Here is a 57,671-nt window from a genome sequence, read left to right on the forward strand (position 1 = left end):
GTGATAAACACAGTATCTACGTTTACGTAGTCCTTATCAATGGGATATGTGTATAGACTTTTTGTTAATTTTGACATAGACTCGGGAATCAAAGAAATTCCAACTCCTGCACGAACACAATTTAAAATAGCTTGTGCGGCGTCTACCTCTATGACATTTTGAATCGTTATATGATAGTCGTTCATGATTCTGGTAAACACTTCTCGATAGTAACACCCTTCTTTAAATACAACTAAAGTGCATTCCTTGTTTTTAAGAGGATTGTCAGGAGTATTGGTGATAAGTACCAGTCTTTCTTTAAAAATAACGTTTTCGATAAGATCCGGATGATTAACAGGTCCAGCAACAAATGCACCCTCTATATCATGATGTAAGACCTTATCTATTAATTCTTTTGTGGTACCGGTTTGCAATTTAATTTTTACATTAGGATAATTAGCTGAATATTGTTTTAATATGTGGGGAAGACGTACATAGGAGGTTGTTTCCATGGAGCCTATGTTTAATTCTCCATCGGGGATTGCCAGTTTATTCATTGCTTTTTCAGCTTCGCGACACAAATTTAAAATCAAATTAGCATAGTTAAGAAGGACTTTGCCGTTCGGTGTGAGAATAACCTCTTTTTTGGTTCTTATAAATAATGGAAAACCTAAACAGCTTTCTAATTTATTTAGTCTAGCCGTAACATTGGGCTGTACATATCCAAGCTCTTTTGCAGCCTTCGTAATCCCCTTATTTTTTGCTATTGTTGCAATGATTCTTAAATCTTGTAGCTCAAACATTATTTCTCCCCCATCACTCAAATTGATTCATAACAACAATTATCATTTTTTTCTATTTTACACCATCAAAATGGGGTCATAAACTATTTATAGAAGACAATTTGCGAAATATTAAAAAAATAAATTTTCATCTTTATACAAGTCAATTTCAGATGAATGTAGAAGCAGCTTGAATGAACAACATGATTTCAGTCCAATAATGTGAATTTTAGGATGGAAGGATGGGAACAAGAGAAATAAAAAAGCCGGACAACTGATGTTTCACTAAGTTTTGGGTGATCGTTTTTTCTGCTGCTGACCAAATCGTATGAATGGCATTATTAATTGAATGCCAACAGCTATGATTATTGTATTGTTAACCTATAGATTTGACGTATATAAGGCAAGGAGGAACATGGCATGTGGAATCATACAAAAATAACAGACAAACTATCAATTAAAATTCCGATTATACAAGCGGGAATGGCGGGAGGGATCACGACTCCCGAGCTTGTTGCTGCTGTATCCAATGCAGGTGGTCTAGGGATGATAGGGGCGGGTTATATGACGCCGGAAAAATTGGAGTCGGATATTCAAAAAATAAAGGAATTGACTTCAAAACCATTTGGTGTCAATCTGTTTGTTCCTGAACATCCGGCAGTCATTCAAGAAGAAATTGAAAGAGCGAATCAACTGCTGGAACCTATCCGCCAAATGTTAGGGATCGAAAAAAAGAATGATGTTCCGCAAATCAACACTTCTGTTTTTGATGAACAAATTCAAATCGTTTTAAAATATGAAGTACCCGTTTGCAGCTTCACATTTGGCATTCCTCAGAGAGAAATTATTCATCAATTAAAGAATAATGGTATTGTCACAATTGGAACAGCCACAACAGTAAAAGAAGCCATATTGAATGAAGAGGCTGGGATGGATATGATTGTCGTTCAAGGCAGTGACGCTGGGGGGCATAGGGGCAGTTTTGCAGGATCCTTTGATGATTCAATGATCGGAACAATGGCCCTTATTCCGCAAGTAGCGGATCATGTTTCAATTCCTATTATTGCAGCTGGCGGTATCATGGACGGCAGAGGAGTTTTAGCTTCTCTTGTATTGGGAGCGCAAGCGGTTCAAATGGGAACAGCCTTTCTTACCTGTATAGAAAGCGGAGCAAATGAACTCCATAAAGAAGCAATATTAAACGGTACCGAAGAACAGGCAGTAATCACTTCAGCATTCAGCGGCAAGCCAGCAAGGGGATTAAAAAATGAATTTATCATCAAAATGAAAGAGCATGAAGATGCTTTGCCAGCTTATCCGATTCAAAATATGCTCACCCAAGATATCCGGTCAGAAGCTGCAAAACAGAAAAATAAAGAGTGGATGTCGCTTTGGTGCGGGCAAAATCCTCGACTAAGCAAAAATTTGCATGCCGCCGAACTGATCGAAACAATCATCAATCAAATAGAAGAAATTATAAGTAACTTCCCATTAATAAAAGGATGACTATGAAACCGCGGCTTACTTTATGCGGCGGTATTATTGCATTGATTATTGTAATGGGGATCAGAAGATTTGCTTATACCCCTATCCTCCCCTACTTGAATATAACTAAATCGATGGCTGGAAATTTGGCTGGAACTTTATTTGTTAGCTTTTTTAATTTGAGAAGATATGAATCAATTTATTTAAAGATATTTTTAGCTTTGAACATTTTTACGACTCTGCTCATGGGAATGGTCAGTAAATAATATATTTTGGTACCTGTTCAGGTTTTTTTCAGGCCTTAGCAGCGGTGTAGTCTTTGTCTTAGTTTCTAGTATAGTGCTTCAAGTATTGAAAAAGCATAATATGCAAATATTTAACGGTTTGTTTTATAGTGGTGTAGGGATTGGGATTTTCTTGTGTAGTATTCTAGTTCCTTTCTTCATTAGTATAAACGGGTGGAAACCATAAACAGCTGTTAAATATCCAATTAATTTGCTGCTGTTGTTCGTTGACATATATTGTACTTTTGAAACAGCTAACGTTTGAACTTCCAGGCATGCGTGTTTAAGTGTTGTTTTAAGCGCTATTCTACCCAAGAACTGGATTTCTTTTCCGAGGGCTATCATTTTGGACTATTCTGAATAATAAGATTTTCCGCTGCCGCTTGTACCATATTTCTTCCAGATACAAAATAATTTTTGTTCAAAAGAGGCTGTTTGGAAAGGACCATAAAAAATTCTTTTTCAATTCAGTCTCTTTTTTTCGTTGATAGGATATTGGCAGGGAGAAAAAAGATAGGGGGCTATACATCAGATCATCTTGACGTACGGTAAGTTTAATAGAATTTCATTTTTCTTATTTTTTTGTAAATTCAAAAAATTCGTTGAAAAATCTTCATAAGAGTGTTTTAATAATTGTAAACATATAACATATCAAATATGTGTAATAAGAGAAGTGTTGCAGTCGATTGAAAGAAAATGATTTAAAACGCTTGCTCTTTTGCGCATTTATAGAAACGGTGTTTCTTATTACAAAACATAGGAGGTGCTTGATTTGCTCCAAGGAGAGTTGTACACAGAATTAAAAGATGTTTTCCCCGAAAGTCAAATGGAAGTAAAGGAAAATGAAGGTCATCCACTTGGAAATGGCGGAAAAGTCGCAGTCTATCCAAAAACTGAAAACGAAATTTCACACATCTTGCAATATGCAAACAAAAATGGGAAAACCGTTTCCATTGTGGGCGGAGGAACAAAGCGGGGGTTTGGCGGTCTAATTGATTCGGCTGATATTTTGCTTTCCTTAGCAAATCTAAAAGGAATCGTCGAGCATACAGTGGGAGATATGACATTAACAGTGAAAGCAGGTACACCATTTCAAGAATTGCAACAGTACTTAGAAGAACATAACCAAAAAATATCTCTAGATCCTGCTTGGCCGGATTATGCGACCATCGGAGGTATTATCGCTGCGAATGAAAGCGGTCCCAAACGTTTGGCATATGGATCCGCCAGAGATGCAGTCATCGGGCTTCGAGTTGTTTATCCAAATGGCAAGGTCATCCGAACAGGCGGAAAGGTCGTGAAAAATGTCGCCGGATATGATATGAACAAACTTTTTGTCGGTTCCATGGGCACTTTGGGGGTTTTGACGGAAATCACTTTAAAACTCCGTCCTTTGCCAAAATATGAAAGCAATGTTCTTTTATCATTTACAGAAGGAGATTTTGCTGAAATGCGATCATTTGCCGCGGCGTTTTTAGATTCGCAGATGGAACCTGTCTCACTGGAACTGATAAGTCCGTCTTTGGCTGAAAAGCTAACGGGTGAAAAATTTTATACATTGGCCATTAGTTTTGAAGATAATGAAAGTTCGGTTCATTACCAAGAATCTTTTCTAAAAAGCATTCAGCCTCCTAAAACGAAAATGACCATTCTTGCTCAAGAGAAAGCGCGCAAGTTTTGGCAATCTTTTTATACAATCAGCCCGAATGGCAGGGTGTCTAATCAGACAGGGGAGACTGAAGCAGTATTGAAAATCGGAGTTGTCAATTTAGATGTCCTAAAAGTTATTAGGGAAAGCCATTTATTACAGGATACGCACAATTTGCTTATCGAAGCCCACGGTGGATTAGGCCACGGATTGTGTCAAATCATTTTAAGAGGCGGCAGCGAAAACGTCATTTCAGCAATTCAGCATTTAAGGAATTTTGTCAAAGAGCTCAATGGGTATGCAGTCATTAAACATTTGCCGTTTATTTTACGCCAGAAAATAGAGGTTTGGGGGGAAAATCCGCCATATTTCTTTCTTTTCAAAGGAATCAAAACAAAGATTGATCCGAACAACATTCTCAATCCGAAGCGATTTGTGGGAGGGATTTAAATATGGGATTAAATGAAAGTGATCTTATCAAAGAACCAGCCTGTCAAACCAACAGCTTCAGCAATTACCTTTGGAGTGATCCGCCTGATGAAAACAAATGGGCGGATTGTGTCCATTGCGGTATGTGTTTAGAATCGTGCCCAACTTATGAGATCACGGGTCAGGAACAGCATTCTCCCCGCGGACGCGTCCATTTGATTAAATCAGTTGCAGAAGGAAAGCTTGAAGTGAACGAACATTTTATGGATCCTGTCTTTGCTTGTCTTGATTGCCGCGCTTGTACTACCGCTTGTCCTGCGGACGTCGATGTAGGGGGATTGATAGAAGAAGCGCGCGGTCAAATTCGCCAAGCCATGCCGTTAAAAGGCTGGAAAAAGGCGGTCAGCCATCTGTTTTTGCATAGTTTGTTTCCGCACCACAATCGCTTGTACACGTTAGGAAATGTGTTGAAATTGTATCAAAAAAGCGGCATGCAAACGTTTGTCCGTAAAACAGGGCTGATCAATATCATACCGCAGCACTTAGCCGAAATGGAAGCGATCATGCCGGAAGTGAAAAAGCCTGTGCGGAAAAAGTACAAACATGAAAAAGTCATTAAAGCAAAAGGAGAAACGAAGAGTACGGTTGCGTTTTTAACTGGCTGCGTAATGGATGTCATGTTCAGCGAAATTAATGAAGCAACAATTAACGTGTTAACTCGAAATGGAAATGACGTTATGATTCCGCAAAATCAAACTTGCTGCGGGGCTCTTCATGTTCATGCAGGCGACCGGGAAATGGGGAGAAAATTAGCGAAACAAAATATTGAAGCATTCCAACAAGCTGAAAAAGTAATTGTAAATTCTGCCGGTTGCGGATGTATGTTAAAAGAATATCCGGAGCTGTTCCGTGAAGACCCCGTTTGGCGCCAAAAAGCTGAAATATTTTCAAAAAAGGTGGAAGACATTTCAAAATACCTTTATGACACTGGTTATAAAAGGCCCATCGCCGAAATCAAGGCTCGTGTTGTCTATCATGATGCATGCCATTTAGCTCATGGACAGGGCATTCGTGACGAACCTCGCAGCCTTCTTCTTGATATACCTGGGGTCGAAATGGTTGAAATGGCGAATGCCGACCGATGCTGCGGCAGTGCTGGCATTTACAATATAACAAATCCGGAGATGGCTAAAGAAGTGCTTGATAGCAAAATGAAGAATGTTCCTAAAGAAGCAGAAATGATTGTAATGGGAAACCCCGGCTGTATGCTGCAGATGGCGATGGGTGTTCAAAGAAACGGAAGAAATCAAAAAATTGTTCATACCGTACAGCTGCTGGATTGGGCGTACCAAAAAGAAGATCGGCTAAAGGAGGGGGAGGAATGTCTCTAAAAGGGATAAGAACAAATGACAAACATATAAAAAACCTTGCAAACATTGTTGAAGGAAACCGTTCCATCTTGTATAAAAAAGAAGATTTATTAGCTTATGATTGCGATGGCTTTACCATTCATCGTCGTTTGCCGAGGGCAGTCGTTTTCCCGAATAATACAGAAGAAGTCGCAAAAATTGTGAAATATTGCCACGAACATGATTTGCCGTTCCTCGCCCGCGGCGCTGGAACTGGTCTCAGCGGCGGGGCGATCCCGTTGAATGGGGAAGTAATCATTAGTCTTGTAAAAATGAAACGCCTTATAAGTGTTGATTTTGAAAACAGGCGTGCAGTAGTGGAACCTGGATTTGTCAACTTAAAACTGACGAACTCCATTTCGGACAAAGGATATTATTATGCGCCTGATCCATCAAGCCAATATTGCTGCACCATCGGCGGAAATGTCGGTGAAAATGCGGGCGGTGCACACTGTCTAAAATATGGTGTGACGACAAATCACATTTTAGGGCTTGAAGTGGTATTGCCAAATGGCGAAGTCATTGAAATAGGCAAGGATGGAATACCTGATGCACCGGGCTATGATTTATTAGGACTTTTAACAGGATCAGAAGGAACTTTAGGAATTGTGACGAAAATAACGGTTCGTATTTTAAAAAACCCGGAAGCAAAGCAAACGGTGCTCGCTTATTTTGACAGCGTTGCGGATGGCAGTCAAGCCGTATCGGACATTATTTCTGCCGGAATTGTACCAGCAGCCCTTGAAATGATGGATCAAATAGCAATAGAAGCGGTTGAAGCGGCAGCGTTTCCTGTCGGCCATCCAAAAGACATTGAAGCGCTTTTGCTCATTGAAGTGGATGGAATATCCGCAGGTATAGACGAGCAAATCCATCAAATTTTAGAAGTTTGCAAGAGAAATCATGTTCGAGAAGTAAAAGTGGCACAAAGTGAAGAGGAAAGAGCTAGATGGTGGGCAAACCGCAAAACTGGATTTGGCGCAATGGGGGCGATCTCTCCTGATTATTTAGTTCAGGATGGTGTGATTCCCCGCAGCAAATTACCCGAAGTGTTAAACAGAATTCACGAAATCAGTCGAGAGTATGGTCTGCGCATCGCAAATATCTTTCATGCTGGCGATGGCAATCTGCACCCGCTTGTACTTTTTGATGCCAGAAAACCGGGCGAAACAGAAAAGGCTTTAAAAGCTGGCAGCGCCTGTTTGCAAGCATGTGCAGATGCCGGCGGATCGATTACAGGTGAACATGGAGTAGGGATCGAGAAAAGAGAAGAGATGCGCTTCATTTTTAGCGACGAAGAAATAGCGGCGCAAACGGATATTCGGGAAGTATTTAATCCGAAAAATTTATTAAATGCCGGGAAGCTCTTCCCAACTCCGGGACGTTGTTTGGAAGTGAAAAAAGAGGGGAAATCTGTTACAGCATCATAAAAAAGAATTTTAAGAAAATTATTGAAATGATTCCATCATCATGTTATCCTTTTTTAAACAATTACGAAACAGTGTTTCGTAATAACAAACAACAATTATAACATTTAAAGGAGGAATTGTGCCCATGAAAACAAACTATGTAAAAGTCGGCAATTTGCAAGTAGCTGAAAATTTGTATGATTTTATCAACAATGAAGCATTGCCGGGAAGCGGTGTGGAAAAAGATGAATTCTGGCTTCAGTTTGAGAACCTTGTTTATGAACTGACACCTATTAATAAAAATTTGCTTAAGCGTCGTGATGAAATCCAGCAAAAAATCAACGAATGGCACAAAAAACATCGCAACAAATTCAACTTTGAAGCCTATAAATCATTTTTGCAGGAAATCGGCTATTTAGAACAAGAAGTGGAAGACTTTAAGATTACAACAGAAAATGTCGATGACGAAATTGCTCTACAAGCCGGGCCGCAGTTAGTAGTGCCGATTAATAACGCACGGTACGCTCTCAACGCCGCCAATGCCCGATGGGGAAGTCTTTATGACGCTCTTTATGGAACAGATGTCATCAGCGAAGAAGATGGGGCTGAACGAAAAGGAGAGTATAATCCGATTCGCGGGGAAAAAGTCATTGCCTTTTCGAAAAACTTCCTTGATGAAGTAGTGCCGTTGCAAGAACATTTCCACCGAGACGCTGTTCAATACGCAGTTGAAGACGGGAATTTGCTTGTCACTTTAATGAATGGCAAGACAACCGCTCTTAAAGAAAGAGAAAAGTTCGTAGGCTACAGAGGAGAGTCGGATAAACCATCTGCCATTTTATTGAAGAACAACGGTCTTCATATTGAAATCCAGATCGATCGAAGCCATCCAATTGGAAAAAATGACGATGCGGGAATTAAAGATATTCTATTGGAAGCGGCTGTTACAACGATTATGGATTGCGAAGATTCTGTGGCGGCAGTGGATGCGGAAGACAAAGTGCTTGTTTATCGCAATTGGCTTGGCCTCATAAAAGGAGATTTGACAGCTACTTTTACAAAAAACGATAAAACGATTACACGTACGCTTAATGCTGACAGAACATACACATCCAAAACAGGAGAAAAGTTCACTCTCCCAGGTCGTTCACTTATGCTCATTCGTAACGTTGGGCATTTGATGACAAATAGTGCAGTGCTCATTGGAGAGGGAGAAGAGATCCCAGAAGGAATATTGGATACGGTTGTAACAAGTTTGATTGCTAAACATTCCCTTTTAGGAAATGGCAAATTTGAAAACTCCAGGAAAGGTTCGATCTACATTGTAAAACCTAAAATGCACGGGTCTGAGGAAGTGGCGTTTGCCAACTTGCTATTTAACCGCGTCGAAGATTTGCTGGGATTAAAACGGAATACGCTGAAAATTGGTGTGATGGATGAGGAACGGCGCACAACTTTGAATTTGAAAGCTTGTATTCGGGAAGTAAAAGATCGTGTTGTATTTATTAACACAGGGTTTTTGGACCGAACTGGCGATGAAATCCATACATCAATGGAAGCAGGTCCGATGATTCGGAAAAATGATATGAAAACATCTCAATGGCTGCAAGCCTATGAACGCTCAAACGTCTATATCGGTTTACAAAGCGGCTTCCAAGGCCGTGCGCAAATTGGAAAAGGCATGTGGGCAATGCCGGACATGATGGCGGAAATGCTCAAGCAAAAGATTGGCCATTTAAAAGCAGGAGGCAATACTGCGTGGGTGCCATCACCAACAGCGGCTACATTGCATGCTCTCCATTATCACCAAGTAAATGTAACAGATGTCCAAAACAAATTGGCTGAAACGATTGAAGATCTCCGTGATGAAATTTTACAAATTCCGGTTGCAGAAAACCCGAATTGGACCCCTGAAGAAATACAAGAAGAGTTAGATAATAATGCACAAGGAATTTTAGGATATGTTGTTCGTTGGGTGGAGTTAGGAATCGGCTGTTCAAAAGTTCCGGATATTAATAATATTGCTTTGATGGAAGACCGGGCAACGTTGCGGATTTCAAGCCAGCATATCGCAAACTGGCTGCATCACGGCATTGTTACGAAAGAACAAGTTCTTGAAACACTTAAGCGGATGGCGAAAATAGTCGACAAGCAAAATGAAAATGAACCTGGCTACCGCCCGATGTCAAAAGATTATGACCGCTCCGTTGCATTTCAAGCTGCGTGTGACCTCGTATTTAAAGGTTATGATCAACCTAACGGCTACACAGAACCGATTTTGCATCGCCGCCGTCTTGAAGCAAAAGCAAAATATGCTGTAAAACAATAACTTCTCATCATGAAGGCATCCTACCAAAGGGTGCCTTCTATTTAAAAGCTACATCTTCCATGCACAAAAACCGATCAAAATCTTTAGTTGCGCGGCTTTGGTTATGAATGAAAAGTTTTATTATGAAGGAGTTGAATGTATGAAAAACCTTCGGGAAAAGGCGCTGGAAGTTCATAAAAATCCGTTATTGGTCCTGAAGAACAGATTGTTATTCCAGAGGGAATAGATAGGGTAAAGTTTGAATCTGAGCTGGCAATGTAATCGGTAAACAAACGAAAATGGTGCCGGAATCAGAAGCATTGAATTATGTATTTGGGTACACGGTGGGCAACGACGTAACGGCGCCGCAGTTTTTCCATGAAGATGGCCATTGGACAATCGGTAAATCGTTTGACACATTTACCCCCCTTGGCCCTGTCATTGAAACAGAACTTGATACATTTCGCATTCATGTTGAAGCAAAGTTGAACGGTGTTAAAAAACAAGATAGTTCAACGGAATTGATGATTATTTCCATTCGGAAAATGATTTCCTATTTATCATCTGTCATGACACTTAAACCCGGTGATGTCCTTTTAACAGGAAGTCCGGTTGGAGCCGATTTTGTTCAAGCAGGAGATGTAATTGAATGCGAAATTAAAGGAATCGGCACATTAAAAAATACCGTTGTTGCTGCAAAAAAACGTGTTAACACGTTATGAAGGAAACAATCTTAGTATTCAAATGATAAAGTGAATAATGGAACAGAAAGAACTTGGCAGTTTTTGTTCTTCCTGTCATAATATAAGGGAATCAAGAAAATTTATATGGCGGAATTTGCACTCTAGCAAATTCCGCCAAGATTTTAGAAGGTGAACGGCTGTGGAAAGAGACAATATGGTCAAGTCTGTAAGCAGGGCGTTGGACATTATTCAACTTGTCAGCTTAAAAAAAGAAGGTTTAGGCGTCACAGAGATTGCCAATCAGATAGATATCAACAAAAGCTCCGTGTATCGAATCTTATCTACACTTGCCCGGTACGGCTATATTGAACAAGATTCCGAAACAGGACGATATAAACTGGGGTATAAATTTTTGGAAATCAGTTCGAAGCTATTAGAATCGATTGATCTTCGCAAAGAAGCAAAACCTTTCCTGCAAAAATTAGAAAATGAGACGAACGAAGTCATCCATCTGGTTGTTTATGACCAAGGGGAAGTCGTTTATATTGAAAAATTGGAAGGAAATGAAACGCTGCGCATGCATTCAAAAGTCGGAAAGCGTGCCCCAATGCATTGCACCTCTGTAGGAAAGGCCATTCTCGCCAATTTGCCGTCAAGTGTAGTTTTAGACATCCTTGACAGAAAAGGGTTGCCGATGCATACGAAAAATACGATTACGAATAAGGATGCATTTTTGAAAGAGCTCATTCGAGTAAAACAACAAGGATATGCACTAGATTTAGAAGAAAACGAATATGGGATTCGTTGTATTGCTGCCCCAATTTTTGATCATTTGGGGAAGGTCATTGCTGCCGTGAGCGTATCAGGACCAACCATTCGAATGACAGATGAGAGGCTCAAACAACTTCAGCCGCGGATGATTGAAATAGGAAAGCAAATTTCTGCTCGGCTTGGTTTTGTTGAATATGCTTGAGTAATACCTTCGCCTTATTTGAATTGGATTTCGCTCCAACTTTTCAAATAGGGCAAGGGTTTGATTATTACATAACAAAGGAATTAGTTAATGATAAAAAATTCAGAAAATATTGATAATTAAAAAAATAAAAGGTATAATGAGTGTACAATGATTTTCCATTCATGTGGGTGAATTACATTTTGAATAAGAGAGGGGAAAATCTCTTGTGAGTACTGGATTGTTGGCTTTTTTATCGCTTCTTCCAATTTTAATCGTCGGAATTTTCTTGGTTGGGTTTCGATGGTCAGCTAGCAAAGCGATGCCGATTTCATATGTTGTGGCCGTCATACTTGCGCTCTTTGTTTGGAAAGTATCAGCAGCCAATGTAATAGCTGCCTCCATAAATGGTTTGGTTGTAGCTGCTACACTATTGTACATCATTTTTGGCGCCATTTTGCTTTTAAATACTTTGCAAGAAAGTGGGGGAATTAAAACAATCCGGCAAGGGTTCACCGATATTTCTCCAGACCGGCGCATTCAAGTAATTATTGTCGCATGGTTATTTGGTTCGTTTATTGAAGGATCCGCAGGCTTTGGTACACCAGCTGCAGTTGCTGTTCCATTATTAGTAGGATTAGGATTCCCAGCGATGGCAGCCGTTGTGGCGGGCATGGTCATACAAAGCACACCCGTTTCATTCGGTGCTGTCGGCACACCGATTCTTGTCGGCGTACAATCAGGATTATCCGCTGATGCAACGATTACTGATAACTTGTTGTCGTTGGTCACTTTGATTGGAGCGAAAGTTGCTATTCTTCATATGATAACGGGCACTCTTGTTCCATTATTTGTTGTAGCCCTAATGACCAAATTTTTTGGAAAAAACAAGTCGTTTTCTGAAGGAATTAAAGTTTGGAAATTTGCCTTGTTTGCGGCTTTTACAATGACGATACCATATCTCATCGTTGCCAATGTCCTTGGCCCTGAATTTCCTTCCATGGTTGGCGGCTTGGTCGGATTAGCAATCGTTATTGCCACTGCGAAAAAAGGTTTTTTAATGCCATCTCAAGAAGAAGTATGGGATTTTGAAGAAAAGTCTAAATGGGATCCGGATTGGATAGGAAAAATTGAGATTAAAGATATCGCACACAAGAACGGCAAGATGAGCATGATTAGCGCTTGGACTCCGTATATTTTAGTTGGCCTGTTTTTAGTGGCGACCAGGTTGAAATCGCTTCCGATCGGCGGATGGCTGCAAGCGTGGACGATTGAGATTCGGAATATGTTTGGAACAAATATTACGGCTAGCTTTCAACCGCTTTATTCACCAGGAACAATTTTTATTGTTGTGTCACTGATTACCTTTTTTATTCACGGTATGAATGGAAGCGCATACAAACGTGCTTGGATGCATTCAGGGAAAACGATGATCTCAGCTTCAACCGCGCTAATTTTTACCGTTCCAATGGTTCAAGTGTTTTTAAATTCAGGCGGCGGTGCTGCAGGTTATGATCAAATGCCAATTGAATTGGCGAACGGAGTAGCAGCGCTGGCGGGCAATTATTGGCCCTTTTTCTCCACATTTATTGGTGGACTAGGCGCTTTTATAGCTGGCAGCAACACGGTCAGTAATATGATGTTTTCTTTATTTCAATATAATGTAGGTTCCCAAATTGGTGTTGATCCCACTTGGATTGTTGCCCTTCAGGCGGTAGGTGGTGCGGCTGGGAATATGATTTGTGTACACAATGTCGTCGCTGCTTCGGCAGTAGTCGGGTTGGTAGGAAAAGAAGGAGCAGTTATTAGAAAAACATTGCTCCCATTTACGTATTATGCTTTAATGGCCGGTTCGATTGGATACTCGATTGCATGGTACTCCGAAAAGGGAATATTTAATCTCGGTTCCTTGATTGCAGTCTTGATCGCAGTTGCCGCCGTTTACATCATTGCAACAAATAAAAAACGGGCAACATGGCCCGCTCATAATAAGTCATCATTTGGCGCAAAACAATAATCCTAACAAAAAGAATGGATATAATAATTTTTTAAGAAAAAGTAAAGGCTGTCTTAAAATATTTGCTCCCCTTCACTAGGGGAGTTTTTCTATGTCAAAAACATACTAACATTAGTAGTACAGACCTAGGCCAAGGTTTGTGCTACTATTTTTTTATAGTAGAAGTGAAGGAAGGTCGAACATCCCCTGGGACCAAATAGAGTCCGTATTAAAAACAGACCAACTTCACATCCTTATTTGAATCAGTTTAGTATGTTGGGTCCGAAGAGACCGTGTATAAGAAAATGGAATCAATAAGGCAATGTGAAGAACTTCTATGTTTGGCTAAAAAGGAGAGGCAGAAAATATGAAACACGTAGTGGCATTTGATGTCAGTATGGGGAAAAGTACAATGGTCATTTATGACCGTTATCGTCAATGCGAATATGAGGGTGAAATAACCCATAACCGCTACTCTTTCGAGAAATTAAACGAAACCCTTATATCTTTAACACAAAAAGATGCACAGGCACCTGATATTGTCTTTGAAGCAACAGGCGTATATTCAAAACCACTAGAACGATTCTTAGGTGATCAAGGATATGTATTATCGAGTTAACCCACTCGAAGCGAATATTCAAATGGCTTCAATGAGGAGACAAAAAACAGATAAAAGCGACGCTCATGAACTTGCGAAAACTCACTTTAGAGTTGAACGTGAACAAACTTATCAAGAAGGGGAATATTATAAACAAATGCGTGCAATGACGAGATATTATGATGAATTAAGTAGTGAAATGACGCATTTATATAGTCGTTTACATGCGATTCTACAATTGAGTTTTCCCGAGTTAGAAAAGCTATTCAGTAAACGTTCTGCTTTATTTTTGAATGTCGTTCAATTATACCCTCATCCGGATCATGTGTTAGTTTGTTCAAAAACAGTGATTCGTAATCGTTTAAAAGCCAACACAAGAAAAAACTTATCATTGGCACGTGCTGAAGAAAAAGGGATCGCTTTAATCGAAGCAGCAAAAGAAGCGTATCCAGCAATTTCAAAAGATGATATTCGCTGTGAACAAGTGCGGGATTATGTCAAACGGATTGCAGACTTGAAGGAGAAAAGAGATCAACTTGTCCAAAAGATGGTTAAATTATCGAAAGATAAACAAGAGTATCAGATTTTAATTTCATTTCCAGGAATCGGAGAAACGACTGCAGTTCGTTTAATTGGAGAATTAGGAGATATTCGACGATTCAAAAACCATAAACAACTGAATGCTTACGTCGGTATTGATATTATGAGATATCAATCTGGGAATACCTTTTATAAAGACAAGATTAATAAAAGAGGAAATAACAAACTTAGAAAGATTCTATTTTACATGATCCAGACCATGATCCAACTACGGAAAAACACACAAAATCATATTGTAGATTATTATGATAAATTAAAAACGCAACCCCAGAGGAAACCTCATAAAGTTGCGTCCATAGCATGCGTGAATAAGTTCTTGAAATCGGCTTATCACCTTATCACACATAATCTGAAATACGATTACGAAAAGGCAACAATGCATCAGTAATCGTAAGTAAGATTATATCACAAAGACCTGACGAAAAAAATGGAAATCGTGAGGTCTATTTGTCATGCGAAAATTTATTTTGGAAGGAAGGGGTCCCCCTTCCTTCCAAAATAAAATCTATATTAACCAAATTATTTAATAAAAAATACTTGACTAGAGGTAAGAAGGGGGTGTCTAATAAGTCGTTTTTACGGCTTATGGACGCCCCCATGAATGTTTTAGAAACGTTGATATATCGGTGTTTATGATTTTTTGTTTTCAATGGGGATTTGACTTTCTGGACAGCCCCGTGAAGAGTGATAATAGGACTTGTATACTTTACAAAGTTGCTCTCACAATATCGCCCTATATTAAAATCCAGCTTTTTTTATGCAGATATAAGATGTGCTTGGTTGCACGTAAATATCAACGAAGTTTACATCAATAAGAAACTCCTTGGAGCCTAAAGGGGTTTTTGTGACTATTATGTTAACTATGATTGAACAACATATTTATATTTTGAAAAGGTGAAAAAATTTTAAAATGACATATCCCCCCTAGGGGGATATTATTATAATAAGGAGGAATGAAATATGTGTCAAAACCACCATCATCAAAATCATGAACATAAATATCGCAAGCAGGTCATTAATCGATTAGCGCGAATTGAGGGACATGTTCGTTCCATTAAAGAAATGGCGATAGAAGGAAGAGACTGTCCTGAAATTCTTCTGCAAATTGCGGCTGTAAGGAAAGCGTTAGATAATGCAGCAAAAGTAATTTTTGTTGATCATATGGAGAATTGTCTAGTAAATGCTGTTCAACAAGGAAATGAGGAACAAGTATTAAACGATTTAAAAAAAGCATTAGAGAATTTCATTCGATAAGGGGATTAACTTTTTTGATGATTCCAGAGGGTATCAGTCAGGAGCGATCAACAAAACAAAAAATAAAGATCATCCTAGCATTAGCTGTTCCTGCCATGATCGAAAATATTTTGCAGACAGTGGTAGGATTTGTAGACACACTTTTTGTATCAAAATTAGGATTAAACGAAGTCACAGCAGTAGGCGTGGCAAATGCTGTTCTAGCCGTATATATCGCCATTTTCATGGCAGTTGGAGTAGGGGCTACTTCTTTGATCGCACGTCATGTCGGTGCTGGTAATATTGATCAAGCAAAAGCCGTTGCTAAGCAGTCAACCATTCTTTCTTTTTTTATAGGTTTATTTTTTGGTCTTATCACCTTATTTTTCACAGAACCTTTACTTCGTATTATGGGAGCAGAACCAAACGTTTTAGTAGACGCCTCTGTTTATTTTCGGATTGTAGCTGTCCCGTCTGTTTTTATTTCTTTAATGTTTATCTTTGGAAGTATTTTACGAGCTGCTGGCGATACAAAAACACCGATGAAAGTAAGCTGGTGGATTAATATCATCCATATCGGTTTGGACTACTTTTTCATTTTTGGTTTATTGGGATTTCACGGGTTGGGCTTAGCAGGAGCAGCCTGGGCGACAGTCATTGTAAGAGTGCTGGGAGCCATCGCTCTTTATTATTACATTCAAAAATCGTCTATATCATTTTCTTTATTTCAGAAATCTTCTTTGGATATAAAGAAATTCACATTGCCTATTTTGAGGCTGTCTGCTCCTGCAGCAATTGAACGCTTAATTATGCGTTTAGGGCAAGTGCTTTACTTTGGATTAATTGTTCGAATTGGAACGGAAACGTATGCAGCTCATACAATTGCCGGGAATATCGAAACATTTTCCTATATGCTAGGATATGGCTTAGCTGCGGCAGCATCAACACTTGTTGGGCAGCATATTGGGGCAAAGCTTGAAAAAGAGGCTTATACATATGGAATGCTGACGACTTATATCGCCATGTTATTTATGTCTATTATAGGTGTTCTGTTGTTTTTTCTTTCTCCTTGGCTTGCTACTTGGTTTACAACAGATAAACAGGCTATTGAGATGGTTACTACGGCATTAAGAATTGATGCTTTTGCCCAACCAGCATTAGCTATGGGATTGGTGTTGACTGGAGCTTTACAAGGAGCAGGAGATACAAAAAGCCCCGTGTACAGTACAGCGGTCGGCATGTGGGTCATTCGTATTGTAGGTGTATATGTATTGGGCATCCAATTAAATTTAGGAATAGCAGGAGTATGGCTATCCATTGTAATCGATCAAGTCATTCGAGCCCTGTTTTTATGGTGGAGATTTAAAAAGCAAATCAAACATTGAACAATACAATTCTATGTATAGAAAACTATGATTCTCAAATACTTTAGTATGCTAATGAACTAAAAATATCCATTGACATTCATTTTTATGTTGTGTTATTTTTATTTTATGTTAATTTATTACTCTAATATATTATCGAATTAAAGTATCCTCATAGATGCGTTTTTATAGCAATTATCGTTATGCTTTTTTAAGCTTATTTGATGCAAATGTTGTCCGAACTATTGCAGATGCATTTACGGATGGTTTAATTGTGATTAGTAGTGGGGGACATTTAAATTTTTTGGACATGCAATAGGTTAAAAACAAAATGAAAATAAATTAAAGGTGGTTATCTACAGTATGAAACGATTAGCAATGTTTATTCTAACTATGGCAGCGTTATTCTCGCTCCTGATAGGATGCTCCAAATCGGAGGAAAAAGACAAAACGCTAGTAATTGGAATAGATGATAAATTTGCACCTATGGGGTTCCGGGATGAGAATAATGAAATTGTAGGGTTTGACATTGACTACGCCAAGGCAGCTGCCGAAAAAATGGGAACAAAGGTAAAATTTCAGCCGATCGATTGGAAAACAAAAGAATCTGAATTAAGCAGCGGACGGATCGATCTCATTTGGAACGGGTATACCATTACGGAGGAGCGCAAAAAGAAGGTTCTTTTTACAAAGCCTTATATGAAAAATGCACAAGTTGTGGTCACACTTGCTGATTCAAACATTTCTAAACTTGATGATCTAGAAGGCAAAGTGGTTGGTCTTCAATCTCTATCTTCTGCAGCCGATGCGTTGGATAAAAATCCGATTAAATCGAAAATCAAGACGGTTACGGAGTATGCCGACAATGTTCTGGCATTGAAGGATCTAAAGCTAAAACGTGTTGATGCAGTAGTGATTGATGAAGTTGTCATTAAATATTACATGTCGAAAGAAAAAGATACTTATAAACTGCTCGATGAATCCCTTGCACAAGAAGAATATGGAATTGGTGTTAAAAAGGGTAATGAGGAACTGCTGAATAAACTGCAAAAAGCTCTCGATGAGCTGAATGAGGACGGCACTGCCGCCGAAATCTCGCAAAAGTGGTTTGGCGAAAATAAGGTATTAAAGTAAAATAGACCAAACTTGGATTTCCTTGAGAAACCCTGTTTTGCTGTTGGAGGAATTCTTTCATGTCCGTAGATTATTTCAACTCAATCATTAAGCCGATGCTGCTAGGCGCACAGATGACGGTTCTCTTGTTTTTGATCGTCATTGTGTTGTCAATTCCGCTCGGCTTCATACTAACACTTGCTGTAAGAAGCAGGTTCAAGCCTTTATCGTGGCTTACACAGATTTATATATATGTGATGCGGGGCACTCCATTGCTGCTTCAGCTGCTTTTTATATGTTTTGGACTGCCGATGATCCCTGTGATCGGAGATTATTTGGTATTAGACCGCTTTGTCGCAGCTTGTTTGGGTTTTATATTGAACTATGCTGCATATTTTGCCGAGATTTTCCGCGGCGGTTTGCTGGCTATTGATAAAGGTCAGTATGAGGCATCACAAGTCCTAGGCTTGAATAAATGGCAGACGATGACGAGAATCATACTTCCACAAATGTTCCGCATCGCACTTCCTGCCGTCGCTAACGAATCGGTTACACTAGTTAAGGATACCGCACTGCTCTATGCTGTTGCCGTACCAGAATTATTACACTATGCACAGACTGCTGTGAACCGTGATTTTACAATCGTGCCTTTCTTCATCGCAGGCATTATTTATCTGATCATGACGCTCTTATTAACTGTTCTCTTTAAGTGGCTCGAACGACGGTTCAAATTTGATTAAAAAGGAGTAGTGAGTGTGGTTCTCATTGAAGTATCCAACCTCAAAAAATCATATGGCAAGTTGGATGTATTAAAACAGATAACATTTGATGTTAACAAGAACGACGTAATTGCTGTGATCGGACCATCTGGCTCTGGTAAAAGTACAATGCTCCGTAGCCTAGTCCATCTTGAGGAAATTGACGGAGGCAGCATTTGTATATCCGGGGATTATTTGGTGAAGGACGGGATTTACTCAAAACCGCAGGAGATTAAGCGGATCACCTCTAAGATGGGAATGGTTTTCCAACATTTCAATCTCTTTCCTCACCTCACGGTTAAAGAAAATTTGGAACTTGCTCCTAGGCTAGTAAAGAAGGAGTTAAATGCGGAAATTGAACGACGCAGCACAGAACTTCTGAAGAAAATCGGGCTCTCCGATCGGGCATCAGCTTATCCTGCAAAACTTTCGGGCGGTCAAAAACAAAGAGTCGCCATTGCTCGTGCGCTTATGATGAACCCTGAAATCCTGCTGTTTGATGAACCTACTTCCGCCTTGGACCCGGAGTTAACCGGCGAAGTACTGCAAGTAATGAAGCAGCTGGCTGAAGAGCACATGACGATGATTGTGGTGACACATGAGATGGGGTTCGCCAAGGAGGTTGCAAACCGAGTCATTTTCATGGACAACGGGGAAATCATCGAATCCGGACTTCCGACTGAGATTTTTACAAACCCGAAGTTTGAACGAACGAAAGCTTTCTTGAACCGCAGTTTGAAATAATCCGGGACGCTGTCTATTAGTAGATTACTTGACACTTGCTACTTAAAATAAATAGTAACTGATCAACAAATAAAACGTACTTTTAGCACACCCCAAATCTGTTTTAAATAAAACATATTAAGATTAGCAGCACAGACTACGGCAAGGTCTGTGCTGCTATTTTTGTACACCCGGCAGAGTGTAATAATCTCTAGGGTGAAAGCCCCGAGCCGTGAAGGCAGAAGTAACGGTACGTACGGTGGTGTGAGAGGTCGGGGGTTAGTCACCCCCTCCTACTCGATTAGTAGAAGCGGTGAAAAGGTCATGAGCCCCGGAACCATAAGTTTGTTGTACAAATTCATTCGATGGGGTATGGAGCAGGATCATTTAGAAAGAGCCTTGCCTTTTTAGCATTCGTTCCTAAGTGCTTTTTCTCAGTTTATTGATGAATTGCTCAGACAAAATGTTGAAGGAAAGAATATGGTCCATATACACTTCACCGATTAGTTGTATCTCTTCATTTTCATGCTGTAAAGAATATGGGAGAGTTTTTTCTATTAATGGTATATGTTTTTCTGGTTCTTGAACAATGGTGTTCCATGCACGTATGATCAGCTCTAAGTCTTCACTGAACAGTGCGCTTTCCAATTCTTCCGTCGGTAACGGCTCTGATAATAGGGGCATTTCATCCACGAACTGTTTTGAATAAAGTCCTTCTAAAAATTTTTCAAAGTTTTCAGCTAGCTCCTCTGTATTTGCACCAAGATAAAATATTTTCTGAGTTTCAAGGTGAAGGACAATATTTCCATTGGTACAAACTGCAATCGGGATGACGCTGCCTTCTAATTTCAATTCCTCAAGAGATAAAAAGCGGTCGATTTCTATAGCTTCCTTTTCCGTTAAAAAATACATTTTCTCCGCTTCTCCTTCGTGTAAAGCAGTCACGAAAGACGCATACTGATCCGGCAGTTTGTAAGGAAGACTATGTCTCTCTTTTTTTGCTTTATGGCGGCTATGATTTTCCTTCTCAAATTCCTGATCGTGGTGAAAAATTTGTGTTTTATAAAAATGGGTAATGGAAAATTGTTTTGCGGCTACCTTCCATTCCGTCATCGGATTGTCAAATAAAACACTTAAGATGAAGCTTTTGTTATTAAGATCCCCTTCTTCATAAAGCCAAAACATACCTGGTGTTAAAGGTATTTCGGATTGTTCCTCCTTGATTCCAGTAATCTCAATAACGATGGCATCCCCCTTGCTGAAACTGCCTTCCCCATTTAACGTTAATCTGAGTGCATCGTAATCGCGATGGATATATTGTAATTCTGCGTCATGTAATCCATCTTCCAAAATGCTGATCAGCTCTTCCGGCAGATTTTCGCGAATATGTTCAAAATGATTATTCGCTTCATCTAACACTTTTTCGCATTCCTCAATTTTAGCCTTCAACCAAAGACTCGGGAATTGTAAGCAGGTGCGCCTTCTGCATTTCGTCATACCATTCTTTTGTAAAAAATTTCATTATATCTCTCCTTATATGCTATCCGCCATTTTTTCTCATACAATGAATTCACTTCTTATAAGCGTTTCACCTGCTAAAAAGGAGAAATTTAACAAAATAGGTGATGGGGGTGTCTAATAATTCGTTTTTACGGCTTATTGACGCCCCCATGAATGTTTTAGAAACGTTGATATATCGGTGTTTATGATTTTTTGTTTTCAATGGGGATCTGACTTTCTGGACAGCCCCTTTAATTTTTTAACTTAATATGCGATGAAATAAAAACATCCATGAGTAATTTTACTCCCCACCCATGCATGAAAATCCATCATTCCTTCCCATAATGGATATGAACGCAAACAGTTTTGAAAGACGTTCTCTTTAATGGTGGTTCGACCCTGTAATAAAAACTGTTTGAGTCCATTTGGTGTTCCACCCATTGTCAGCCCTTTTCGTGTGAAAAGGTGACTACGAACAGAAAAATGCCTAACGTGCAAATGGACTCCCTGTTTGCGAATTTATCGATGGAAGGAGTAAGAATCATGGATGTTCTTTATCATCGTTGTGCAGGATTAGATATCCATGCCGAAACAATTGTCGTTTGTGCTCTTCTTGGAGAGGAAGAACACGTTCAAAAGGAAGTTGAAACATTTCCTACTTTCACGAAAGACTTGTTTCGTCTTCTGAAATGGTTAGAAGATCGTGGTGTCACTCATATTGCGATGGAGAGTACGGGCGTTTACTGGAAACCTGTGTTCAATATTTTGGAAGATTACTTTGACATTACACTTGCCAACGCTCAGCGAATCAAAAATGTACCGGGGAGAAAAACCGATGTTTCCGATGCAGAATGGATCGCCAAATTGTTGCGTTACGGATTGATCGAGAAGAGTTTCGTACCTCCTGAGAACATTCGAGAATTACGGGATTTAACTCGCTTGCGCAAAAAATGGATCGGGCAGTTAACCGCGGAGAAAAACCGCATTCAAAAAGTGTTGGAATGTTCCAATATCAAGTTAAGTTCCGTGATTTCGGATGTATTTGGTGTATCTGGGCGAAAGCTACTGGAACGTTTAATGAAACAGGGATACATCGAAGAAACCGAAGTCGATGCTTGCATTCACAGGAGTATGAAGAGGAAAAAACAACAAATTCAGGATTCTCTCTTTGGTACATTGACCAACCATCAACTGTTCATGATTCGCCAATCGTGGAAGCACATCGAATCGTTGGAAAGTTTACTTCGAGACATCGAAGAACGAATCGACCAACTCTTACAAGTATACAAACAAGAGATGGAGCTTCTTGTGACCATACCGGGGGTCAAGAAGGAAACCGCTGCCGTGATTATCGCTGAAATCGGAGTCGATATGGGACAATTTCCAACGTCTCAACACCTCGCTTCATGGGCGGGAGTCGCGCCGGGAAATCATGAAAGTGCTGGAAAACGAAAAAGTACCCGAACGACGAAGGGGAATCCGCATATCAAGTCGGCGTTATGTGAGGCGGCTTGGGCTTTGTCTCGATGTAGGAATCAACGTTTGGCAGCGAAATATTGGTCATTGGCGGCACGCAGGGGAAAGAAAAAAGCACTCGTTGCGATCGCGCACCGAATGCTTACCATCATTTACTGCATCATTTCTCGAAAAGAACCGTTTCGAGAGCAGTAAATAAATTAGTATAACCAAAAAGGTTCAGAAATATACGAGATACCTAAAAATAAGGTAGCTCTGCTTTCCTATTGCCTTTTTTTGGTCGTTAATAGGGTATCCAATTTGATTGTGGGGTATACCGCTTCAGCCATGGTTAATTGATTTTCACAGAAAAAGTGAAGGCTAAAATATCAATATTTTTATTGGCAGGAAACGTAAAGAGATTTTTCTTGCTTTGTGGAAAGGGAAAATTTTTTTAATGGTTACTGCCAATGAATTTTTTGAAGAATGGAAGAAAAGTTGTTTGCAAATGTTTACTCAGATTTTGACCTGCTGCATGAGCAGCAAGAAAATGTCTAGTTATGGAATGCTATCCTAATTTTTAAGCTAAACATTTAGCAGCTTCATAGATTGTGTGAATTTTAGGAGGGATAAAATGACACATATCGCAGTTGACATCGGTGCATCAAGCGGACGGCTTGTCATAGGGGATATAAAAAATGGGAAATTGACAATTGAAGAAATACACCGATTTGCCAATGGTTTTACGGAACGAAATGGAACGTATTATTGGGATATTGATCATTTGCTGACGGAAATTGTAAAGGGATTGGCATATGCCAAAACATTGGGAGTGAAAAGGTGTACACTTGGAATCGATACTTGGGCTACAGATTATGTGCTGGTCGATCAAGAAGGAAAAAGGGTGCAAGAGGTCATAGCATACAGAGATAAAAGAACAGAACGGACGATTGAGAAGATTACGAAGCATATTTCCAAAAAAGATATATATGAAAAAACAGGCATTCAGTTTTTATCCTTCAACACCTTATACCAGTTATATGAAGAAAAAAAAGAAAATCTTGAAAAAACGAAAATGATTATGACAGTTCCTGATTACTTAGGATACAAACTGACTGGATGTGCAGTGACGGAAGTGACAAGCGCATCTTGTACTCAGCTTTTAAACGTGAAAGAAAAAGATTTTGATCAAGATTTGCTTCAGCTGCTGTCAATTGAGCGTGAGCAGTTTCCGCCGTTTTCTTACCCCGGGGACATGCTCGGATATGTCAGAAACGAATATTTTCCTGATTACGATCTGCCCGAAACAAAAGTGATTATAGTCGGTTCTCATGATACAGCTTCCGCAGTTGCAGGAGTACCTGCTGCTGAAAAAAATTGGGCGTATTTAAGCAGCGGAACTTGGTCTTTGATTGGGATTGAATCGGATGCGCCAATCATTACAGAAAAATCATTATTTTACAATTATACAAATGAGTGGGGAGTGTTTGGGACATACCGTTTTTTAAAAAATATTATGGGCATGTGGATTATTCAAGAAGTGAGAAGACATTTAACGAAAGATTACAATTTTGCCCAAATGGTTGATGAGGCAAGAAAGGCGCCTCCGTGCAAACAATTTATCAATTTTAACGATCAGCGATTTTTTAATCCGGACAATATGGTAGAAGAAATTCAGAAATATTGCAGGGAAACGCTTCAGCCTGTGCCGCAATCAACAGGAGAAATTGCGAGATGTGTATTTACAAATCTGGCTATACTATATTCCTTGTCAATTGATGAAATTGAAAGTATATCGGGCAGAACAATCGATTCATTATATATTGTCGGAGGCGGCTCGCAAAATGATTTCATAAACGAAATGACCGCTGCTGTAAGCGGAAAAACGGTTTTTGCCGGTCCCTCTGAAGCAACGGCTGTAGGAAATATTTTAATTCAGCTAATAGCGGAGAAAAAGCTTGCAAATTTACAGGAAGGACGGAATCTAGTTTTGAACTCTTTTTCTATAAAGCGTTTTGATCCAAGAGAAAGCGGAAACGATGTATTAAAAGAACAATTTAAACAAGCTGTTTTCTCCTGGATATGTACAGAGTACCGGCTCCATAAGAAAAATTGATCATAACACAATAACTCATAGTGCCTATGTTACATCAGGAATGAGCGGCGCTCCAATTTATGTTCACCAGCAATTGGAATGTATTATCATTAAAAAGTACATCGAGTTGGGGAATAGCATTTCCAACAGCCTCAAAAAATTTCATTTAAACTTGGGGGCGCAAAATGAAACAGAATATGGAAAGGTTCCTTTTGATGTTCTTAATAGATTAGCTGCCGTTTTATCGGATCATGTACAATAAAAGAGTTTTTAGAATAAAGAAAGAATTGGTGTCACTATTCCAAAAGGCAAATAAATGAACTTCAAAAGGAACCACAAAAATTTTTCTCTCAATTTATTGCTCCAAGAAAAATGTTAACGGAATGTTGAACATAAATTTTAATAGAGAAATATTTGAAAAAGGTAAACCGATTCTTTTTACAGTGAAAAAGTCAAGAAAAAAGCGGTAAGACTTTACTTTAGCTGTTTAATTTTTTTCATCATTTTGTGAAAACCTTCCTCTCCCATTGTTAATAATTCTTTCTTCATTTGTTGATTGACTAGGCAAAAAGCAGGGATTCCTTGAATACCAAAAGATTGTGCGATTGCATAGTTTTGATCTAAAACTACAGGAATTGTAATCTTTTTTTCCTCTACTCGTGTTTTCACAAGCTCCAACGCTTTCTCTTCAGCTGTATAAGGTACATGAACGGCAATGACATGAAAGGTTTCAAGATTAACTGTTTCTTCTAATAACTGATCCGTTAATTCACTGCAATACGGGCAGCTAATTGACCAAAAATAAAACAAAAGCCGATTGGATGATGGGAAATCATGGCCGTTTTTTGGAACGTTCAGCCACGGCAAGTCTTTTGTCATTGTTTGTATTAAATCCATGTGCTGTTCCTCCTCATTGATCCTTTAGTTGCATAGCGATAATTTTACCAATTGCTTCCTCCGCGGCAAAAGGACTGACCATTCCGGACGGCTTATCCAGTTCTTCTTTTAGACACTTCAACATAAGAGGTTCAATTTTAGACGGATCGATCAAGGAGATTGCCCATGATGCCCAAAAACGCGGTTTTCCTTCTGTATTTCGTGCAACTTCAACGAGGGCGTTCAGACTGTGATGTCCGATTCTCATTAAGGATAAAGCAGCTGACATTCTTATATCTTCGTCGTCATCTTTTAAAAGCGAAGCGAGTTCGGGAACTGCTTCCTTTGCATCTGCACCAAATTCCCCCAGCACAACGGATGAAATCATTCGGAGGGATTTCTCATCTTTTAAAGCTTTTATGAGTATTGGGACAGCGGCTTTTCCCGTTTTTTTTAGCTCTTTCACTCCTTGAAATACCGTTGCTTCATCGCTGCTTTTTAGTTTCGTTAAGGCTTGAGAGATTATTTCATTTGAACTCATGAAAATTCATCTCCTTAAGAAAAAGTATTAAATCCCTTCTGATTCAACGTTCATATTGATAGAAAGATAAGAATAAAATCGTGCTTAACACGATCATGAAAAGAGGCAGCCAATAGAAAAGAAGGTTTTTGAAAAGAAAAAACAAAAGGATGTAACAAAGGGTGCTCCCCATACAAATGAAAGCAAAATTTTTATAGTATGAAATCAGGCTGAGAGAGGGGTCTTTTTTATATGTTCTAACAAATGCCGCCCAGCGGATGGAAAGCATGAGCATGTATCCTCCAAGCCCGTACAAACTAAATGAAAGGAAATCTGTAAAAGCAGTGTTGAAATGGAAATGCCACATACCCACGCAATAAAGATAAAATAGAAAGATCCAAGCGGTATTCGAGCCTTCCAGCAGCAATGCTTTTTTCCATAGTTTTCCCGGCAGCAAAAAAAGATCTCCAGACTTTGCATGTCTAATTAATCCTGAATAGTAGGAACTGCTGAAAAAAGCTCCGATTGTTAAAACGACCAAAATATAAAACCAATAAATGTTTTTTGCAATGAAAACGGGAACTAAGATGAGAAGAACAAACAAATGAGTAGCATGAAAAAAAATGTATTTCTTGGCAAGCAATATTTCGAGCCAAAGGAAAGAAAAAATACCGTTTAATCCTTTCAGCCCCCACCATGTGTGCATCTCTTTCAGGCTGTTTTTAAAAAAATCGGTTTGATGATCTTGAAACTCCGCCCAAAAATCAGCTTCTTTTACCAATTTTTCTTTGCATTCCGATTTTTTCGTTGTTATTCGAATAATCATGAACGAAAGGGCGATCATGATTAGAAAGGCAAGAAACCCTTGCAGCAAAAAGCTGTTTGTAAATAAATAGCCGATAAAGCCGATATGGTGGCTAATATACTTCTGCCAAATCAATTCATTGGCTTGAAAAAAAGAACCATAGAGAGCAATACCATATATAACGGTGAGAATGAAGGCAACAAAGGAGAAAGCAATTTTTGTTCCTTTTACAGTTCTGGCACAGGACATAGCCATTATCCATGATTCTAATAAAACAATGAGACAAAGTAATCGGATTGATTGTGCTGTTAACCGGCCAAATGGATTTCCTGCCAAAAAATAAACGGCATCAGCTGTGATTCCTGAGAGAAGACAGAGCAACCCTTTCCAAGACAATCGCCATAATAATATGGAATAAACGATTTTAGTGAAAGAATAAGGGGCGGTATAAAGCCATATGACGTCTTGCATGAGCCCAGGTATGCGGTTGGAAAGCAGCCCAAAAATGGTCATGACAATAAAAATTCCTGAGCAAATCCATCCTGTATAGGCAATGTCCCAACTTCTGGAATTAGCCCCCCATTCAAGTTGAAACAGAAAAAACCATATAAATAAAACAAAAATGAACAGAAAGAATTTTATCCCGTGTTTTTGGCTATCGATTTCTCTTTTCGCTTGAAGGAACAAAAATGACCAAATATTAATCATTTGACCAATCCCCTAAACTGCGTATGACTTCTTGCTTCCAGGCTGGATATTCTTCGTTGTTTTTTGGTACGGCCATTTCTTTTACAATACGGCCTTCTCGAATTAATAACACTCTGTTAGCCGTTTCCAATACAAATTCGAGGCTGTGGGTGGATATGAGAATGGCGCTATGATGCTTTGATTTACGGACAAGCCAGTTGGCAAGCCATTGTTTGGAAGAAATATCCAAACCGATTGTTGGTTCATCCAATATATATATAGAAGCGTTTTGTATAATGGCGCCAGCCAAAATAACCCTTTGCTTTTGTCCCCTTGACAATTGCCCGCTTAATCGATCCGCCAACGATTCAATATTTACCTCTTTTAAAGCTTCATAAACTTTTTTTTGAAGGTCTTTTTTTTCAACTTTGAAGGCTCTGGCGCGAAATTGCAAATGTTCCGCTACGGTTAAGGTAGGGTACAAATATGGGTGATCCGGAATTAGCGAAGCGGATTGCTGCGCTTCAACCGTACCAGGGGAATGCCCCGCAATTTTGATCGTCCCATCATCAGGGGTGTATAATCCAGCGAGACACCTAATGGTTGTTGTTTTACCTGCCCCGTTTGGCCCTAATAAGGCTACGATTTCTCCTGAATGAACGGAAAAAGTTATATCTTCTACACCATCGCCGTTACGATATTTTTTCTTCAAATTGGTTACTTGGATGATCTTCATGCCTCTCCTCCATTGTTATACTGAGGGTTGTTTGAAGGTTTCACTGGCCTTCAATTTTTTCTGGAAAGTGTAATCCCAAAGCGGCTTCATGACAAGAATAAAATTATAAATAAAATGAATGGTTAAGGAGGACAGAAAACCGAACTGGATGAAAAAGAATCCCAGTATAATGCCAAAGATCACTAATTGGATCCATCTGATCCATCTGGGATGAAATCCTGTTCCTTGGTGCATAATGGCCCATAGAATGGAGGAAATGATGATCGCCAAAGCCCAATTGCCGCTCAACCACCATATCGTCGGAATGATCAACAAACGGTAGACTGTTTCCTCTGCAATGGAGCTTTGCAGGCCGATGCTTAATCCTTGTTTAAATGTAAAGCCTGACAAGTAAATGGTACGATTGGACAACTCGGGAGAAATTCGCAGCCAATTTTTCTCTTCCAGCCATGAAAAAATTGCTGAAAAAAAACCTAAGCAGCCGATGCCGACACTTAAGCCGACGAAAAACTGCCATACAGCATTATCAAAAAAAGCTATTTGGAGAACATTACTCAAAGAGTGCCCTGCCAATGAACATATATATACGACGAAACCTGTGGCCAATCCTGCTAAAATTGCCGATAAGATTCCAAGAGCATAAACCGTTTTTATGCTGAGGCGGGAATCATAAGTATTGACGATGCTCAGTTGAATGTCTTCTTTTATTGTTATGATGTTACAAAAGAATAGAACCGCCCCCAGCAAGATGCTTGCAGTGATGCCGGCATTTTGGCGAAGGTTGATAAGGATGATGATCGCTGCAATAACGGCCAGGCATGACGCTAATACTCCCGTCATATTTAAGGTAGATTCCATTTGCTCTTTCTTAACCGCTGTTTCGATGTCTTCTGTCAATATCTCTTGTTCTGAACCGATATAGAATATTTGCCCGTTATGGATTTCAACCGTTATTTTCATTCTTACTGGTTGAGATTCGGCAATATACCAGTACGTTTCAATATTTTCCAAGTCTTCTTCTTTTCTGCCTGCACCTGTGAATTGAGATGCAGCCCATAATCCATTATCTGAGACGGCAAGCTCTTTTTTTAATTGTTCCGGAGAGGAAAAAGCGCCTTTATGTTTCGCCATTTCTTTCTTTGACAGGTTCGCGGTGTAAAACGTAATTTCTCCATTTGAATTGATGCCAATGATGACTGATCGGTTTTCTCGAACGAATCTAATTCTCCATGATTCGACTAAACCCCAATGATATAAAATATGGCGAACTTTGTTTAACAATCCTAGGTGATGCAGCATATTGACGGTATTTCGGTCGTACCAATACATCGCATAAAAATCCCAATCTGATACATCAATGCCGGAATACCGTTTAATGAATTGCACTGCCAATTCCCGAGCTTCTTTTTTATGTAATAATAGCGATTCGTACGTTTTTGGTTTGAATTTGTAAAACAGAAAGGTTCCTGCAATAGGAAGGATGATCCATAATAAATGGATGATGGTCGTCATCATGGTTTAACCTCAGCTTCTTTTTGAATGGTAAAAGGCAAATCGGCTTCAGGTAATTCTATCTTTCCTATACATCTACATTGTTTAGCAAGTCGCTTCGCTTGCATTAGCCTTTCCGGTGAACCGATCTCCTGCATGCTGTTTTTTAAGACGTTTCCAAGGGATGTATCTTCAATTTGACAAGGTGTAACTTGTCCATCCGCACGAATATACCATGACAAAAATCCCGGCGTGCAGAAATCTGTAAGACTATCATTTTGATGGTGGTCTTCCCAATCCATAATAATGATTTGATCACTCCATCTTTTTTTGGCGTCTGCCAACTGCTGCTTTACTTTCTCCTTCATTTCGCTTGTCATGTCTTGATATTCAGATGCTCTGCCTACGGGAATAGTTTGACCCGCACGAAATACAACTGCGCCAACTTCCACCGATTTTTCGATTACTTCATAAACTTCTTTGTAGTTGAGTTGGTTAACAGTCATAGCAATGAGGACGGGAACCGATGATTGAGCAAAACGTTCGGCATTTTTCAAGCTTTCGGAAAATCCTCCTTCTCTCCCTCTTAACTTGTCATGGGTGCTGCTGTTTCCATCTATACTTATTTGGACACTGACATTTCCCAAGTGGCTGATCAGTTCAATCTCATCGTCGCGCCAATTTAGGCCATTGCTAAAAAGGTTGACGTTCGTAAATAAAGAACTGGCTGTGGCAATGATTTTCAAGAAATTTTTTGTTAGCTTTGCTTCTCCGCCTGTAATGGTGATGTCAGCTACACCGTGAGATGCGAGTTTTTGCAACACTTTTATCCATTGGGAAGATGATAGTTCATCTGGATACGGTTTTCCTGAGCTTGCATAACAGAAAGGACACTTCAAATTGCACATATTTGTTAATTGAAGGGTGCAGCTGATTGGCAAATAGTACTCTGTAGATCCGGTGATCATCAAAGGGTGATTTAGCAGGCCTTTTTTCCACGCTGATGTAAATGGATGTGAATCTAGCTCGTTATTTAATTCTTCCTCACTTACCTTTTCTTTTGAAAGAATCTCCCAAATTCTTGCCGTTTTTTGAACACTGTTATTTTTGGCAAGCATTAAAGCTAATTCTGTTCCCCTGCCGCTAAGTCTAAAATAGAACATGCTTTTTCTGTCAAGCAAAATGGCCCCATGAGGTTGGAAGTGGATCGCAAATTCTGGTGAAGTGTTAGTTGCCGTTTCTAACAATTTTGACATAAAATCCTCCCTCTATAAATGTTGATATATCAATGGTTGTAGCCATTTTCAGGGGTGTCAAAAAATTTTTTTTCGACACGTTTTCTAACTTTGTTTCTCAAATCTGTATATATATGACATTGGATGGGTGCGCTTCACTGCCACTACTCCTTTACTTTAGGGAGCAGTTAAAAAACTGCTCCATTGCAATCCTTTTGAATATAATGGTTATAGCAGGCGCATTGCCGGATGTGGGAGCCAGCAGACTCTAGTCATCGAGATACTTTTTGAGGCCCAGCAGCTCATACATCCAGCCGCTTTCACAATCGAGGTGCCTGCTGGCTTTTTCAGTTCCTTGATAGCTGTTGGCTCCCACTGTTTTTTTTGCTTCTCCATAATCCCATCTCCTTCCAATTAAAAATGGTCATTATTGGAATAAAATATAACTGTTTAAAATTTAGCATAGCGATAATGTCGAAGTAAGAAATAAATTGTCATTTTGTTATAATTTTTTGAAAATTTAATATAAAGATTTCATAACAGCTTGTATTGGTGCAAGAGCTGTTTATTATTGATACAAGTTTCATGCTTATTAGCCTTTTGATACAGGATGTCCGTTTCAGCAACCGGTAAGCCTTATCATCCAACCAGTGATTAGCGATTTACGCTACGGTTTTTGTATAAACTCAAATCCATATGAAGACCTTGCCACTTCCTTCACCTCAGCCCTTTCAGTTACAAAGCGTTTCATTGATGAAAGGCATTTAGAGCGCCACATCAGGAAAATGAAAAAAATATATAAAGCGCGGCGTGACTATGTAAAAAAATGTTTGACTGAACAATTTGGCGACACAGTTAAAATTTTTGGCGATTCCACCGGTTTGCATTTAGTCGCAGAATTTCAAAACATCGTGTTTTTAATCAAGTAGTAAATGAAATAATGAAGAAGCATAAAGTGAAAATTTATCCTGTAGAAGTTCATGCTATTCAAAAAGGAATCCATCAAAACAAAATTATTTTAGGATATGGAAATTTAACAAAAGAAGAAATTGCGGAAGGCATTTTTAGATTAAGGCAGCTCTAAATTAGGAGGTGTTCATCGTGGGGCATCTAAACGTTTGATGAAGATGAAAACATGTAGGATATTCATTTTAAATGTCGATAATAAAATTGTCCAAACATGCCCATGAAACGATAATATTGACCAAATACAAAGTTTGATGAGAGCGCTGTTTATGGAGGTAAGTTTGCTGGGACTTTAAGTCATGCAGGGTTTTAATCAAACGTTTGTTTAAGGGGTTAAACTCTCTCACAACTTTGAGGGGGTTTTTTTATGTGCTAAAAATTCGTTTCAAATGAATCAATTTCAGAGGATTTTATTTCATCAAATGAATTATCATAGACAGCCCCCGAACAAAACGGGGAAAAAGTTGGTATCATGCAAAACCACATGTATTTTGCCCTTTTGAGTTTTCGCTGGATCTTCAAATTCTAAGCGAATACATTTTACTTCAAGTAGAATGAAAGACAGCGGATCTTAAAGCATGCCGGATAGTGCGTCTGCTAAGTTTAAATGCCTGTATTGATTATAATATACGTTAGTTTTTATGTCGATGGCACATCATTTTGCTTTCATTCGTACCGCCTATGCCGAGTTTCTTTTTCAACGCTCGGATTTTTTCCTCAGGCTCTCGGTCGGGATTTCTGTTTTTTCCCTTTTCAGCATTATGTTGCCTGCATTGAATTTAAATTTTTGTTTGATTTGTTTGATGTTATAAGATATTATAAATCTGTAAAAAAGCGGAAGGATGATGGTTTGGATATGACTAACTAATTCTATCTTTAAGTTGCATTTTTAAGGAAGCGAATATATTTTCTGGATAGGATTAGTATGTGTTTGAAAATGCTAAATACAAATCACCGCAGTATGCCTGTAGAATAAACCTGCTGTCCAGAAAACAGAATAGCAGGTTTTCTATGTGCTTGAAATAGACCGGAAGAAAGCGTAGGTACTCACTATGTCAATGTCTCAGTGGAGAAAAATGATTATTTTAATGATTAACATGTTTATAACTATTGGAAGCTTCGGCATTATTATCCCCATATTGCCTGCTTATTTGGAGTCCATTGGTCAAGGCGGTACGGCAGCTGGTTTAATGGTCGCAATATTTGCAGGAGCCCAGCTTGTGTTTTCTCCAATTGCAGGGAAATGGACAGATCAGTATGGCCGGAAAAAAATGATTGTTTTAGGATTAATCGGTTTAACTGTTTCTATGTTTATCTTTTACGCATTTGATTCCATTTGGTGGCTGTACGCTTCGCGTGTAGTTGGGGGGATAGGCTCCGCGCTTCTGGTACCCGCTATTTTTGCTTATATTGCCGATATTACGACAATTGAGCAGCGGGCTAAAGGCAACAGTTTCATTTCAGCAGCCATGTCGCTTGGGATTGTAATAGGACCAGGGGTTGGCGGTTTCTTTGCTGATTTTGGATTGAAAATGCCTTTTCTTGTTGCAACGATCGTCTCTTTAGCGGCTGTTATTTTTTCATTAACAGTTTTAAAAGAAAGTGTTGAACAACAACATGCCCCGGAACAAAAAACGCAAATCAATGATGAGCCGATGTTAAAAAAATTGGTTTCGTCCGCTCATAAGCCGTATTTTATGCTGTTGATTATTACTCTTGTTATGAGCTTTGGTTTAATGGCTTATGAATCTGTCATCGGGTTATATATGGATGATCAGTTTGGGGCAACACCGCAAGAAATTGCTTGGATGGTTACATTAACTGGACTGATAAGTGTGATTGTGCAGTTGTTTGTGGTCGATAAGCTTGTCGGCCGCTTTGGGGAAGGAGCCGTTTTAAATTTCTTTTTAGGCGTAGTTGCAATTGGATTTTTCCTTTCATTGTTTGCCGACAGCTATTCTCTGTTTTTTGTCATCACCCTCTTGATTTTTCTTGCAACATCCATCTTGCGTCCTGTTTTGAACACTCTTATTTCAAAGATGGCTGGAAATGAACAAGGCTTTGCCATGGGGTTAAACAACGCCTATATGAGTATAGGAAATATATTGGGGCCGATGTTGGCGGGAATATTATATGATATTCAAATTTTGTATCCTTTCATTTTAGGATGCATTTTATTAGTGTTTACACTTTTTATTACTGTCTTTTGGCAAAACAAGTCATTGAAAAATACGAAACTGGCCAAATCCAAGTCGTCTAGTTAACGCTAAGAACTGTTGTTATTTCTCACCTTTTTTAGACCGAAGTGACAAGATGAATAGGCTTGTAAAAATCTATTCTCGTTGGGAAAATTGATTCCAACCTGTAACTTTTTTAAACAGTGCGGGAATGGATCATTTGCTGGCGCCGAAGTTCAATTGAAGCCGTCGTACAAGGAAAATAAAGCGCGATCGCTTGGGCGTTTACGGATTTTTGGACAGCCTCTTTAATCAAAGGCTGTCCTTTTTCTTGTATTTTGGCATGCCATTCACATGAAACGTATTCGACCAGCTTGAAATAATTGGTATTAGAAATTAGTTAGATAGCTTAAACTGTTGAACGAACCCGTTGAGCTCTTCTGACAGATTTGCCAACTTCATGGAATTTCTTCCATCGAGCTGTTCGTCTGTTCGGATGCGGCAGATGTTTGTTCAATTCCTGCTGCAGACTGTTCAGCTAAAGAAATCCGCACAACATTTTTGCTTTCACCTCTGTTTTGATCTTTATTTTTGCATATGCCCATAAAGCAGGGGAGAAAATGAACTAAATGAAATGGTAAAAATGAATAATTTTTATTCATATTATATTATAGCCAAATATGTTAATTATTGTAAATTTTAGTAGTACCTTTCCTTCTTCTAGACTAAAAAGAATTTGTCATATTTGGATGAAGAAATCATATACATTTAGTGAATTTTTCACCTTGTTTTAAAAGAAAAATAAAAAGGTGCGGGGGGATATTGTGGATCATTATGTACAGGTGGAAAAAAGAATAGATGTGAGGCGAGACCAATTTGCGCTTTCTGAAGGTTATATCCATTCTTCTTTAGAAACTTCGCCATGGGTCCCGTTTGTAGAAAACGTCTGGATACGCCATTTGTCTTTTGACATTCGCAGCAATACTTCCGTCAATGTTCTTCGGGTTGGATCTGGCGGCACGCTTGGCAGGCATCGCCACCGCGGTCCTGTCACTGGTTATGTAGTTAAAGGAAGCTGGTATTACAAAGAATACGACTGGATCGCAAAACCGGGAGATTTTATTCGCGAAAGTCCGGGCAGGACACATACACTCGTTTCCGACGAAGGGATGGAAACTGTGTTTCATTTAAACGGACCGCTTGAATTTCTCGATGATCAAGACCGTATCATTGAAACGGTAGATGTATTTTGGTTTATCGATCATTACTTAACTTATTGCGAGAAAAATAATTTGCCCATTAATAAAGATTTGTTTTTATGATCCTTTGAAACTGATGTAAATAAATGACAGCGTTTACAAAGATGAAGAACCGTTCTAGTTCGGAACGGTTTTTTTCATGTATATCTAAGAATTTCTATTTCATGAGTCAGTGCGTTTGACATAGTACCTTGTGGTTTCATATAATTTGAAACTAAATGATGTAAAAAGGAGCAAGACTATGGAAAAAAATCATCAAAATCCATTACAAGACATTCATCAATCAATTGTATTAGAAGCCTCAATTGAAAAAGTTTGGGAGGCGGCGGCTACGTCAGAGGGGATTGCGTCATGGTTCATGCCAAATCAAATGATTTTCAGCCAAAGCTGGGACATGAATTCCATCTGCAATCTCCTTTCGGGCCGTCTCCATGTAAAGTGGTAGAACTTGAACCGCCTTACCTCCTCTCTTTTACATGGGATACAGAAGGCTGGGTTGTTTCATTTATTTTGAAGGATTTAGGGGATAAAACTGAATTTACTCTTATTCACAGCGGATGGAAGCATCCTGACGATGTGCTGCCTAAAGTAAATGAAAAAAGCTCTGTTGTTCGTGAACGGATGAATCATGGCTGGATGAACATTTTGAAAAAATTGCAAAAGGTTGTGGAATAACAAAAAATTCATTTACGTTTTCAGATCCAGCTCGGGGAAATAACTTGGAGGAAAAGAAAACAACAAAAAAATTAGGGAGATGATGATCTCCCCAATGCAATCGCCATATCGTCCGAAGAATAGAGGAAAAGGTGGCTGCACTTTTTTGAACACTGAAAAAAAGATTTTTTATTAAATCTTTTCGAATACTTCCAATTTTAGCGGATGTGCTAAAGCTTCAGTCATTAAATAGGAAAGTGTTGATTCCGCGCCCCGATTTTGATTAGGGCCATCGGAGTTCAGACCGTCGCAGCAGCTGCCATCGCTAGGATCGACTAAAGGAATGTGATGGTCATTCCCACCATAAAACCAGTCTCGGCAGCGCAGTACAACTTGTAAGTAAGCAGAATCATCCAAAATATGATAAGCTTCGTTTGCAGCTAAAGCTAGTTTCATAACATCGATGGGCTGCTGATCCCAGTCGGCGCGATTGTGGCGGCTGCACCAACCCCGGTTGCCGATTGGACGAATGGAGGAGCTGTTGAATCCGCCCATCTTTTCGATGAGAAAATCAAGACTCTCTTTGGCAATTCGCAATGTTTCATTGCGACGGTTGTATCGATAGGATAAAAATAATCCCCAAGGCAAAATTCCATTGGCATATGTCATTTGTTTTTCGAACCAATGCCAATCTTCCGTTCGGTGCTCTTTGTATGCTGTTAATAAACTATGTTCGCATGTTTCTGCCAATTGTTTAAGTTCATCTTCTGCTATTTCAAGAGAGGAAATGCTGTTTTTCTTTTCCATGAGCAGTTTGCTGCAGCTGGCCAGCACCCATGCTTGGCTGCGGGCAAAACGAAGCTTGCGGCATGCAGAAAGGGCATTGCGCAAAATTTCTGCTGCCACATAGCGGCGGGCATTGTCATTAAGTTTTAAATAGGCCATTGTCACTGCCCAAACTGATCGACCAAGACAATCTTCAGAACGAGTTTCCGATTCAGGTGTTCGGTCATAATAAAAGTTATTATGAAACCATCCATCATCCCTTTGGGCCCAAAGCAAAAAGGCTAAATACCGATCAAGCATTCCGTAGAGTCTCTTCAATTCAGACGGTTCATCTTGAAGAAGCTCTATCCATTCAATACATAGCCAAAGGGCGCGCGCATTGTCGTCTGTTGAATATCCTTCTTTACGGCGCGGAATCCGGCCGAGGCAATGCTCGATCAACCCTGTATCGTCAGTTAAACGTTCCAAATGATCAAAATTAATATTTGGTTGGTGCAACGTGTTTCACCACGCTTTCGTTCGGCTCTTTCACACCCTTCTCATCCAAGTCCATTTCGCCGATTTTGGCAAACAGCTTCAAATATTGCATCCCGACAGTTGGCCAATGGGTTGCCTTTCCAATCTGCCGAATTCGATTTTCCCATTGGTGCAATGCATTGTCATCCATTAATAGCTCTTTTAATCGCTGTTCCCATGCTTTGATGTCGCCATACGGAAGAAGCAGTTCTTCACAGCCTTTTAATAAATCTTGTGCATGTTCGTATGGCGTGGAGAGAATTGGACGGCCTATTCCGACGGCATAAGCCAGCGTTCCGCTTGTGATTTGCTGCATGCCCGGATAAGGAGTTACATATAGATCACACGCTGTTAAGTAGGAGACGAGCTCCTCTTCATTAAAGTAACGGTCAATCATTCGGACATTCTCTTCTAATCCGAGCTGACGAATCATGTTTTGCAGCTCTTCACGGTATGATTCTCCTTCCCGCTTTTTCACTTCAGGATGCGTTTGTCCCGCGATAATATATAACGTTTCCGGTACTTCATGGACAACTTCTGGGAGGGCTGAAATTAGAGACTCGATTCCTTTGCCGCGATTCAGTAATCCAAATGTAAGCAATACTTTTCTGCCTTCAAATCCCAGCTGGCGGCGAAGCTGAACCCGCTCGTTATCTCGAGGTTTAGGCGATCCATGTGGAATGTAGACAATTTTATTTTCGGGCAAATTATACGCTCGGACTAAATAAGAGACAGCCTTGCGATTCATGACGACTATAGCGTCGCTTAAATCGGCAATTTCCTGCTGGACTTGCCGATATGGCGGCTTAGGATCAGAGAAAATCGTGTGAAACGTCGTGACGAGCGGTTTATTTAATGCGCGTACAAAGTCGACTATGTACTCTCCCGCTTCACCGCCGAAAATGCCGAATTCATGTTGCAAAACTACAACAGAAATATCGCTTCGATTGACCCTTTTGGCCATCTTCACATAAGCTGAACGATCTTGCATTGGCAAAGGCCAAAATCTCGGATTATTTTCATATACATTTCTGTCATCATTTTCATTATAAAGTACAATGATTGGGTCACGATTACCGCGTTTGCCAGCAGCGCTTACGTTTGTAAATACATGTTCAGTGAAGGTAGCAATACCGCAACGGCGCGGAGGATATGTGCTGACATATGCAATTCGACTCATGCTTGCATCACCCTCTCATATTGGTTCAAGATCAAGTTATCGTACACTTTACCTTCATTTAAGAATGTCTTGTAAGCCATAATACTGTTGTTGACACGAATATTATCGCTTATGCTTGATTGATCCCAAAGAATAGAGTTTGAAAAATGCACTTTGGAGCCAATGCGGCAATGATCACCAATCACTGCAAACGGACCAATTACTGACTGATCGCCTACCTCGACATTATCCCCGATTAAAACAGGAGGGATAAAGCGGACGCCAGATCCGATTTTGGTGTCTTTTCCTAACCAAACGCTCGGTTGAACTTGATTTCCGCGAGTAGGCAACGGGTTCCGATTTTCAAGAACGTCCCAATGAATTTTCCGGTAACGTTCTGGTGTTCCCATATCAAACCAGTAACCGCTGCTTATTTTTCCGTATACACTTTTGCTTTTTTGAATAAGGGTGGGAAATGTTTCACGTTCGATAGAAACTTCACGTCCTGCTGGAATGTAGCGCATTACTTCTGGTTCAAGAATGTACAAACCAGCATTGATCAAATTTGATGGTGCTTCTTCACGACGAGGCTTTTCAACAAAACGCAAAATCCGGCTGGAATCGTCCAGTTGAACGACACCGTAAGAAGAAGGGTCATCTACTTCCGTCAGTGCAATTGTGGCGATCCCGCCGCTTTGTTCATGAAATTCAAGAAGAGGAATCAAGTTTGGCAAGTGAACAATGTCGGCATTTACAACAAGAAATCTTTCCTTCAAAAATCTTTCAGCATTTTTGATAGCTCCTGCTGTTCCCATTTGATGTGTTTCATCAGAGTACTCAATGTCTACACCGAAACGTTTGCCGTCTCCGAAGTAATTTTTTATGACATCTGAACAGTGATGTGAGGCTATTACGAATTGGTTGATTCCTTGATCGCGAAGATAAGTGATGAGGTGTTCGAGCCATGGCCGGTTAGCAATGGGTGCCATCGGTTTCGGCAAATTTTCAGTTAATGGGCGTAAACGTGTTCCTAAACCACCAGCTAACAGTAATGTTTTCATTTGTCATCCCTCCATTAGTCTATGATTATGAAGTTCATAACAGATGGATGAATGAAAAATGAAAGTGGCGTATATTGTTAGCACTCAAACCTACTGGTTGCTAATAAATATTATAACAAAATTTCTTATATAAGTAAAATGTATGAATTTCAACTCAGTCGGGGGTTTTCCTATACTTAATGAAAAAAGGGACAAATATAACACCCTTTTGTTTAAAGTCTCCACTCCGATTGATAGAAGCTTAAAAAATGTTTGAAAAACCTCTAAGAAGAGTGCTGTTTGTTTTAATGTCTAATTATTCAGAAAATCTATCAAAAGCCTTATGAAATGATATAATCTCCTTGAATTTTATGAAGAAAGCAGGTGATATCGTTGAACTATTGTCAACAATGCGGACACCGATTAGAAGAAAATCAAACATTTTGTACGAATTGCGGCGCGAAAGTCGTAGAATCACAAAACGCCGTACAATCGCAAAATGTAATGAAGGCAGGGGAGGGATCAGGATCAAGAAGACCGGTGCTGGCAACGAAAAAATCTAAGATTTTTGCAAGTATTGGAGTTCTATTAATTTTAGTAATTGCAAGTTCATTTTTTATTGTAAAATCGGTCTATAAACCGACAAAACTGGCGGAAAATTTTATTCTAGCGATCAACAATCATGATGCAAAAAAAGTGGCTCATTTACTAAACTCGAAGCAATCGGATATAAAAATAGATGAAAAAGTGGCCAAACAATTAATTGACCATTATCAAATGAACCCATCGGAATTTTCTGAACTGAAAAATAGCTTGCATAAAGAAGCCGTTATTTATGAAAAAGGGGCATTTCCTGAGCATACAGATGCAGATATTTCGATCAATAAATTAGGAAAAAAATGGTTATTTTTTGACTATTATGCACTCATACCTAAAAATTTATATATTGTCGTAACGGCAAATCATGATAGCCATATTTACATAGATGGGAAAAAATATGAACCTATAAAAAAAGACGAAGAACGGACTTACGGGCCGTTTTTGCCAATCAATCATAAAGTGCAAGCAGTATACAAAGGAGAATACGCAGACGTAAAGCAAGTGGAAGAAGTTTCGCCAAGTGATGCAGAAGAAAATAAAGTGTACATAAATTTTGATTTAACTGGAGATTATGTATATTTATATTCAAATATTGAAGATGCCACTTTATTCGTCAATGGAAAGAGCACAGGTTTAAAAATTTCGGATGTAGAAGAGTTTGGACCAGTTGCAACAGACGGTTCGATGACGCTTCATGCCGAAATAAAAACTGCTGATGGTACGGTGAAAAGCAATAAAAAGACAATTAAAGAAGCCGGGGAAACGATTGATCTATTATTTGAACAAGAAATTCCAATGGAAGATTTCGAAGATGTTGGAGATTCATTAAAAGACTATCATGATGAACAATCGGAGATCGAAAATGTGATTATGAGCCATTATACTAGTATCTCAAGCGGTGACTACGAAACTGCATATGCAATGTTTTCCTCAAGCCGTCGCAGTAAAATTAGCTATGAAAAATGGTCTAAAGGGCTAAAAAACAATTTTAAAAATGAAGTTACGAATGTAAGTGTGGAAAGTATAGAAAATGATCAAGCGACAGTGAGTTTTCAATTAACTTCTTATGACAAACAGGACGACGGCTCCACATTAGTACAAGAATGGGGAGGGAAATGGTATTTAGTGAAGGAATCAGACGGCTGGAAATTAGCAACGCCTGAAATTAAAAAGCTAAATACTAGAACGGAATGAAATGGAAATCTTTGCTTCTCATTTTCGCCATATTTATTTTGAGTATTTTTGCCATTATATCAATCCCGAAATTGCCGCTCTTTCAGGAAAATCAAAAAACAAAGATTCAAGACCAGCATGAAGAACCGGAAGTAAAAGAAGCGGGTAATGTTGCAGCTTTGCAAGAAGAAAAAAACGATAAGAAAGAAGAAACGGTCGAAGAAAAAGCAGCTAGAATAGTGGATGATATGTCTTTGGGCGAGAAGGTCGGCCAGCTTTTGATGGTTGGCTTTAAAAGCACGGAAAAAGACGAGGCAATAACCGATTTAATTGTAAACAAACATATCGGTTCTGTCATTTTGTTTGACCGCAACATGGAGACTCCGGAACAAGTTGCGCAATTAAATAATTCTTTGCAAAGGCTCGCGCTGAAAAAGCGGTTTGGAGTGCCGCTTATGATCGGAGTGGACCAAGAAGGGGGAGACATTTTGCGGATGAGAGAAAAAGTGTCTCCCATCCCATCCCAACAGAAGCTAGGGCAAGCTGCAAATGAAAAAGCGGTGTACGATATTGCTCTTCTGAACGGAAGGGAATTGGCTGCCATGGGATTTCATCTAAATTTTGCACCCGTTTTGGATTTGTCAGAGACTGACAGCCGATCTTTTGGTACAAATCCGGAAGCGGTCTATACGTATGGTGCAAAAGTGGTTCAAGGATTGCATGAAGCGAAGATTACAGCAACGCTCAAGCATTTTCCCGGCAACGGAAGAAGCAGTGTTGATCCGCATATTGACACTTCTTCTGTAAAAGCGGACAAATTGGATTTGGAGAATTCCGATATTTATCCATTTAAAAAGCTCATTGAAAATACAGATCACAATCAATTTTTCATTATGATGACTCACATTAAATATCCAAGTTATGATCCTAGCAAACCAGCAAGTTTATCTTCTGTTATGATTCAAAAGCTGCTTCGGGAAAAGCTGGGGTATAAAGGAATTGTTGTCACGGATGATCTTGAAATGGGCGCAGTAAATAAATATTATTCATATGAAGATATGGCAATCGAAGCGATTAATGCCGGAGCGGATTTGCTGCTCGTTTGCCATGAATATGAGCATCAAGTGGAGGTTTATAATGGCTTAGTGAAAGCAGTGAAAGACGGAAAAATTCAAGAAAAACGCATCAACGAAGCGGTGACAAGAGTGCTAATGCATAAATTATCCACTATTCAAAATCCGATCGTTGATCCGCAATATGCGAAAGAAACAGTTGGAAGCAAGGAGCATAAAACACTGATCGAAAATTGGATGAATACAAAGGAACAGTGATTCAATTAAATTCGTAGAAGACCTTCATTCAATGTTTGGGCAAGCCGATTGTAGGCGGCTGCCCATGTTATACCAATCAATAGAGGAGGAACAATAGAGGAAAATGATTTGTCATCAATGTGGAAATGAACAAGAAAAAGGAAATTTTTGTGGGAAATGCGGGGCAAAATTGAATAATGATCCAAATCTACAAGAAACAGCGGGAGGCGGCGGGGATCAGGTTTCAATTAACAGAAATCCCCAACCGTCTTATGGCCAAGCAGCTTCCACGCAAATGAATGAACATGTAGAAAAGGTTAAAAAGCAGTCGAAAGTGTATGGAAGCTATTTCGTTCATTTTTTGAAACATCCGTCATCCATTTTTGGCAAAGAAAAAAATGAATGGGTGAATGGCTTTATCAGCATTATTTTATTTGTGTTCATTGTCACACTAACGGTTAGCGTTTTTGTCCGCAATCTATTTAAATCGGCAATTCATGGTACTCAAGGACTGATAAATGAGTTTTATGATGGACCTTCGTATGTTTCGGTATTTTTTAATGTTTTTATATTTGTTTTTCTTATTGTTGCGCTCGTGTTATTGTGTATGTTCATTGTTAATAAATTGTTTGGATCAAGTGCATCTTTTAAAGAGGTAACAGCTATATATGGAGCACATCTTACCACCGCGATCATTGTTTCGCTTATCGCGTTATTGCTAGTTTTGTTAAAATCCCATGTTTATGGAAACATTGTGCTGATCATTTCACTTTTGCTTGCGATCGTTTTAATTCCATATTATTTGATAAGTGTACTGCTAACGAAATATTCAAAAGGAATAGATCCTTTATACTCATTTATTATCTATGTTGCTATATTTTCCATCGTGTTTGCGATTTTTATCGGTATATTGGCTGATTCGGCAATGGGGAGAATTGTTGATCAATGGAGATATTTTTGGTGATGGAGTGACATTGAACATTTTGAACGAATCTAAATATTAGCTGCTTTAATTTTCATACAATATAGACTTACACAATGAGTACCGTTAAGCCTTAAAAGCATCAGATCACCTTCTGCGCTGGTATGCCCGCCGCATACCAGCGTTTCATATGTTAATAGGCTGATTTTCATTCTATTGTATGATATGACGTTTTAAGTTGAGGTCATTATGAGAGAATTGGAAGCAGTATGGAACAATTGGCCGATATTCTAGGTAAACGACAAGCAAAAACTGGACATATTATGATCGTTTGCCTAAAATGAAGGTAAAGGAATACCAAAACAAACCAAAAATTGATTTCAAAGGAAGGTGATGTTCAAAATGGATGCAAAGGCGAAAAAAACGGCTTTACGTGGAATTACATATGGCTTGTACATTGTTGGTACGAAAGATGAAAACGGTGCCAATGGATTTGCTGGAAATTGGTTGACTCAAACCTCTTTTGAACCGCCTTTAGTTGCAGTTGCTGTAAAAGCGGGTACACGTTCACAACAACAAATTGCCAAAAGCGGGGTATTTAGCGTCAATATTTTGGAGACGGGGCAGAAGGAAATGGTTACTGCTTTTTTCCGATCCATTGAACCGGAAGGAAACAAGCTGGCTGGATACGAATTTTATACGGAAGAAACAGGATGCCCGATTTTTAAAGATGCGTTGAGCTTTTTTGAGTGTAAAGTGGTGGAAAAAATAGAAAAAGGTGACCACTACATTTACGTCGGTGAAGTGATCAATGCCGGTGTGCACCGGGAAGGCGATCCGCTAACATTGAAAGAAACCGGTTTTTATTATGGAGGCTAAACTTTTTATAAGAAAAATGTTTCGGTTAAAAAGACCTGCAAATTTTATTATTTGAGACAAAAAATAAGAAAATAGTTTTGTTCGGCAAAAGGTTGAAGCAAGATTTTAAAGAATAAGCGATGATGACTTACGATTGCTTGAAGCAGGCGTTCATTTCCGTCTGCTTCAAGCGTTTTTTCCAAGTGAATGTACGTAGTATAAGTATATGAATTCATTGAAATTTTCGTAAAAAAATAGTATAATATAATTTATTGTACGAATCATGCAAATTATTTTAATAAATTAATTTTAAAAAATTTCATCATGGTGGGATAAATAATTATGGATAAGGATAACAAGCTATCATTTTCATCACTTACTGTTATTGGTGTTATGTTGTTTGCCCTATTTTTTGGGGCGGGGAATTTAATATTTCCAGCTCAGCTTGGACAAAATGCCGGAGAGAATCTTTGGTTTGCTGTGACTGGATTTATTATTACTGGAGTCGGATTGCCGTTTCTCGGGATTATAGCCATGAGTTTTTCCGGAAGCAGTGATTTACAAGAGCTTTCTAGTAGAGTTCATCCGACTTATGCCGTCTTTCTCACATCATTGCTCTATTTAACAATTGGTCCTTTTTGTGCAGCACCGCGGACTGGAACTGTTGCGTATGAAGTCGGTATTGCGCCGTTTGTTGCTGAGGAATTTCATCAAGTTGGATTGTTTATTTATACGCTGCTATTTTTTGCTGTGACTTTTTGGTTTTCTTTATACCCGGCTAAAATTGTTGATAATGTTGGAAAACTTCTAGCGCCTGGAATTGTGATTCTTCTTGCCATACTTTTATTTATGGTAGTTGTGAATCCTATTGGGGATATTGGTTCAGCGCAAGGCGTGTATAAAATTCATGCGTTTTCCCAAGGTTTTATAGATGGCTATAGTACAATGGACGCCCTTGCATCACTTGTATTTGGCATTATTGTGATCAATGCCATACGCAAATTAGGTGTAACATCAAAAAAAGATATTCTGAAAGCTACAGCAAAATCAGGAACTGTTGCCATTTCACTGCTTGCACTGATTTATATTGGAATTGCTTATTTAGGAGCAACAAGTGTAGAAGCTTTCGGAATTTTTAAAACAGGTGGACCCGTTCTCAGCAATGCGGCTTCACATTATTTTGGCACATTCGGTTTAATTATGCTGGCTATTATTATCATCCTTGCATGTTTAACGACTGCCATTGGTTTAATAACGGCGAATGCTGAATATTTTCATAAATTGATTCCGAAAATCGGCTATAAAACGTGGGTTGTCTTCTTTAGCTTACTTACTTTTGTAATAGCAAACTTTGGATTAACAAACATTATTTCATTTTCTATCCCTGTCTTAATGTTCATCTATCCGCTAGCGATTGTTTTGATTTTGTTAACGTTCTTGTCGCCGCTTTTCCATCACGCACGCATTGTATATGTTTCAGCGACTGGAGTTACATTTTTAATCAGTATTTTTGACGGTTTGAAATCATTATGTGATTCACTTGGAATTGATTATTTCGGATGGATGGTACCAATTGTTTCGTTTTATGAACAGATATTACCATTTTATAAACAAGGACTCGGTTGGTTTATTCCAGCGATCATTGTCATTATTATTACAGGTATTGTCGGAAGGGTTCAGGCCAAATCAACTGTTAGAGCGTAAAATGTTCTATTATAATAATAGAAAGAATAGTTTGAATTTTTGTAAGCTATAAAAAAGGAACTTTCTTAAGGAAGGTTCCTTTTTTTGATCAAACTTGACCATTGACAATTTTTTAAAACTAAAGGAAGATTCTTTTTATTATTTAGTGATTATGGTATTTTTCTTGTAGAGGTTAAAGTCTATTCACCCTTCGCAAGTTCGGATTTAAAAATAAAGGATATTTAGCAGCTGCTAGAAGTATCCCCTTTACAATATAATGGAATGATATCAGAAGCTTTGAAGATGTATGCCGTTCTTTAGACTTTATTAATTGAGAGAAAACCTTTAAGGAAGGGAAATAGGAATATATATTGTAAGGGTAACATCGGCCGCCAGATGGTTCTATGTTCGGCAGCTGAATGCAATTTGTGATTAGTTGATGAACAGAAAAGAAGGATTTCATTACACTTTATAAAAGGAAGTGTGACGTTGTGAAAGCCAAACAATTATTGGTATTACTATTTATTACAATAATCATTTCTGCTTGCAGTTCAAATAAAGAACAATCAACCATGGAGCACGCGCCGAATGGCGACTTGTGGGAAACAACTGCTTCAAGGGATGAACTGCCGACCTTTTTAAATGAATATAGCGAAAACATTCAAATCATCTATCAAGCAGCCGGAAAATCAATGGAGCTGCTGCAATGGATTCCTTGTTATTGTGGCTGCGGCGATCATGCCGGACATCGGAGCAGTCTAAATTGTTTTGTTAAGCAAGTAAATCAAAATGGTTCTGTTGTATGGGATGACCATGGAACACGCTGCAACGTCTGCTTAGAAATTGCAGCAGAAGCAATCAAAATGAAGCAAGATGGAAAAACGGTAAAAGAAATTCGCCAATATATAGATGAAAAATACAAAGAAGGCTATGCGAACCCGACAGACACACCAATGCCGTTATAAAGAAAAGGATGAGACCAATTATTGGTTTCATCTTTTCTATGTTTTATGCTTTGTCGAAACTGTTTTTGTCCTCAGGACTTGATCATGATGGAAAAAGGCTTGTGATTAGACATTTAATCTTGAATATCCATCAATACTGTTTTTTGTTATTTTTACATGAGCATTTTGCAAAATTAGATTTTTTGGATAAAAGTATAAAAAATAAAGCACTCGACAAATAGCTACCAGCATGTTATTTTACAAAATATTACAATAATCTTGTTTTCGGGCATACCTACAGAATTTTTCACATTGAATTTTTTTAAGCGGCTTTCTTCCCTTTATTTTCCTTTGCCATCGCTAGCGCTGAAACAAGTAATACAATAGCGTTCAGGTAAATATGGGTCTTTACTTTTTCAATTCCCCATACATGTAGGGAGTTCGCCGTAAGGTAGCTTTTCATTCTTGAATTACAGCGTTCTACACTTGTCCTCTCGTTGTAAAGCTCTTTCCAACGTTTTGTATCACGGTGCGGATTGGAATATCGGCGCACATCCTTTTTGATGTCGACTTTTACCACCATTCCATAGTTGGAAGATGAACAGGCTGCCATTCCTAATGGGCAATCCACTTTGCCGGTTGCGTGAGGACATCTGAACTTGAGCTGGTCCTTATCAGCTCCCCAATAAGTCATTTCATAACCCATGGAACAACGCGGAGTTCCATTGGAAGAAATCCCTTCAGGAGGCTCTTTTTCGTTGCGCAAATTGAGCGGGATAATGGCTTGCGCTCCAATGTTTTTGGCTGATTCATAGTTTTTTAGTTGGTCATATCCGCCATCCATGATCAGAAATTCAATTTTGGATTTGGTACGCTCTGCCACTTGCTCTATTAATTCTGGTGCGACTTCTCCATCGTTCACATGGGCAGGGGTTACTTTTATGGCTATTGGCAGTTCGCTTGCGGTATCGACTGAAAGATGCATCTTATAGCCAAACCAGGTAATTTTATTGCCGAAGGAATCATATTTTGCGCCCCAATTGGCATTACCCGTTTGTTCACTACGCTTTTTGGGCTGTTTCTTTTCATAGGCATCAATGGCGGCACTGTCGATGGCCTGGTGGCTGCCGTCAATTATTCCTTCCTCCTGAGCTAACTGTACCAAGTCAAGGAAGATCTTTTCAGCCAGCTTTTTTTTGGTAAGTGCCGCAAAAACCCGGCTGAGAGTGGAGATAGACGGTGCGGGGCGATCAATCGATAAACCGCATTGATAACGGAAACGAAGGTCTTTATCCAATCGATGATGAAGGGCGGTAAAGGTGTCGATGCCTTCGAGTGGGGCAGCGATGAGAGCCCTTAGAATCCCTTCTCTGGAATGACCGTCAGCCCCTCGGGGTGAAGAACTTCTCAACTGTTTAGCATAAGGGCGTAAATCAAGCGAGCTAAAAAAGATAGGTAATTTCTCTTTTGACTCTAATTTTTGCAGTTCTTCAAAGGAAAATAGGCTTTCTTGTAGAATATACAAAGTGACTTCCTCCTTTTGAATTTTTGTGGTTTCGTCACTTCAAAAATTCTACATTTTAGGGGTGAAGTCCTTTTTTATGTCTTTGAAATCCTTATGGCTCTTGGGTCAAAAAATATGCAAAATGCTCACATAATAAAATTGTCGGAGAAAGCTCCTTCGGCTTTTTTTGACCGATCCTCCACGCTTTCCAAGAAAGAATTATTTATTTCCCTGATCCATTATATATAATCATATTCCCTTTCGCTCCATGACCCATTTTCCATTCTGCCTTTCCCTCATGTCTAATTCTAAGGACTGATCTAATAAAACTAGCAAGAAAAGTCGAAATTTTTAAAAACATACTTGACAAATAGGAATAATGGAATTAATATCATACTTAAATCTTTTACTTTTATCCGGTTGCCCACTGGACCGCCAGAGGCTCATATCAGTTCCTAATATTAGGGATCTGATATGAGCCTTTTTTATTAAAATTTAAGGAGGGAAAATCAATGGGTTTACAATTTGCTTATTGGGCGCCAAACGTTAGTGGAGGGCTTGTGATCTCTAATCTGCCACAGAAAACAGGCTGGTCATTTGAGGATAACAAACGTTATGCACAAATAGCTGAAGAAAATGGTTTTGATTACGTCCTGCTGCAAACAAGATTTTTCGCCAGCTACGGAGCTGAAAAACAATTAGAAGCCGCTGCGCTTGCTTCTGCACTTGCCGCTAGTACCAAAAAATTAAACATTATTACAGCTGTGCTGCCCGGTCTTTGGCATCCAGGTGTCATAGCAAAAATTATTTCAACGATTGATCATATCAGTAATGGTCGTGCTTCAATTAATATTGTCAGCGGATGGTTTAAAAATGAATTTATCGGTTATGGGGAACCGTGGTTAGACCATGATGAACGTTATCGACGGTCTGAAGAATTTATACAGGTTCTACGAGATTTGTGGACAAAGGAAACCACTACTTTTAAAGGAGATTTTTATCGTATAAATGAAGCGCCATTAAAGCCTAAACCTATTAATATCCCGAAAATTTTCCAAGGCGGAAACTCGAAAGCAGCAAGAGAAATGGCTGGACGAGTTTCAGATGTTTATTTCATGAATGGAAACTCGCTGGAAAATCTGAAAAAGCAAATTGATCATGTGAAATCATTGGCTGAATCGAACGGAAGAAACATCCAATTCGGTGTTAATGGCTTCGTGATTGTTCGTGATACAGAAGAAGAAGCAAAACAAGTTTTAAAAGATATTGTTTTACATGCAGATAAAGAAGCTGTGGAAGGCTTTGAAAGTCAAGTGAAATTCGCAGGGAAAGCCTCTCCTGAAGGTGAAGGAATGTGGGCAGAATCCACCTTCGAAGATCTTGTGCAATATAATGACGGTTTCAAAACAGGTTTGATTGGGACGGCAGAACAAGTGGCGGATCGCATCATTGAGCTGAAAAAAATAGGAGTCGATATTGTTTTGACAGGATTTTTACATTACGATGAAGACTTAAAAGCCTTTGGTGAAAAAGTCATTCCGCTCGTAAGAGAAAAAGAAGCAAAATTGGAGGGAATCCTAGCCAACTAATATAAAGAAGCATAAGACTCGAAATGAGTAAGCTTTCGGAACAACTAACAAATGAATATGAATGATGTTGAGCATTCAACATCAAGAAATGAGGAGTCTCTTTCTTTAAATAATACTTGACATATAGGAATAATATGTATTAATTTAGTAATAAACAAAATAGTTTGATGAATGCTGACTGGACAACTAGAGGCTCTCAATTCAAGATCATGTTTCTTGAAATGAGAGTCTCTTTCCTTTTTTTACAAACATGGAAAGGTGGATTAGCGGTGGCAAATAGTTATGTGAACATATTGGATTATAAAGCGGAAAAACAAAAATCTTTGCGAGAAAATGAATATTTGAATTTGCCGGATTTACAATTTTTCCTTTGGTGCCAAAAGAATTATCGGATAAATAAAGGTGTTTTCAATACGATTGACAATTGGTTTTATACAAATGGAGTCGTTTCTATTATTCATCGTCGAATTTATATTTTAGCTTTTCTGGAATTTGTCAAAAGAGAAGATGCGGATTTTAAAAAACGCAAATATATCCGTTTTGGAAACGGAGGTCTTTCAAAGAAGCTTCATCAATTTATGAATGAAATAATGGAACAATAGAACGATTATGTCAGTAAACTATTAATCACAAACATTATTTAGATAAAGAAGACAAAGGGGTAACTAATGAATGAGTGTTGCAGAAGGAACAGGTCATTACCTTGACACAGCTTTGCAGTTAGCAAAGGAGTTTGCTAAAACTGCAATTGAAAGGGATGAACGAGGAGGAACAGCAAAAGCAGAACGTGATCTGCTTAGAAAAAGCGGATTACTTTCACTTATCATCCCGAAGTCTTTAGGCGGACTGGGGAAGGATTGGAAAGCTGTGCTGCAAATTACACGTGAGCTGGCAAAAGTAGACGGGTCATTGGCTCACTTATTCGGCTATCATTTCTTATGCTTGACATCCGTACATCTATTCGGTTCCCCTCAGCAGAAAGAGAAGTATTATAAGGAAACGGCTGAAAATAATTTGTTTTGGGGAAATACCTATAATCCTCTTGATGAAAGCTTGCTCGTAAAGCGAGAAGGGGATCAGTTAAAGCTAATTGGGAAAAAAAGCTTTTGCTCGGGTGCTAAAGATTCAGACCGGCTGCTTATATCAGCTAAAAGTCCAAATCAAGATCGCCCTGTTATTGCCGTTATTCCTACTAATCGGACGGGAATAATCATTAATGATGATTGGGATAGCTTCGGCCAACGGCAAACGGATAGCGGCACTGTTGTTTTTCAAGATGTACTGCTGAAGGAAGAAGAGATATTAAATTTCTATGAACAAGAACCTGAAAGCTTTTTCCCTACTATAAGGACGCATACTGCTCAAACCATTTTAGTTCATGTTCTTCTTGGAATTGCGGAGGGAGCATTTGAAGAAGCGAAAAACTATACGAAAAATATCACTCGTCCTTGGCTGACCTCTAAAGTAGATCAGGCGACGAGCGATCCATATACGATTCGCCAGTATGGAGATTTATATGTGCAGTTAAAAGCTGCAGCTGCATTGGCCCAAGACGCTTCAAATGCTCTGCAAGAAGCATGGGATAAAGAAAGGGCATTAACAGAACAGGAACGTGGAGAGTGTGGAATTATCATTGCGACTGCAAAGGTTGCAACAGCAAAAGCAGCTTTAGAGGTTACCAGCCGTATGTTTGAAGTAATGGGGGCAAGGGCAACTTTAGGAAAATATCGGTTTGACCGCTTTTGGCGAAATGTAAGGACTCACACGTTGCATGATCCCATTGAATATAAAATCCGTGATATCGGAGAATGGGCCCTTAACGGTAAATTACCTGAGATTACACCGTATTCTTAATGTAAAAACGATCGAATTTAATTGAAGAAAGGTGTTGACATTATGTCAAATATCGTGATTATTTCCGGAAGTCCATCTAAACCATCAAGAAGCTTAGCTATCTCTGCTTATTTAGAAAAAAGGATCAAGGCTGAAGGGCTGAATGCGTCTACCATTTCAGTTCGTGACCTGCCGGCAGAAGATCTTTTATTTGCCAACTTCAACAGCCCAAAAATTCAAGAGGTTTTAGCACAGATTGAACAAGCACAGGCAGTTATTATTGTAAGTCCTGTATATAAAGCAAGCTATCCTGGGGTGTTAAAAGCCCTGTTAGATTTCATTCCTGAAAAAGGATTCGTTGATAAAGTTGTTCTCCCAGTGGTTACCGGCGGAACAGCAGCTCATCTTTTAACATTGGAATATGCTATTAAGCCGATTGCTTCTGTGTTAGGCAGCCAGGAGATTTTAAAAGGAGTGTATTTCGTAGATTCTCAAATTGGCTATCACGAAGATCAGGTTACTTTTATTGATGCGGAAATAGAATCGAGATTACAAACATCATTGAATGATCTATTAAGCCGGTTAAAAGTTGAACAATTAAAATAGTGATTTATATATTGTTTGCACCGAACAGAAAGGATGTTTCATCCTGCTCACGGAGATGAAAAATAATGGTGCCAGAACTGTCACCAATAAATTGCTTAAGCTGCCGTTGATTCCAACCAAAAAATTCTTACCTTTGTATAGGGAAATATATTACTTTAGCAAAAATTTCATATGATCAAATGTATCATGTTGACTGGACGACCAGAGACATATCATCGCAAGTTTCGTACTTGCAAAGATAGTCTCTGTTTTTTTTCGTTATAAACCTTTAAATAAAACGAAGAAAAAGATGTAACAACAAGTATTTGAGAAAGAGACACGTACCTTTCAAAATTTGTGAATAATGATCCCACTCTATTTCAGTTTTGATATATAGAATCACAGACATTATCGGTCCATGGAATGATAACTAAACGACAATGTCAAATTTACGGTTAGTCGGGAGGAAATCATATGAAGAAAAAGCGAATTTATTTAAACGCTTTTGATATGAATTGTGTGGCGCATCAATCTCCGGGATTATGGGTGCATCCTGAAGATCAGTCATACCGATATAAAGATATTGAATATTGGGTTGAGCTGGCGCAATTACTGGAAAAAGGGCGGTTCGATGGATTATTTATTGCAGATGTAATCGGCATTTATGATGTGTATGGAAATGATAAAACAACAGCAGTACGTGAAGCAACCCAAGTTCCAGTCAATGACCCTATTTTACTTGTTTCTGCAATGGCGCATGCAACGGAGCATTTAGGCTTTGGGATCACATGCTCTACAACATTTGAGCATCCATATACATTTGCACGCAGAATGTCGACTTTAGATCATTTAACAAAGGGCCGAGTAGGCTGGAATATTGTTACTTCCTATTTGGAAAGCGGAACGAAAAACATCGATATTGGCGATCGGTTCCTCCATTCAGAACGATATAATATTGCGGAAGAATATTTGGAAGTTTGCTATAAATTATGGGAAGGCAGCTGGGAAGACGATGCTGTTATAAAAGATAGAGATAGAAAAATTTTCACAGACCCAGCGAAGGTTCATGAAATAAATCATCACGGCAAATATTTTAATGTGCCAGGCATTCATTTGTGCGAGCCGTCGCCGCAAAGAACACCTGTTTTATATCAAGCAGGCGCTTCAGCGAGAGGGCGTCAATTTGCAGCAAAACATGCTGAGTGCACATTTGTTTCGATGCCAGGAAAAGAGCCTATCGCTTCATATGTTAAAAATTTAAGAGCCCAGGCTGCTGAATTTGGCAGGGATCCGCAAAGCATAAAAGTATTCGCTTTGTTCACACCGATTGTTGGGCGGACGGAGGAGGAAGCGTGGGCGAAATATGAAGAATTATCGCAATATATCAGCTATGAAGGGGCCCTTTCTTTATTAGGCGGCTGGTCAGGTGTTGATTTTTCAAAATATGATCCTGATCAAGAAATTGAATACATTGATACTAACGCCATCAAATCAGTGCTCGAATCATTAACGAAAGCAAGTCCAAATAAAAAATGGACTGTCCGCGAGCTGGCGAATTTTGCTGGAATAGGCGGAATGGGTCCTGTAGTAGTCGGAACACCAAAGCAAATAGCTGATACGTTTGAGGAATGGATTGAAGATACGGATATCGATGGATTTAATCTCGCCTATGCAATAACGCCGGGAACTTTTAAAGATTTTGTTGATCTTGTCATTCCGGAGCTTCAACAACGTGGAGTCGTGAAAAAAGAATATGAAGAAGGAACTTTGCGGGAAAAATTGTTTGGCAAAGGCCAGTCCCGTTTACCGGAAGACCATATTGGAGCTAAATATAGAAATTTAAGCTATCAACTGCAGGATTAACCTTACTTTTTTGTATCAAAAGAAGCTTTGAACTTCGTATGATCAGCCTTGAAAAAAAGAAACTGTAGGTTAGTCGTTAGTCAGTATTACTTTTGCATCATCTTTATTTGACTTGTTGCCAATTTTGCTGCGGATTCATAAGTCCTTTAAGTCGTTTATGAAATGAATTCTTTTTTTGGTTAAACAAATTTTTAGGATAAATGGAGATATGGGGAATATGACAAAGCCATTATCATTTTCTGCTTTTGTTATGAATACACCTTCTCACATTCTTCACGGGATGTGGCGTGATCAAGAAGGTCATCAGCTTAACTTTAATGACGTAAATCTTTGGGTTTCTTTAGCGAAACGGCTGGATGAGGGAGGTTTTGACGTCATCTTTTTCGCCGACGTCGTCGGGCTGTACAATGACTTTCGAGGAGGATGGGATTTCCATATTGAAAATGGCTTGCAAGTACCTAGTAATGACCCAATGGTACTGCTTTCAGCACTTGCAGTAAATACAAAACATTTGGGCTTAGCTTTTACGGCGGCTCCGGTTCAAGAACCTCCCTTTAACTTTGCACGCCGTGTATCAACATTAGATCACATCACCAAAGGACGAATTGCCTGGAACATGGTTACCAGCTACTCAGCAAATGCCTTTCGCAACTTTGGCTATGACGGCTTAGTTCCGCATGATGAACGATATGAGTGGCTGGATGAATATGTTGATGTTTTATATAAGCTTTGGGAAGGTTCATGGGATGAAGGAGCGCTTTTGCAGGACCGTGAAAGCGGAATTCATGCGGATCCGGCGAAAGTCCATAAAATTCATCATGTCGGCAAGCGCTACAAGGTGGAAGGACCGCACTTAGTGGCTCCATCACCGCAGCGCACACCGTTGCTTTTTCAAGCTGGTTCGTCCCCTACTGGCAGAGATTTTTCGGCTCGCAATGCTGAAGCGATCTTCATTGGAGCACCTGATCCTGAAAATGCCCGCAAGCTGATCGATGAAACACGAAGGTTGGCGGTTGAAAATGGCAGAAAGAGTGAGGATATCCACTTTTATCAGGGATTGTACTTTGTGGTCGGAAAGACGGAGGAAGAAGCTCGGCAAAAAGAATATGAACTTGAAAATAAGATTGATTTCGATATGATGATCGCTCATTCCGCTGGGGGGATGGGAATTGATTTAGGGAATGCTACTTTAGATACTCCATTGGAAGATATCAAAACTGAAGGGATCAGAAGCACATATGAATGGCTAAAGCAAAGCACGCCGGGAAGGACTCCTACAGTTAGAGATCTTGCTAGGCTCAGGAGCAAAACAAACCGTATTGTCGGCACTCCTGAAATGATTGCAGACCAGCTTGAGCTTTGGAGGGATGCAGGTGTTGACGGCATCAATGTCATCAATGCGACGATTCCCGGTTCCTATGAAGAATTTATTGATCAAGTCATGCCTGTGCTTCGAAAGCGCGGTTTAGCGCGCAATGGATATGGAAAGCCAGGAACATTGCGGCGCAAATTGTTTGGGACAGATCGTCTCAATGAGCGTCATCCTGCTGCAAAATACCGAGGTGCATTTGCAGCGAAAAGCCCTGTGAATTGATCTGAGGTGCTTGTAATTGCTGTTTAGCTCTTTTTTTTACAAATAAATATTACTAAAAAGATGTGAATAGTGAAATTTAAAATACGATTAAAGGAGTGCATAAAAGATGTCAATTCAAAATCAATTAAATGAAGCAAGCTCTTTGACTTTTAACGGTCCGGTAAAAGTTGATTCGCCTGAATTAGATCAATTGATTGATGTAATTGCTAAAGACGCTGAGGAACGAAGAAATGCCGGCAGTGAAGAACTGCCTTATCACGCCTTCGATTTAATTCGGCAATCTCGATTGGGTGCTTTACGTCTGCCTGTTGAACTAGGCGGTGGAGGAGCTAGTATTCGTGATCTTTTCTATGTCCTAATCCGTTTAGCTGAAGCCGATCCGGATGTGGCGCACAGCCTTCGTGCCCATTATTGGCAAGTAGAAGAAATACTTCGAAATCCGGATAAAGAACGACGTGAGCAATTGTTGGGAATCGTGGCAAAAGGAGATATTATTGGGAATGCCTTTACGGAAATTTCATCAAAAAATGTTGGTCATTTGATTTTTGAAACAACTTTGACTCAAGATGGCGAAGGGTACCGATTAAACGGTACGAAATATTTTAGCACCGGTACCATATATTCCGACTGGGTAATCGTTATGGCATCAACCCCTGAAGGAAAACCTGTTTCCGCGTTTATTCCGACAAATCGTGATGGCGTCATCATTGAAGATGACTGGGATGGTATCGGACAAAAATTAACAGGAAGCGGTACAACACGCTTAAACAATGTATATGTCAATCGAGAAGAAGTAACATTTATTGATGAGACGAAGACGCCTTTCAATTCATTTTTACAGCTCTATCTGCAAGGAGTGATAGCGGGTATTTTGCGGAATGTGGTGACAGACGCTAAAGCTTTAGTTCATGGAAGATCCAGAACCTTTACTTTTGCATCGGCAGATACACCAGCGGCTGATCCGCTGCTTCAGCAAATTATTGGGCAGCTTTCAAGCAGCGCGTTTGCCGCAGAAGCACTTGTGCTGGCTGCCGCAGATGCATTAGACATAGCAGTGAATGAGGCGGTTAATGGAGAAATAGACTTTGATTTAAGTCATGAGGCTTCCCTGCGAGCTGCTCAGGCGAAAGTTATTATCGATCACCTTGCATTACAAGCAGCTACACTTCTCTTTGAGGTTGGCGGCGCTTCAGCTACGAGACAATCCAAGCATTTTGACCGCCACTGGCGCAATATTCGCACACTTGCTTCCCATAATCCGATAGCCTACAAAGCAAGAGCTATTGGCGATTATGTTGTGAATGGTACGAAGCTTCCGATAAGAGAGGTTTACTTCTAAGGATTTTATTGGAGGATGCACAATGGATTTTAACGCAAGCAATCAGACGATTCGAAATGAACGAGATGCAAGGCTCGTAGAATATGCGGAGCACATTGCAGAGAAAATTCGACAGACAGCTGATAAATATGATGAAACAGGAGAATTTCCGTTTGAGCATATCG

At 39.3% G+C, this 57,671-nt stretch carries 44 protein-coding genes and 3 pseudogenes (2 of these 47 running past the window's edge); 34 read left to right on the top strand and 13 right to left on the bottom strand.

What is annotated here, in order from left to right:
- Positions 1-782, bottom strand: the 5' portion of a protein-coding gene (locus NSQ41_RS01295; RefSeq protein WP_339210810.1) for a LysR family transcriptional regulator. Its footprint begins 61 nt before the window's first position; only the first 782 of its 843 coding nucleotides appear in the window; it begins with the start codon at positions 780-782; its stop codon lies off the left edge, out of view.
- 399 nt (positions 783-1,181) lie between these two features.
- On the opposite strand from NSQ41_RS01295, the gene NSQ41_RS01300 reads away from it, so the two are divergent.
- The 14 genes and pseudogenes from NSQ41_RS01300 to NSQ41_RS01365 all read left to right on the top strand — a co-directional run bounded on the left by NSQ41_RS01300 (position 1,182) and on the right by NSQ41_RS01365 (position 19,774).
- Positions 1,182-2,267 carry a nitronate monooxygenase gene (locus NSQ41_RS01300; protein WP_063386490.1) on the top strand — a complete coding sequence of 362 codons (1,086 nt, stop codon included), beginning with the start codon at positions 1,182-1,184 and terminating at the stop codon, positions 2,265-2,267.
- Positions 2,268-3,356: 1,089 nt separating this feature from the next.
- Positions 3,357-4,628, top strand: a complete 1,272-nt coding sequence (locus NSQ41_RS01305; RefSeq protein ID WP_130157041.1) for an FAD-binding oxidoreductase — start codon at positions 3,357-3,359, stop codon at positions 4,626-4,628.
- A 2-nt stretch (positions 4,629-4,630) separates the two neighbouring features.
- Complete coding sequence (locus tag NSQ41_RS01310) at positions 4,631-5,998, top strand: (Fe-S)-binding protein (protein WP_327873467.1); 1,368 nt, start codon at positions 4,631-4,633, stop codon at positions 5,996-5,998.
- A complete protein-coding gene (locus NSQ41_RS01315) occupies positions 5,989-7,446 on the top strand; it encodes an FAD-linked oxidase C-terminal domain-containing protein (RefSeq protein WP_094244931.1) in 1,458 nt (485 codons plus the stop codon). Before NSQ41_RS01310 ends, NSQ41_RS01315 begins: the two co-directional genes overlap by 10 nt.
- A gap of 124 nt (positions 7,447-7,570) precedes the next feature.
- Positions 7,571-9,754, top strand: coding sequence for a malate synthase G (locus NSQ41_RS01320; protein ID WP_339210812.1), 2,184 nt, complete (start codon positions 7,571-7,573; stop codon positions 9,752-9,754).
- 180 nt (positions 9,755-9,934) lie between these two features.
- A pseudogene (locus NSQ41_RS01325) lies at positions 9,935-10,455 on the top strand (fumarylacetoacetate hydrolase family protein); the annotation flags it as partial.
- Positions 10,456-10,615: 160 nt separating this feature from the next.
- Positions 10,616-11,389, top strand: a complete 774-nt coding sequence (locus NSQ41_RS01330; protein ID WP_063386495.1) for an IclR family transcriptional regulator — start codon at positions 10,616-10,618, stop codon at positions 11,387-11,389.
- Between the two features lie 208 nt (positions 11,390-11,597).
- Positions 11,598-13,385, top strand: coding sequence for an L-lactate permease (locus tag NSQ41_RS01335; protein ID WP_339210814.1), 1,788 nt, complete (start codon positions 11,598-11,600; stop codon positions 13,383-13,385).
- Positions 13,386-13,731: 346 nt separating this feature from the next.
- A pseudogene (locus NSQ41_RS01340) lies at positions 13,732-14,950 on the top strand (IS110 family transposase).
- A gap of 572 nt (positions 14,951-15,522) precedes the next feature.
- On the top strand, positions 15,523-15,816 hold the full coding sequence (locus tag NSQ41_RS01345; RefSeq protein ID WP_339210816.1) for a metal-sensing transcriptional repressor: 294 nt from the start codon (positions 15,523-15,525) through the stop codon (positions 15,814-15,816).
- A 17-nt stretch (positions 15,817-15,833) separates the two neighbouring features.
- Positions 15,834-17,180, top strand: coding sequence for an MATE family efflux transporter (locus NSQ41_RS01350; protein ID WP_339211587.1), 1,347 nt, complete (start codon positions 15,834-15,836; stop codon positions 17,178-17,180).
- A 342-nt stretch (positions 17,181-17,522) separates the two neighbouring features.
- Positions 17,523-18,293 (top strand): amino acid ABC transporter substrate-binding protein, encoded by a 771-nt coding sequence (locus tag NSQ41_RS01355; protein WP_063386498.1) that lies wholly within the window; start codon positions 17,523-17,525, stop codon positions 18,291-18,293.
- Positions 18,294-18,352: 59 nt separating this feature from the next.
- Positions 18,353-19,012 carry an amino acid ABC transporter permease gene (locus NSQ41_RS01360; protein WP_063386499.1) on the top strand — a complete coding sequence of 220 codons (660 nt, stop codon included), beginning with the start codon at positions 18,353-18,355 and terminating at the stop codon, positions 19,010-19,012.
- A 15-nt stretch (positions 19,013-19,027) separates the two neighbouring features.
- On the top strand, positions 19,028-19,774 hold the full coding sequence (locus NSQ41_RS01365) for an amino acid ABC transporter ATP-binding protein (protein WP_066250409.1): 747 nt from the start codon (positions 19,028-19,030) through the stop codon (positions 19,772-19,774).
- Positions 19,775-20,173: 399 nt separating this feature from the next.
- Here the strand turns inward: NSQ41_RS01365 and NSQ41_RS01370 are convergent, their stop codons facing one another.
- On the bottom strand, positions 20,174-21,202 hold the full coding sequence (locus tag NSQ41_RS01370; protein ID WP_339210817.1) for a DUF4085 family protein: 1,029 nt from the start codon (positions 21,200-21,202) through the stop codon (positions 20,174-20,176).
- A gap of 594 nt (positions 21,203-21,796) precedes the next feature.
- Between NSQ41_RS01370 and NSQ41_RS01375 the strand changes: the two genes are divergently transcribed.
- A complete protein-coding gene (locus tag NSQ41_RS01375; protein ID WP_094244858.1) occupies positions 21,797-22,924 on the top strand; it encodes an IS110 family transposase in 1,128 nt (375 codons plus the stop codon).
- Between the two features lie 418 nt (positions 22,925-23,342).
- Entirely contained in the window at positions 23,343-24,824 is a 1,482-nt protein-coding gene (gene rhaB, locus NSQ41_RS01380; RefSeq protein ID WP_327873478.1) for a rhamnulokinase, read from the top strand.
- Between the two features lie 453 nt (positions 24,825-25,277).
- Here the strand turns inward: rhaB and NSQ41_RS01385 are convergent, their stop codons facing one another.
- The 7 genes from NSQ41_RS01385 to skfA form a co-directional block, all read right to left on the bottom strand.
- A complete protein-coding gene (locus tag NSQ41_RS01385; protein WP_094244947.1) occupies positions 25,278-25,700 on the bottom strand; it encodes a TlpA disulfide reductase family protein in 423 nt (140 codons plus the stop codon).
- A gap of 13 nt (positions 25,701-25,713) precedes the next feature.
- The gene (locus NSQ41_RS01390) at positions 25,714-26,220 is read right to left on the bottom strand and encodes a HEAT repeat domain-containing protein (RefSeq protein WP_063386519.1); all 507 of its coding nucleotides are present in this window, start codon (positions 26,218-26,220) and stop codon (positions 25,714-25,716) included.
- 43 nt (positions 26,221-26,263) lie between these two features.
- Positions 26,264-27,712 carry a sporulation killing factor system integral membrane protein gene (skfF, locus tag NSQ41_RS01395; RefSeq protein WP_311066778.1) on the bottom strand — a complete coding sequence of 483 codons (1,449 nt, stop codon included), beginning with the start codon at positions 27,710-27,712 and terminating at the stop codon, positions 26,264-26,266.
- Entirely contained in the window at positions 27,705-28,427 is a 723-nt protein-coding gene (locus NSQ41_RS01400; RefSeq protein ID WP_063386521.1) for an ABC transporter ATP-binding protein, read from the bottom strand. The genes skfF and NSQ41_RS01400 overlap by 8 nt, the downstream gene beginning before the upstream one ends.
- A 15-nt stretch (positions 28,428-28,442) precedes the next feature.
- The gene (locus tag NSQ41_RS01405; protein ID WP_066250462.1) at positions 28,443-29,939 is read right to left on the bottom strand and encodes a type II CAAX endopeptidase family protein; all 1,497 of its coding nucleotides are present in this window, start codon (positions 29,937-29,939) and stop codon (positions 28,443-28,445) included.
- A complete protein-coding gene (gene skfB / locus NSQ41_RS01410; protein ID WP_117017014.1) occupies positions 29,939-31,174 on the bottom strand; it encodes a sporulation killing factor system radical SAM maturase in 1,236 nt (411 codons plus the stop codon). The genes NSQ41_RS01405 and skfB overlap by 1 nt, the downstream gene beginning before the upstream one ends.
- Positions 31,175-31,381: 207 nt before the next feature.
- Positions 31,382-31,549, bottom strand: a complete 168-nt coding sequence (skfA, locus tag NSQ41_RS01415) for a sporulation killing factor (protein WP_063386524.1) — start codon at positions 31,547-31,549, stop codon at positions 31,382-31,384.
- Positions 31,550-32,093: 544 nt separating this feature from the next.
- Here skfA and NSQ41_RS01420 point away from each other — a divergent pair.
- From NSQ41_RS01420 to NSQ41_RS01435, 4 genes and pseudogenes are all read left to right on the top strand, one after another.
- The gene (locus tag NSQ41_RS01420) at positions 32,094-32,237 is read left to right on the top strand and encodes a hypothetical protein (protein ID WP_339210820.1); all 144 of its coding nucleotides are present in this window, start codon (positions 32,094-32,096) and stop codon (positions 32,235-32,237) included.
- A gap of 934 nt (positions 32,238-33,171) precedes the next feature.
- Positions 33,172-34,383, top strand: a complete 1,212-nt coding sequence (locus tag NSQ41_RS01425) for an MFS transporter (protein ID WP_339210823.1) — start codon at positions 33,172-33,174, stop codon at positions 34,381-34,383.
- Positions 34,384-35,120: 737 nt separating this feature from the next.
- Positions 35,121-35,618, top strand: a complete 498-nt coding sequence (locus tag NSQ41_RS01430) for a 2,4'-dihydroxyacetophenone dioxygenase family protein (RefSeq protein WP_339198386.1) — start codon at positions 35,121-35,123, stop codon at positions 35,616-35,618.
- 178 nt (positions 35,619-35,796) lie between these two features.
- Positions 35,797-36,230 (top strand): annotated as a pseudogene (locus NSQ41_RS01435) (SRPBCC domain-containing protein).
- Between the two features lie 171 nt (positions 36,231-36,401).
- Here NSQ41_RS01435 and NSQ41_RS01440 read toward each other — a convergent pair.
- Genes NSQ41_RS01440 through NSQ41_RS01450 form a run of 3 tightly spaced genes read right to left on the bottom strand, consistent with a single transcriptional unit; the run spans position 36,402 to position 39,731 of the window.
- Entirely contained in the window at positions 36,402-37,493 is a 1,092-nt protein-coding gene (locus tag NSQ41_RS01440) for a glycosyl transferase (protein WP_339210826.1), read from the bottom strand.
- Complete coding sequence (locus NSQ41_RS01445; protein WP_339210828.1) at positions 37,474-38,691, bottom strand: glycosyltransferase family 4 protein; 1,218 nt, start codon at positions 38,689-38,691, stop codon at positions 37,474-37,476. Before NSQ41_RS01445 ends, NSQ41_RS01440 begins: the two co-directional genes overlap by 20 nt.
- Positions 38,688-39,731: an NDP-sugar synthase gene (locus tag NSQ41_RS01450; protein ID WP_339210830.1), complete on the bottom strand. Its 1,044-nt coding sequence runs from the start codon at positions 39,729-39,731 to the stop codon at positions 38,688-38,690. The genes NSQ41_RS01445 and NSQ41_RS01450 overlap by 4 nt, the downstream gene beginning before the upstream one ends.
- A gap of 372 nt (positions 39,732-40,103) precedes the next feature.
- Here NSQ41_RS01450 and NSQ41_RS01455 point away from each other — a divergent pair, with 372 nt between their 5' ends.
- The 6 genes from NSQ41_RS01455 to NSQ41_RS01480 all read left to right on the top strand — a co-directional run bounded on the left by NSQ41_RS01455 (position 40,104) and on the right by NSQ41_RS01480 (position 47,221).
- Positions 40,104-41,504 carry a zinc-ribbon domain-containing protein gene (locus NSQ41_RS01455; RefSeq protein ID WP_158640151.1) on the top strand — a complete coding sequence of 467 codons (1,401 nt, stop codon included), beginning with the start codon at positions 40,104-40,106 and terminating at the stop codon, positions 41,502-41,504.
- Positions 41,501-42,814, top strand: a complete 1,314-nt coding sequence (gene nagZ, locus NSQ41_RS01460; RefSeq protein ID WP_339210832.1) for a beta-N-acetylhexosaminidase — start codon at positions 41,501-41,503, stop codon at positions 42,812-42,814. The genes NSQ41_RS01455 and nagZ overlap by 4 nt, the downstream gene beginning before the upstream one ends.
- A 103-nt stretch (positions 42,815-42,917) precedes the next feature.
- A complete protein-coding gene (locus NSQ41_RS01465) occupies positions 42,918-43,757 on the top strand; it encodes a zinc ribbon domain-containing protein (protein WP_339210834.1) in 840 nt (279 codons plus the stop codon).
- Between the two features lie 360 nt (positions 43,758-44,117).
- Complete coding sequence (locus NSQ41_RS01470) at positions 44,118-44,594, top strand: flavin reductase family protein (RefSeq protein ID WP_327863033.1); 477 nt, start codon at positions 44,118-44,120, stop codon at positions 44,592-44,594.
- Between the two features lie 321 nt (positions 44,595-44,915).
- Positions 44,916-46,277, top strand: coding sequence for a branched-chain amino acid transport system II carrier protein (brnQ, locus tag NSQ41_RS01475; RefSeq protein WP_339210836.1), 1,362 nt, complete (start codon positions 44,916-44,918; stop codon positions 46,275-46,277).
- 470 nt (positions 46,278-46,747) lie between these two features.
- Positions 46,748-47,221, top strand: coding sequence for a PCYCGC motif-containing (lipo)protein (locus NSQ41_RS01480; protein WP_063386536.1), 474 nt, complete (start codon positions 46,748-46,750; stop codon positions 47,219-47,221).
- A gap of 301 nt (positions 47,222-47,522) precedes the next feature.
- On the opposite strand, the gene NSQ41_RS01485 is transcribed toward NSQ41_RS01480, so the two are convergent.
- Positions 47,523-48,725 (bottom strand): transposase, encoded by a 1,203-nt coding sequence (locus tag NSQ41_RS01485; protein WP_339192838.1) that lies wholly within the window; start codon positions 48,723-48,725, stop codon positions 47,523-47,525.
- A 491-nt stretch (positions 48,726-49,216) separates the two neighbouring features.
- Between NSQ41_RS01485 and sfnG the strand changes: the two genes are divergently transcribed.
- From sfnG to NSQ41_RS01525, 8 genes are all read left to right on the top strand, one after another.
- Positions 49,217-50,293 (top strand): dimethylsulfone monooxygenase SfnG, encoded by a 1,077-nt coding sequence (gene sfnG, locus NSQ41_RS01490; RefSeq protein ID WP_063386537.1) that lies wholly within the window; start codon positions 49,217-49,219, stop codon positions 50,291-50,293.
- Between the two features lie 269 nt (positions 50,294-50,562).
- Complete coding sequence (locus NSQ41_RS01495; protein ID WP_235600401.1) at positions 50,563-50,895, top strand: hypothetical protein; 333 nt, start codon at positions 50,563-50,565, stop codon at positions 50,893-50,895.
- Between the two features lie 70 nt (positions 50,896-50,965).
- Positions 50,966-52,147 (top strand): acyl-CoA dehydrogenase family protein, encoded by a 1,182-nt coding sequence (locus NSQ41_RS01500; RefSeq protein ID WP_117017026.1) that lies wholly within the window; start codon positions 50,966-50,968, stop codon positions 52,145-52,147.
- A gap of 42 nt (positions 52,148-52,189) precedes the next feature.
- Complete coding sequence (gene ssuE / locus NSQ41_RS01505; protein WP_063386539.1) at positions 52,190-52,732, top strand: NADPH-dependent FMN reductase; 543 nt, start codon at positions 52,190-52,192, stop codon at positions 52,730-52,732.
- A gap of 453 nt (positions 52,733-53,185) precedes the next feature.
- On the top strand, positions 53,186-54,574 hold the full coding sequence (locus NSQ41_RS01510) for an LLM class flavin-dependent oxidoreductase (protein WP_066247175.1): 1,389 nt from the start codon (positions 53,186-53,188) through the stop codon (positions 54,572-54,574).
- 217 nt (positions 54,575-54,791) lie between these two features.
- Positions 54,792-56,168 (top strand): LLM class flavin-dependent oxidoreductase, encoded by a 1,377-nt coding sequence (locus NSQ41_RS01515; protein ID WP_327856057.1) that lies wholly within the window; start codon positions 54,792-54,794, stop codon positions 56,166-56,168.
- A gap of 106 nt (positions 56,169-56,274) precedes the next feature.
- On the top strand, positions 56,275-57,507 hold the full coding sequence (locus NSQ41_RS01520) for an acyl-CoA dehydrogenase family protein (RefSeq protein ID WP_144596894.1): 1,233 nt from the start codon (positions 56,275-56,277) through the stop codon (positions 57,505-57,507).
- A gap of 22 nt (positions 57,508-57,529) precedes the next feature.
- On the top strand, positions 57,530-57,671 hold the start of the coding sequence (locus NSQ41_RS01525) for an acyl-CoA dehydrogenase family protein (RefSeq protein WP_339210838.1). 1,067 nt of this gene lie beyond the right edge of the window; 142 of the gene's 1,209 nt are visible here — the first part of the coding sequence; the start codon lies at positions 57,530-57,532; its stop codon lies beyond the right edge, outside the window.

Source organism: Aeribacillus sp. FSL K6-8210, assembly GCF_037963925.1.
In the GTDB taxonomy this organism is placed as follows: Bacteria; Bacillota; Bacilli; order Bacillales; family Aeribacillaceae; genus Aeribacillus; species Aeribacillus composti.

Coding starts and splice junctions, on each gene's coding strand:
- NSQ41_RS01300 (WP_063386490.1), top strand. CDS start 1,182: ATGTGGAATCATACAAAAATAACAGACAAACTATCAATTAAAATTCCG.
- NSQ41_RS01305 (WP_130157041.1), top strand. CDS start 3,357: ATGGAAGTAAAGGAAAATGAAGGTCATCCACTTGGAAATGGCGGAAAA.
- NSQ41_RS01310 (WP_327873467.1), top strand. CDS start 4,631: ATGGGATTAAATGAAAGTGATCTTATCAAAGAACCAGCCTGTCAAACC.
- NSQ41_RS01315 (WP_094244931.1), top strand. CDS start 5,989: ATGTCTCTAAAAGGGATAAGAACAAATGACAAACATATAAAAAACCTT.
- NSQ41_RS01320 (WP_339210812.1), top strand. CDS start 7,571: ATGAAAACAAACTATGTAAAAGTCGGCAATTTGCAAGTAGCTGAAAAT.
- NSQ41_RS01345 (WP_339210816.1), top strand. CDS start 15,523: ATGTGTCAAAACCACCATCATCAAAATCATGAACATAAATATCGCAAG.
- NSQ41_RS01350 (WP_339211587.1), top strand. CDS start 15,834: ATGATTCCAGAGGGTATCAGTCAGGAGCGATCAACAAAACAAAAAATA.
- NSQ41_RS01355 (WP_063386498.1), top strand. CDS start 17,523: ATGAAACGATTAGCAATGTTTATTCTAACTATGGCAGCGTTATTCTCG.
- NSQ41_RS01360 (WP_063386499.1), top strand. CDS start 18,353: ATGTCCGTAGATTATTTCAACTCAATCATTAAGCCGATGCTGCTAGGC.
- NSQ41_RS01375 (WP_094244858.1), top strand. CDS start 21,797: ATGGATGTTCTTTATCATCGTTGTGCAGGATTAGATATCCATGCCGAA.
- rhaB (WP_327873478.1), top strand. CDS start 23,343: ATGACACATATCGCAGTTGACATCGGTGCATCAAGCGGACGGCTTGTC.
- NSQ41_RS01385 (WP_094244947.1), bottom strand. CDS start 25,700: ATGGATTTAATACAAACAATGACAAAAGACTTGCCGTGGCTGAACGTT.
- NSQ41_RS01390 (WP_063386519.1), bottom strand. CDS start 26,220: ATGAGTTCAAATGAAATAATCTCTCAAGCCTTAACGAAACTAAAAAGC.
- skfF (WP_311066778.1), bottom strand. CDS start 27,712: ATGATTAATATTTGGTCATTTTTGTTCCTTCAAGCGAAAAGAGAAATC.
- NSQ41_RS01400 (WP_063386521.1), bottom strand. CDS start 28,427: ATGAAGATCATCCAAGTAACCAATTTGAAGAAAAAATATCGTAACGGC.
- NSQ41_RS01405 (WP_066250462.1), bottom strand. CDS start 29,939: ATGACGACCATCATCCATTTATTATGGATCATCCTTCCTATTGCAGGA.
- skfB (WP_117017014.1), bottom strand. CDS start 31,174: ATGTCAAAATTGTTAGAAACGGCAACTAACACTTCACCAGAATTTGCG.
- skfA (WP_063386524.1), bottom strand. CDS start 31,549: ATGGAGAAGCAAAAAAAACAGTGGGAGCCAACAGCTATCAAGGAACTG.
- NSQ41_RS01420 (WP_339210820.1), top strand. CDS start 32,094: ATGAAGAAGCATAAAGTGAAAATTTATCCTGTAGAAGTTCATGCTATT.
- NSQ41_RS01425 (WP_339210823.1), top strand. CDS start 33,172: ATGTCAATGTCTCAGTGGAGAAAAATGATTATTTTAATGATTAACATG.
- NSQ41_RS01445 (WP_339210828.1), bottom strand. CDS start 38,691: ATGAGTCGAATTGCATATGTCAGCACATATCCTCCGCGCCGTTGCGGT.
- NSQ41_RS01450 (WP_339210830.1), bottom strand. CDS start 39,731: ATGAAAACATTACTGTTAGCTGGTGGTTTAGGAACACGTTTACGCCCA.
- nagZ (WP_339210832.1), top strand. CDS start 41,501: ATGAAATGGAAATCTTTGCTTCTCATTTTCGCCATATTTATTTTGAGT.
- NSQ41_RS01465 (WP_339210834.1), top strand. CDS start 42,918: ATGATTTGTCATCAATGTGGAAATGAACAAGAAAAAGGAAATTTTTGT.
- NSQ41_RS01470 (WP_327863033.1), top strand. CDS start 44,118: ATGGATGCAAAGGCGAAAAAAACGGCTTTACGTGGAATTACATATGGC.
- brnQ (WP_339210836.1), top strand. CDS start 44,916: ATGGATAAGGATAACAAGCTATCATTTTCATCACTTACTGTTATTGGT.
- sfnG (WP_063386537.1), top strand. CDS start 49,217: ATGGGTTTACAATTTGCTTATTGGGCGCCAAACGTTAGTGGAGGGCTT.
- NSQ41_RS01500 (WP_117017026.1), top strand. CDS start 50,966: ATGAGTGTTGCAGAAGGAACAGGTCATTACCTTGACACAGCTTTGCAG.
- ssuE (WP_063386539.1), top strand. CDS start 52,190: ATGTCAAATATCGTGATTATTTCCGGAAGTCCATCTAAACCATCAAGA.
- NSQ41_RS01510 (WP_066247175.1), top strand. CDS start 53,186: ATGAAGAAAAAGCGAATTTATTTAAACGCTTTTGATATGAATTGTGTG.
- NSQ41_RS01515 (WP_327856057.1), top strand. CDS start 54,792: ATGACAAAGCCATTATCATTTTCTGCTTTTGTTATGAATACACCTTCT.
- NSQ41_RS01520 (WP_144596894.1), top strand. CDS start 56,275: ATGTCAATTCAAAATCAATTAAATGAAGCAAGCTCTTTGACTTTTAAC.